Annotated in this window: 53 protein-coding genes; 22 read left to right on the top strand and 31 right to left on the bottom strand. The window is 72.0% G+C overall.

Going from position 1 to position 49858, the window contains the following annotated elements:
• Window positions 1-115 precede the first annotated feature (115 nt).
• From V5O40_RS19285 to V5O40_RS19275, 3 genes are all read right to left on the bottom strand, one after another.
• Window positions 116-520: a cupin domain-containing protein gene (locus V5O40_RS19285; protein WP_408631908.1), complete on the bottom strand. Its 405-nt coding sequence runs from the start codon at window positions 518-520 to the stop codon at window positions 116-118.
• 232 nt (window positions 521-752) lie between these two features.
• Complete coding sequence (locus tag V5O40_RS19280; RefSeq protein ID WP_332906760.1) at window positions 753-1160, bottom strand: hypothetical protein; 408 nt, start codon at window positions 1158-1160, stop codon at window positions 753-755.
• 210 nt (window positions 1161-1370) lie between these two features.
• Window positions 1371-1892, bottom strand: a complete 522-nt coding sequence (locus V5O40_RS19275; protein ID WP_332906759.1) for a septum formation initiator — start codon at window positions 1890-1892, stop codon at window positions 1371-1373.
• Window positions 1893-1995: 103 nt separating this feature from the next.
• On the opposite strand from V5O40_RS19275, the gene V5O40_RS19270 reads away from it, so the two are divergent.
• The 3 genes from V5O40_RS19270 to V5O40_RS19260 all read left to right on the top strand — a co-directional run bounded on the left by V5O40_RS19270 (window position 1996) and on the right by V5O40_RS19260 (window position 4705).
• Window positions 1996-2688, top strand: coding sequence for a response regulator transcription factor (locus tag V5O40_RS19270; protein WP_332906758.1), 693 nt, complete (start codon window positions 1996-1998; stop codon window positions 2686-2688).
• Window positions 2685-3953, top strand: coding sequence for a sensor histidine kinase (locus V5O40_RS19265; RefSeq protein WP_332906757.1), 1269 nt, complete (start codon window positions 2685-2687; stop codon window positions 3951-3953). Before V5O40_RS19270 ends, V5O40_RS19265 begins: the two co-directional genes overlap by 4 nt.
• A gap of 215 nt (window positions 3954-4168) precedes the next feature.
• The gene (locus V5O40_RS19260) at window positions 4169-4705 is read left to right on the top strand and encodes a PepSY domain-containing protein (protein WP_332906756.1); all 537 of its coding nucleotides are present in this window, start codon (window positions 4169-4171) and stop codon (window positions 4703-4705) included.
• 74 nt (window positions 4706-4779) lie between these two features.
• On the opposite strand, the gene V5O40_RS19255 is transcribed toward V5O40_RS19260, so the two are convergent.
• Complete coding sequence (locus tag V5O40_RS19255) at window positions 4780-5667, bottom strand: sulfotransferase domain-containing protein (RefSeq protein WP_332906755.1); 888 nt, start codon at window positions 5665-5667, stop codon at window positions 4780-4782.
• Window positions 5668-5761: 94 nt separating this feature from the next.
• Between V5O40_RS19255 and V5O40_RS19250 the strand changes: the two genes are divergently transcribed.
• Window positions 5762-6766, top strand: a complete 1005-nt coding sequence (locus V5O40_RS19250; RefSeq protein ID WP_332906754.1) for a beta family protein — start codon at window positions 5762-5764, stop codon at window positions 6764-6766.
• On the opposite strand, the gene V5O40_RS19245 is transcribed toward V5O40_RS19250, so the two are convergent.
• The 6 genes from V5O40_RS19245 to V5O40_RS19220 form a co-directional block, all read right to left on the bottom strand.
• Entirely contained in the window at window positions 6750-7031 is a 282-nt protein-coding gene (locus V5O40_RS19245) for an adhesin (RefSeq protein WP_269739618.1), read from the bottom strand. The genes V5O40_RS19250 and V5O40_RS19245 overlap by 17 nt on opposite strands.
• Before the next feature lie 210 nt (window positions 7032-7241).
• On the bottom strand, window positions 7242-7556 hold the full coding sequence (locus tag V5O40_RS19240; RefSeq protein WP_332906753.1) for a hypothetical protein: 315 nt from the start codon (window positions 7554-7556) through the stop codon (window positions 7242-7244).
• A 91-nt stretch (window positions 7557-7647) separates the two neighbouring features.
• Window positions 7648-7995 (bottom strand): DUF1330 domain-containing protein, encoded by a 348-nt coding sequence (locus V5O40_RS19235; RefSeq protein WP_332906752.1) that lies wholly within the window; start codon window positions 7993-7995, stop codon window positions 7648-7650.
• A gap of 24 nt (window positions 7996-8019) precedes the next feature.
• Window positions 8020-8457, bottom strand: a complete 438-nt coding sequence (locus V5O40_RS19230; RefSeq protein WP_332906751.1) for a nitroreductase family deazaflavin-dependent oxidoreductase — start codon at window positions 8455-8457, stop codon at window positions 8020-8022.
• A gap of 87 nt (window positions 8458-8544) precedes the next feature.
• A complete protein-coding gene (locus V5O40_RS19225) occupies window positions 8545-9084 on the bottom strand; it encodes a hypothetical protein (RefSeq protein ID WP_332906750.1) in 540 nt (179 codons plus the stop codon).
• 138 nt (window positions 9085-9222) lie between these two features.
• A complete protein-coding gene (locus tag V5O40_RS19220) occupies window positions 9223-9819 on the bottom strand; it encodes a pentapeptide repeat-containing protein (RefSeq protein ID WP_332906749.1) in 597 nt (198 codons plus the stop codon).
• Window positions 9820-9892: 73 nt separating this feature from the next.
• On the opposite strand from V5O40_RS19220, the gene V5O40_RS19215 reads away from it, so the two are divergent.
• The 3 genes from V5O40_RS19215 to V5O40_RS19205 all read left to right on the top strand — a co-directional run bounded on the left by V5O40_RS19215 (window position 9893) and on the right by V5O40_RS19205 (window position 13380).
• The gene (locus V5O40_RS19215) at window positions 9893-11125 is read left to right on the top strand and encodes a serine hydrolase domain-containing protein (protein WP_332906748.1); all 1233 of its coding nucleotides are present in this window, start codon (window positions 9893-9895) and stop codon (window positions 11123-11125) included.
• Window positions 11126-11171: 46 nt separating this feature from the next.
• Window positions 11172-11816 (top strand): NAD(P)-dependent oxidoreductase, encoded by a 645-nt coding sequence (locus V5O40_RS19210; RefSeq protein ID WP_332906747.1) that lies wholly within the window; start codon window positions 11172-11174, stop codon window positions 11814-11816.
• Between the two features lie 121 nt (window positions 11817-11937).
• Complete coding sequence (locus tag V5O40_RS19205) at window positions 11938-13380, top strand: M20/M25/M40 family metallo-hydrolase (protein WP_332906746.1); 1443 nt, start codon at window positions 11938-11940, stop codon at window positions 13378-13380.
• 38 nt (window positions 13381-13418) lie between these two features.
• Here V5O40_RS19205 and V5O40_RS19200 read toward each other — a convergent pair whose 3' ends face one another.
• Window positions 13419-13883 (bottom strand): PPOX class F420-dependent oxidoreductase, encoded by a 465-nt coding sequence (locus tag V5O40_RS19200; RefSeq protein WP_332906745.1) that lies wholly within the window; start codon window positions 13881-13883, stop codon window positions 13419-13421.
• A 19-nt stretch (window positions 13884-13902) separates the two neighbouring features.
• The gene (locus V5O40_RS19195; RefSeq protein ID WP_269739628.1) at window positions 13903-14532 is read right to left on the bottom strand and encodes a DUF6642 family protein; all 630 of its coding nucleotides are present in this window, start codon (window positions 14530-14532) and stop codon (window positions 13903-13905) included.
• A 300-nt stretch (window positions 14533-14832) separates the two neighbouring features.
• Between V5O40_RS19195 and V5O40_RS19190 the strand changes: the two genes are divergently transcribed.
• Window positions 14833-15621, top strand: coding sequence for a D-Ala-D-Ala carboxypeptidase family metallohydrolase (locus tag V5O40_RS19190; RefSeq protein ID WP_332906744.1), 789 nt, complete (start codon window positions 14833-14835; stop codon window positions 15619-15621).
• Window positions 15622-15712: 91 nt separating this feature from the next.
• On the opposite strand, the gene V5O40_RS19185 is transcribed toward V5O40_RS19190, so the two are convergent.
• The 3 genes from V5O40_RS19185 to V5O40_RS19175 form a co-directional block, all read right to left on the bottom strand.
• Window positions 15713-16246 carry a hypothetical protein gene (locus V5O40_RS19185; RefSeq protein WP_332906743.1) on the bottom strand — a complete coding sequence of 178 codons (534 nt, stop codon included), beginning with the start codon at window positions 16244-16246 and terminating at the stop codon, window positions 15713-15715.
• A gap of 91 nt (window positions 16247-16337) precedes the next feature.
• The gene (locus tag V5O40_RS19180; protein WP_332906742.1) at window positions 16338-17099 is read right to left on the bottom strand and encodes a response regulator transcription factor; all 762 of its coding nucleotides are present in this window, start codon (window positions 17097-17099) and stop codon (window positions 16338-16340) included.
• Window positions 17075-18319 carry a sensor histidine kinase gene (locus tag V5O40_RS19175; protein WP_332906741.1) on the bottom strand — a complete coding sequence of 415 codons (1245 nt, stop codon included), beginning with the start codon at window positions 18317-18319 and terminating at the stop codon, window positions 17075-17077. Before V5O40_RS19175 ends, V5O40_RS19180 begins: the two co-directional genes overlap by 25 nt.
• Window positions 18320-18452: 133 nt before the next feature.
• On the opposite strand from V5O40_RS19175, the gene V5O40_RS19170 reads away from it, so the two are divergent.
• From V5O40_RS19170 to V5O40_RS19160, 3 genes are read left to right on the top strand one after another with little or no spacing between them, the layout of a single operon-like run.
• A complete protein-coding gene (locus V5O40_RS19170) occupies window positions 18453-19385 on the top strand; it encodes an ABC transporter ATP-binding protein (RefSeq protein ID WP_332906740.1) in 933 nt (310 codons plus the stop codon).
• Window positions 19382-20170: an ABC transporter permease gene (locus tag V5O40_RS19165; RefSeq protein WP_332906739.1), complete on the top strand. Its 789-nt coding sequence runs from the start codon at window positions 19382-19384 to the stop codon at window positions 20168-20170. The genes V5O40_RS19170 and V5O40_RS19165 overlap by 4 nt, the downstream gene beginning before the upstream one ends.
• A complete protein-coding gene (locus V5O40_RS19160) occupies window positions 20167-20868 on the top strand; it encodes a YqeB family protein (protein WP_332906738.1) in 702 nt (233 codons plus the stop codon). Before V5O40_RS19165 ends, V5O40_RS19160 begins: the two co-directional genes overlap by 4 nt.
• A gap of 10 nt (window positions 20869-20878) precedes the next feature.
• On the opposite strand, the gene V5O40_RS19155 is transcribed toward V5O40_RS19160, so the two are convergent.
• Together V5O40_RS19155 and V5O40_RS19150 are read right to left on the bottom strand one after the other, a co-directional pair.
• Window positions 20879-22351: a serine hydrolase domain-containing protein gene (locus V5O40_RS19155; RefSeq protein WP_332906737.1), complete on the bottom strand. Its 1473-nt coding sequence runs from the start codon at window positions 22349-22351 to the stop codon at window positions 20879-20881.
• Between the two features lie 92 nt (window positions 22352-22443).
• Complete coding sequence (locus V5O40_RS19150) at window positions 22444-22947, bottom strand: ArsR/SmtB family transcription factor (protein WP_332906736.1); 504 nt, start codon at window positions 22945-22947, stop codon at window positions 22444-22446.
• Between the two features lie 100 nt (window positions 22948-23047).
• Here V5O40_RS19150 and V5O40_RS19145 point away from each other — a divergent pair, with 100 nt between their 5' ends.
• Together V5O40_RS19145 and V5O40_RS19140 are read left to right on the top strand one after the other, a co-directional pair.
• Window positions 23048-23980, top strand: coding sequence for a ParA family protein (locus V5O40_RS19145; RefSeq protein ID WP_332906735.1), 933 nt, complete (start codon window positions 23048-23050; stop codon window positions 23978-23980).
• Window positions 23977-24213 carry a Rho termination factor N-terminal domain-containing protein gene (locus tag V5O40_RS19140; RefSeq protein WP_332906734.1) on the top strand — a complete coding sequence of 79 codons (237 nt, stop codon included), beginning with the start codon at window positions 23977-23979 and terminating at the stop codon, window positions 24211-24213. The genes V5O40_RS19145 and V5O40_RS19140 overlap by 4 nt, the downstream gene beginning before the upstream one ends.
• 16 nt (window positions 24214-24229) lie before the next feature.
• On the opposite strand, the gene V5O40_RS19135 is transcribed toward V5O40_RS19140, so the two are convergent.
• Window positions 24230-27406 (bottom strand): NACHT domain-containing protein, encoded by a 3177-nt coding sequence (locus tag V5O40_RS19135; RefSeq protein WP_332906733.1) that lies wholly within the window; start codon window positions 27404-27406, stop codon window positions 24230-24232.
• A gap of 194 nt (window positions 27407-27600) precedes the next feature.
• Here V5O40_RS19135 and V5O40_RS19130 point away from each other — a divergent pair, with 194 nt between their 5' ends.
• From V5O40_RS19130 to V5O40_RS19120, 3 genes are all read left to right on the top strand, one after another.
• Complete coding sequence (locus V5O40_RS19130) at window positions 27601-28587, top strand: aldo/keto reductase (RefSeq protein ID WP_332906732.1); 987 nt, start codon at window positions 27601-27603, stop codon at window positions 28585-28587.
• Window positions 28588-28856: 269 nt separating this feature from the next.
• Window positions 28857-29873: an ATP-binding cassette domain-containing protein gene (locus V5O40_RS19125; RefSeq protein WP_332906731.1), complete on the top strand. Its 1017-nt coding sequence runs from the start codon at window positions 28857-28859 to the stop codon at window positions 29871-29873.
• Window positions 29870-30727: an ABC transporter permease gene (locus tag V5O40_RS19120; protein WP_269739642.1), complete on the top strand. Its 858-nt coding sequence runs from the start codon at window positions 29870-29872 to the stop codon at window positions 30725-30727. Before V5O40_RS19125 ends, V5O40_RS19120 begins: the two co-directional genes overlap by 4 nt.
• Before the next feature lie 72 nt (window positions 30728-30799).
• Here the strand turns inward: V5O40_RS19120 and V5O40_RS19115 are convergent, their stop codons facing one another.
• The 6 genes from V5O40_RS19115 to V5O40_RS19090 all read right to left on the bottom strand — a co-directional run bounded on the left by V5O40_RS19115 (window position 30800) and on the right by V5O40_RS19090 (window position 39224).
• The gene (locus V5O40_RS19115) at window positions 30800-34168 is read right to left on the bottom strand and encodes an ATP-binding protein (protein WP_332906730.1); all 3369 of its coding nucleotides are present in this window, start codon (window positions 34166-34168) and stop codon (window positions 30800-30802) included.
• 47 nt (window positions 34169-34215) lie between these two features.
• Window positions 34216-34623, bottom strand: coding sequence for a hypothetical protein (locus tag V5O40_RS19110; protein WP_332906729.1), 408 nt, complete (start codon window positions 34621-34623; stop codon window positions 34216-34218).
• Complete coding sequence (locus tag V5O40_RS19105) at window positions 34620-34880, bottom strand: hypothetical protein (RefSeq protein WP_093401959.1); 261 nt, start codon at window positions 34878-34880, stop codon at window positions 34620-34622. The genes V5O40_RS19110 and V5O40_RS19105 overlap by 4 nt, the downstream gene beginning before the upstream one ends.
• A 19-nt stretch (window positions 34881-34899) precedes the next feature.
• Window positions 34900-35562, bottom strand: coding sequence for a hypothetical protein (locus V5O40_RS19100; protein WP_332906728.1), 663 nt, complete (start codon window positions 35560-35562; stop codon window positions 34900-34902).
• Window positions 35563-35707: 145 nt separating this feature from the next.
• A complete protein-coding gene (locus tag V5O40_RS19095) occupies window positions 35708-37138 on the bottom strand; it encodes an AAA domain-containing protein (RefSeq protein WP_332906727.1) in 1431 nt (476 codons plus the stop codon).
• A 475-nt stretch (window positions 37139-37613) separates the two neighbouring features.
• Complete coding sequence (locus tag V5O40_RS19090; RefSeq protein ID WP_332906726.1) at window positions 37614-39224, bottom strand: DHA2 family efflux MFS transporter permease subunit; 1611 nt, start codon at window positions 39222-39224, stop codon at window positions 37614-37616.
• Window positions 39225-39528: 304 nt separating this feature from the next.
• Between V5O40_RS19090 and V5O40_RS19085 the strand changes: the two genes are divergently transcribed.
• Window positions 39529-39807 (top strand): GYD domain-containing protein, encoded by a 279-nt coding sequence (locus V5O40_RS19085; RefSeq protein WP_408631909.1) that lies wholly within the window; start codon window positions 39529-39531, stop codon window positions 39805-39807.
• Between the two features lie 137 nt (window positions 39808-39944).
• Here the strand turns inward: V5O40_RS19085 and V5O40_RS19080 are convergent, their stop codons facing one another.
• Both V5O40_RS19080 and V5O40_RS19075 read right to left on the bottom strand, forming a co-directional pair.
• Complete coding sequence (locus tag V5O40_RS19080; protein WP_332906724.1) at window positions 39945-42287, bottom strand: acylase; 2343 nt, start codon at window positions 42285-42287, stop codon at window positions 39945-39947.
• Between the two features lie 202 nt (window positions 42288-42489).
• A complete protein-coding gene (locus V5O40_RS19075) occupies window positions 42490-42762 on the bottom strand; it encodes a DUF4267 domain-containing protein (protein WP_332906762.1) in 273 nt (90 codons plus the stop codon).
• 197 nt (window positions 42763-42959) lie between these two features.
• Here V5O40_RS19075 and V5O40_RS19070 point away from each other — a divergent pair, with 197 nt between their 5' ends.
• Window positions 42960-43547: a TetR/AcrR family transcriptional regulator gene (locus tag V5O40_RS19070; protein ID WP_332906723.1), complete on the top strand. Its 588-nt coding sequence runs from the start codon at window positions 42960-42962 to the stop codon at window positions 43545-43547.
• Between the two features lie 63 nt (window positions 43548-43610).
• Window positions 43611-44582 (top strand): cellulose binding domain-containing protein, encoded by a 972-nt coding sequence (locus tag V5O40_RS19065; protein WP_332906722.1) that lies wholly within the window; start codon window positions 43611-43613, stop codon window positions 44580-44582.
• A 43-nt stretch (window positions 44583-44625) separates the two neighbouring features.
• Here V5O40_RS19065 and V5O40_RS19060 read toward each other — a convergent pair whose 3' ends face one another.
• The 5 genes from V5O40_RS19060 to V5O40_RS19040 form a co-directional block, all read right to left on the bottom strand.
• Entirely contained in the window at window positions 44626-45252 is a 627-nt protein-coding gene (locus V5O40_RS19060) for a hypothetical protein (protein WP_332906721.1), read from the bottom strand.
• 87 nt (window positions 45253-45339) lie between these two features.
• Window positions 45340-46584: an FAD-binding oxidoreductase gene (locus V5O40_RS19055; protein ID WP_332906720.1), complete on the bottom strand. Its 1245-nt coding sequence runs from the start codon at window positions 46582-46584 to the stop codon at window positions 45340-45342.
• On the bottom strand, window positions 46581-46871 hold the full coding sequence (locus V5O40_RS19050; protein WP_332906719.1) for a DivIVA domain-containing protein: 291 nt from the start codon (window positions 46869-46871) through the stop codon (window positions 46581-46583). The genes V5O40_RS19055 and V5O40_RS19050 overlap by 4 nt, the downstream gene beginning before the upstream one ends.
• Window positions 46868-47122: a hypothetical protein gene (locus V5O40_RS19045; RefSeq protein ID WP_332906718.1), complete on the bottom strand. Its 255-nt coding sequence runs from the start codon at window positions 47120-47122 to the stop codon at window positions 46868-46870. Before V5O40_RS19045 ends, V5O40_RS19050 begins: the two co-directional genes overlap by 4 nt.
• Before the next feature lie 493 nt (window positions 47123-47615).
• Window positions 47616-47819, bottom strand: a complete 204-nt coding sequence (locus tag V5O40_RS19040) for a hypothetical protein (protein WP_332906717.1) — start codon at window positions 47817-47819, stop codon at window positions 47616-47618.
• A 177-nt stretch (window positions 47820-47996) separates the two neighbouring features.
• On the opposite strand from V5O40_RS19040, the gene V5O40_RS19035 reads away from it, so the two are divergent.
• Genes V5O40_RS19035 through V5O40_RS19025 form a run of 3 tightly spaced genes read left to right on the top strand, consistent with a single transcriptional unit; the run spans window position 47997 to window position 49731 of the window.
• Window positions 47997-49004 carry a hypothetical protein gene (locus tag V5O40_RS19035; RefSeq protein WP_332906716.1) on the top strand — a complete coding sequence of 336 codons (1008 nt, stop codon included), beginning with the start codon at window positions 47997-47999 and terminating at the stop codon, window positions 49002-49004.
• A complete protein-coding gene (locus V5O40_RS19030; protein WP_332906715.1) occupies window positions 49001-49576 on the top strand; it encodes a GNAT family N-acetyltransferase in 576 nt (191 codons plus the stop codon). The genes V5O40_RS19035 and V5O40_RS19030 overlap by 4 nt, the downstream gene beginning before the upstream one ends.
• A complete protein-coding gene (locus V5O40_RS19025) occupies window positions 49573-49731 on the top strand; it encodes a hypothetical protein (protein WP_332906714.1) in 159 nt (52 codons plus the stop codon). The genes V5O40_RS19030 and V5O40_RS19025 overlap by 4 nt, the downstream gene beginning before the upstream one ends.
• Window positions 49732-49858: the final 127 nt, after the last annotated feature.

Below are 49858 nucleotides of genomic sequence, written 5' to 3'. Positions count from 1 at the left end.
ATCCGTAGTCGGAGTTCGCCGGCTGCTCCAGGCGCGCGGCGTACCCGCGATCGGGGGGCTCATCCGGCGGCCGCGGTGGTCCGCCGGCCGGGGTGAGCCGGGCCGGCGGGACGGGTCAGGAGGTCGGCGGCTCGTCCTCGCCCGCCGCCTCCGCGGCGTCGGCCTCCTCCTTGGTGTGGTGCACGGCCTGGTCGGCGTGCTCCGGCGGCCCGTAGACGGTGTACAGCACCAGCGGGTTCGGGCCGGTGTTGACGAAGTTGTGCCGGGTGCCGGCCGGTACGACCACCAGGTCGCCCTGCACCACCTCGCGCTTCTCACCGGCCACCTGCGCCTCACCGGTGCCACTGACGAAGGTCAGGATCTGGTCGATGTCCTCATGGACCTCCTCACCGATCTCGCCGCCCGGCGGGATCGTCATGATCACCAGCTGGGTGTGCTTCCCGGTCCACAGCACGCGCCGGAAGTCCGGGCTCTTCTCGGCGACGGTCGCGATAGTGAAGTGCTCCATGCCCCGACACATACCCCATCCGGGGCCCCGCCACGCCGTGCTTCGCAGATGGTGGAATTGAACACTGCCCCGGGGTTTGGACCGACGCCGATCGGGGATCGACACCACCGACCGGTTCGACCGGTCATGCCAGGTCCCCGCTGACGTACCGCCGTACGGCTGCGGCGGTGGGAGACGGCCGAGCGCGGCGCGGTTTCGACCCTCGGGTCAACGGCGCCGCGCGCTCGTCTGCGCCTCGGGGTGCTCAGGAGAGCACGGCCAGGTGAAAGGGGCGGTCGGCGGCCGACCCGGCACCGTCGAAGGTGGTCACGAAGACGGCGTTCGGAATGCCGGTACGCCCGGCAACCGCGATCTGACCGGCGGGGGCCAACCCGGAGCTGCCCGTGAGGCCGACGGTGCCGACCAGGCTGGCACCGGTGACGTCCTGGTCGAACACCACCTGGTACATCCCGGTCCGCAACCGGTTGGCCGCCGCCGCGCCCAGCCCGCGGACCAGGAGACCATCGGCGCTGACCACGGCGAACAGGACTCTGGCGGTCAGTGGCATGCCGGCGCCGGCGCAGGTGGTGTGTTCGGCCTCGGCGTGGGCCGTGGCCTCGTCCCCCGGTACGGGCTGGGGAACCCCGCTGCTCCTGGCTCTCGCGCTGGACATCGGACTCCTTCCCCGGCCCGGTCGAGCGGCCATGGCATGTTGAGTTGGTTGCGACGGCTAAAGGGGGGTCAGCGCCGATCAGCCCCCTTTGTGCCTCGAACGTATGTCGCGTTCCCCGCCGGTAGCCAGGCGATCGGCTGTCCGATCAAGGACATTCGGCGTAACGATCATGTCTTTGACCTGCGGCGACGCCGGAAACGTGTGCGCGACTCAGTCATTGTCGGGGTCGAGCGCGGGTACCCCGCCCACGCACCGCACGGACAGCTCGTACTCGCCGCTCGGGCCGACGAACGTCACGTCCGCGTCGTCGTCCGGGCCACGATCGACGTCGTCGACCCGGTAACCCGGTCGGGCGCTCCAGGAAACCAGGTAGACCCCGTCGGGCCGACACTCGGCCACCGCGCTGCCGCCCGTGGTGGAGAAGCCGCGGCGGTTGCCCGACTCCGCGTTCGGGTCGGCCGGAGACACCGGGCTCGACGGCGACCCGCTGGGGTCGGTACCGGTCGTCGTACTGCCGGACGCCGGGGTGCCGGTCGGCACGCCACCGGGCGGATCGGTACCGACCGGCGCCGGTTCGGCGAGCGCGCGGGCGATCTCCTCCTGGCTGCGGACCCCACCCGGCGTCCCGGTGAGGCTCTCACCGACCAGCCGGATCGCGGCGAGCCCGATCAGGGTGGCGACGACCGCGGTGGCCAGCCATCCGGCCACGGCGAGCAAGGTTCGACGGCCCATCACCCGACTATCCCCGATCGGCGGTCGGGGTGACCTTCGGGCAACGCTAAGGGAGGGTTAACGGAGCGGGCCGGTGACGATCGCCGGGGATACCCTGCCTGCTGTGGCCCGCCTGCTGCTGATCGAGGACGACCTGACCATCCGTGCCCCGCTGGTGCGGGCGCTGCGCGAGCGGGGACACGCCGTGGCCGCCGCCTCCACCGCGATGACCGGGCTGCGTGACGCCCTCGACGATCGCCCCGATCTCGTGGTGCTCGACCTCGGGCTGCCCGACCTGGACGGGCGTGAGCTGCTGCGGATGCTGCGGGCCGTCAGCGCCGTACCGGTCATCGTGGCCACCGCCCGCGACGACGAGCGGGAGATCGTCCGGGTGCTCGACGCGGGAGCCGACGACTACGTGGTCAAGCCGTTCACCGCCGCCCAACTCGACGCGCGGGTACGCGCGGTGCTCCGCCGCGGACCCGGCGGGCAGCCGGTGGATCCGACGGTGGTGGTCGGCGGTCTGCGGATCGACCCCCGCTCCCGGCAGGTCGACCTCGACGGCGAACCGGTCGAGTTGACCCCGCGCGAGTTCGATCTGTTGCGGCATCTGGCCACCCGGGTCGGTGAGGTGGTGACCAAACGGGAGTTGCTGACCGAGGTGTGGCAGATCCCGTACGGCGGGGCGGACAAGACCGTGGACGTGCACCTGTCCTGGCTGCGCCGCAAGCTCGGCGAGAGCGCCCAGCGTCCGCGCTACCTGCACACCGTACGCGGGGTCGGGGTGCGCCTGGTCACCCCGGAGGTCGACGGGTGAGGGCCCGCCTGGCCCTGCTGGTCGCCGCGGTCAGCGTCCTCATCGTGATCGCCTTCCTGGTGCCGCTGGCGTTGCTGCTGCGCACCGCCGCCGAGGACCGGGCGACGGTGCGGGCCACCGCCGACGCGCAGAGCCTCGTTCCCGTGGTGGGCACCGCCGACCCGGAGACCGTACGGCTGACCGTCGAACAGCTCGCCGCCGAATCGGCCCGGCCGGTCAGCGTGTTCCTGCCGGACGGCACGGTGCTGGGCTCGGACGCCCCCCGCACCCCGGCGGTGGAGTTGGCCGGCCGGGGACAGAGCCTCACCGCCGAGACGGCCGACGGTCGAGAGGTGGTCATCGCGGTGCAGGGTCGCGCGGACGGCACCACCGTGATCCGCACCGTGGTGCCACGGGCGGAGATGACCGCCGGGGTGGGACGTGCCTGGTCGGTGCTGGCCCTGCTCGGCACGCTGCTGGTGCTGATCGCCCTGGCCGTCGCCGACCGCCTGGCCCGCACGCTGGTCCGGCCGATCGGCGAGCTGTCCGAGGTCTCGCACCGGCTGGCCAACGCCGAACTGGACGCGCGGGTGCGGCCGTCCGGGCCGGCGGAGCTGCGCGAGGTGGGCGGTGCCCTCAACCACCTCGCCGGCCGGATCCAGGAGTTGCTGGTGCAGGAGCGGGAACAGGTGGCCGACCTGTCGCACCGGCTACGTACGCCGCTGACCGCCCTGCGCCTGGAGGCCGAGTCACTACGCGACCCGCAGGACGCCACCCGGGTGATCGGCGCCGTGGACGGACTGGAGCGGGCGGTCACCGGTCTGATCCGGCAGGCCCGCTGGCGTGCCCCCACCGACGGCGCGGTGGTCGCCGACGCCGCCGCCACCGTGGCCGATCGGGTCACCTTCTGGTCGGTGCTGGCGGAGGAGACCGGCCGTGCCGTCGACCTCGACCTGGTCCCCGGTCCGGTTCCGGTCGTCGTCGCGGCCGACGAGTTGGCCGCCGCGCTGGACGCCCTGCTCGGCAACGTCTTCGCGCACACTCCGGACGGCACGCCTTTCGCCGTCCGGCTCCGTACCGTCGGCGACCAGGTGGTCCTGACGGTCGCCGACGAGGGCCCCGGCATCGCGGCCGACTCGGTGCTCCGGGGCGCGAGCCGGGCAGGGTCGACCGGACTCGGGCTGGACATCGCCCGCCGGGCGGCCCAGGCCAGCGGCGGCCGGCTGGTACTCGGCGAACGGCCCGGCGGCGGTGCCGAGGTGACCCTCTGGCTCGGCCAGGCATGACCCCCGCCGCACCTGGGCGCGGCACGTCGGCGGTGTCGAGAGACGCCCCGGAGAGCTGGCGGGATCCGTGACTCTTCCGTGAGCCCCACGAGCAACGGGCGCCGTCACTCTTCGTGCGCAGATCCGGTCTTAACCGGGGCTTAGGGTTCGGACAGCGCGCCGCTATCGCGGCCCGACCGATCCTCGATGCGACAACCGAGGAGAGGTGCGGAACGATGAAGCGCAATCCCCTGATCCTGGCGTCGGTCGGCGGCGCGGCGGCGGTGCTCACGGTGGCCGGGGTGTTCCTCGGCGTCGCGGCGGCGGACGACAGCCAGGCACGGCGGACCACCCTGACCGCCGCGACCGGAGCCCCGACGACCGCGGGTCTCCCCGACGGCACCACCGGCGCCACGGCCCCGGACCCGACCGGCACCACCGCCACCGCCGACCCGACCAGCGTGGCACCCAGCACTCCGGCGCAGACCCAGCCGGCCACGGAGGGTGACGCGGTGAGTCGGGAACGGGCCGGTGAGATCGCGCTGGCGCAGGCCGGTGGTGGACGGATCACCGAGACCGACCGGGACGAGGAGAACGGCCGGGGCGTCTGGGAGGTCGAGATCGTCAATGGCGGTACCGAGCACGAGATCGACGTCGACCGGCAGTCCGGTGAGGTGGTCAAGGCCGAGCAGGAGCCGGCGGACGACGACGAGGACGACCGCGATGACGAGGACGACGATGACGATGACGATGACGACCGGGACGACGACTGACCCGAACCCCTCGGGTCGGTGACAACCCACCGGCACCCCCGCGGCGGCACCCCGCTGCGGGGGTGCCCGCGTCTTCACGCCTCGGTTCGGTGCAGCCAGGCGAGCAGGTCCGGCGGAGCCAGAGCGGCGGCCCGGGAGTGGTAGCGGGCCCGAGCGGCCGCGTCGAGCAGCGCGCGGCCCTGACCGGACCGACCGCTGCGGAAGAAGGCGTTGCGGTCCTTCAGGATGCCGGCGGCGTCCGGCGCGAGCCGGTCGGCGCGGGCCCGCATCCGGTCGAAGGTGGCCGCCTCCACCAGCTCAGGTCCGGGCGGTTCGAGGCCCAGGCGCTCGGCCAGGCGCCGCATCTGCCCGGCCAGGTCGACGCGAAGGTCGTCGTAGTGGACGAGGTGCACGTTCGGTTGGTGCCGACGTGCCCAGGCGTCGCCCAGGTGCCACAGGACACCCGGCAGCGAGTCCAGTTCGGCACGCGGATCCGGATCCGCGTCGATCCAGCGTACGAGCGCCTGTTCGACCGGCGGACGGGGGCGGGCCGGCTCCGACGGCCCGGGCTGGCCGGTCAGCTCGGCGAGCCGGGCACGATCCAGATTGGCCCCCTGGTGGTGCAGCGAGACCGCCGCGTCGAGCGGATGCCGGGCCACCACCACGTAGTGCACCCGGGAATCACTCGGCACCCCGTCCAGCGGAGTGTGGGTCTTGATGAAGCGCCGGTGCCGCTGGGCGGCCAGCCGGGCGTACACCCGCTCCGGCGGCTCGACCAACCAGTCGAGCCAGGGTGACAGCTCGGTCAGTGGCGCCGGCAGTTCCGGCGTACGCAGCACCAGCAGGGCGCAGATCATCTGCATCCAGGTCGTCCCGCTCTTGGAGCGCGTGCTGATCACGATGTCACCGGGGCGGAAGGGAAAACCCTGCCAGCGGGCGCTGTCCTCGTCGGCGGACCGGTACCTGGTCGGTGCGTGAGACACCGCGCGAGGATAGTCGGGGAGTTGACACCTGTCCGGTGAATTCCCGCTCTCCCGCCCTGTGAGGTGGGTAATCGGCTGGCTACATTTAATTATGATGCCCGCCCCTGGAGGACGGGCGGAGGAGCCGGTCTACCGTCCCGTCCTCGCCGCCCGGCGCGGGGAACTGGAAGCGCTCGGCCACCTCGATGACGCCCTCGCCCCGCTGCTCAGCCCGATCCTGCAACTGTCCGAACTCGACAGAAACGTCCTCGACGCGCTGACCCGGTTGCCGCCGGGGCTGCGGCCCGCCGTCGAGTTCGGTGCCCTGCCCGACACGACGGCGTCCGTGCTGACCCGCCGGGGCGTACCACTGGTGCCGGTGATCGGGCTGGCGGACGGCGAGCGGCGGTTGGCGGCGCTCGGTGCCACGGCCCGGGCACAGACCCAGCGGGCCGTGGTGCGCCTGCGGCTACGTCGGGACCGGGCCGGCCCCGACGCCACCACCGTGGCCGTGGAGCGGATCGGCAGACACGCGCGGCTGGTCCCGGAGCAGTGTGATCTGGTGCTCGACTGCGGCGACGTGTGCTGCCCGGCGGACGTCCGGCTGGTCGAGCCCCGGGTCCGGCGGATGCTGGACTGGACCCGCCGACACACCTGGCGTTCGGTGAGCGTGGTCGCCGGTGGCATGCCACCGGCACTGTCCCGGCTGCCCATTGACGAGCCGGTACGGGTGGACCGCTGGGACTGGCTGCTCTGGCAACGACTGGCCGACCTGGGCGTCACCTTCGGCGACTACGGCGTGGCCTCGACCACGCCCCAGCCCACCGTCGACCGCCACCTGACGGTCCCGTACACCGGCGACGGCGTCTGGTTGATCCACCGCTGGTCGCGCCGTCGAGGTCAGGGTGATCAGCGGGTCGCGGACCTGTGCCGCACGCTGGTGTCGGGCCCGCACTGGCCGCCGACCGGCGCGAGCTTCTCCTGGGGCGACCAGGAGATCTCGCGCCGGGCACGCCGGGGTGCCGGGGCGGGCTCGGCGACCAACTGGATGGCGTGGAGCACCTCCCACCATCTGGCCCACGTGTTGAACGCGCTGGCCCGGTCTACTCCTTCTCGGTGAACCCGAACTGCACGACGCCCTCGTCGTCCACGGTCGCGTCGACCGAGGCGTCACCGAGCAGGTCGGCCGCGTCGGAATCGAGAAAAATCCGGGCGCCCTGGTTGTCGACCACCTGGTCCCCCTCGACCGGGGCGGGTACCAGCTCGACGCTGAGCGAGCCGGCGGTGGTGTCCGCGGCGATGCGTACCCCGCCGCCCTCGGAGACGTCCTGCTGGGCGGCGAGATCACGGATCACCAGGACGGCATTGTCGGTCATCGTGAGCATGGTGGGACTCCTCGTGGGTTTCTGGGCTCCCGGGCGGTGCCATCCACCGCCACATCGGGGCAGCTCAAGGCCCCTCCAGCCCCCACGGTGCCCGCTGCCGAGGCGTCCGTCAAATAGAGCGATGTCAGCGCGACACGAGGCATGACGGCCCGCTGGGCGGGTATCGGTGCCAGTTGGGCCTCGTGCGCACTGACCCGCCTCTCGCGCCGCTCAGGCGGGCCGGGGCGGCAACGTGGCAGCGGGGTCGCCGCGTTCGATGAGCGCGGCGATGTCGGCGTCACGCAGGCCGCGTAGCGCGAGCACCCGGGTACCCCACCGGTGCAGCCGGCACGGGTGGGGGCTGGCGTCGTTACGGCAGACCGTTCCCCCGGACCAGCGTCGGGGTGCGTGCACCACGACAGCCCGCACGGCGAACTGGGCATCCTCGGCGGTCACGTACGGCGGCAGCGGAATATCCCGCAGCCCCACCCCGGGCCGCTCGCCGGAGGGCGGGGCGGGACGGACCGTACTGCTGCTGCTGTTCATCGGCCTGGCCTCCACACAGGACAGTCGAACACGGACAGCAGGACGTTACGACCCGGTGGACCCGCAGTGACGGACAAACTGTCCCGTTGGCTCAGCCGGTCGGGGCCTTTGCCCGCAGCGCCGCCGCGGTCCGGCCGGGGTCGTAGCCCGGATCCACCCCGTCGAAGATGATCGCCGAGGCGTCGATGTGCCGCGTCCGCAGCGGCAGGATCTCCTGGTACGCCGGCGAGTCGTACCAGGCGTGGGCCCGCTGCCGATCGGGGAACTCGAGGATGACCACGCTGCCCGGCCACTCCCCCTCGCGTACGTCCACCTCCGGGCCGTGCACCACGAACCGGCCGCCGAAGGGCTCCAGGGTGGCCTGGATCCGCTCCAGGTAGGTCAGAATGTCCTCGTTGACCTGCGGGTTGCGCAGGTGCGCCAAGGCGAAAGCGGGCATCGTTCGTCCTCCCCGGTCGTCTCGTCAGGCACGTTCGAGCAGTACCACCGGGATGTCCCGGTCGGTCTTCGCCTGGTAGTCGTCGTAGGCCGGCCAGATCGCGGTCATCACCGGCCACAGCCGCGCCTTCTCCTCGGGCGTGGCCGGGCGCGCCCGAGCGGTGAACCGGTCGGCACCGACCTGCACCTCGACCTGCGGCTCGGCCAGCAGGTTGAGATACCAGGCCGGGTGCTGCGGGGCCCCGCCCTGGGAGGCGACCACCGCGTACGCGTCGCCGGACCGGCCGTAGATCAAGGCGGTACGCCGCAACGCGCCACTGCGCCGCCCACGGGTGGTCAGCAGCAGCGTGAAGACGCCCGGTCGCCACTCGTGCCCCTCGGCACCGTCGGTCTCGACGTAGCGGTTGATGTGCTCGGCGACCCAGTTCGTGGGGCTGTCCAGCACCCGTTCGCCCGTGGTCATGCGGTCCTCCCGGTGGTGTGGGACGGTCACCGACCAGGCTACTGCCGAAGCGGCTCGCCGGCCGGGCGGCGTCCCGCGTGCTCCCGGTCAGCCGAGGGCCGCGGTGAACCGGGCGATCTGTGCGGCCTCCGTGAGCGTGCTGCCCTGGCCACGGACGTACCGTACGGTGCAGAAGAGCGTCACCCGGTAGCCGCCCACGATCGCCGCGACGGTGGTGCCGTCGCAGTCCGGGCCGCCCGACAGTCTCATCGTCACGAGTTCCCGGGCCTCGGCCGCGGCGTCGGTGAGATTGCTGCCGAAGCCGTTGGTGTAGGAGCCCGGGCAGTAGATCTGCACGTCGAACCCGCCCACCAGGGAGTCGACGAGCGAACCCCGGCAGCTCACGCCGTAGGTGAGGTAGAGCTGGTACAGACGCAGCGCCTCCAGGTTCGCGTCGCTGAGCGTACGGCCGAAGCCGTGGATGTAACCCGCGTCGCCGCAGCGGATGATGACTCGATAGCCGCCCACGATCGCCTGGGACGACGAGGTCGAGCAACTGGCGGCCGCCGTGGCCGGCCCCACCGGGACCACCACCGCGACCAGGGTCAGCACGGCCGCGACGAGCGCGGCCCGAACGGTACGGAACATGAATGCCATCCTCCTGGCCCGGGTGCGACGGTCAGCTTCGCTCAGCTCAGCACCCGTCCATTAGAAGCAGCTTTCATCGACACGAGGAGCCCATGGCGCATAGACGACAGAGAATGAACCGGGCGGTGGCGCGGGTGGTCAGTCGCGGATGTCGAACCCGAGGGCCCGGGCCAGGGTCGCCGCCTGCATCAGGTCGATGACCGCCCCCTTCCGGTGCACCGAGGCCGGATCCAGGCCGGCCAGGTCACTGCCGCGCAGGTCCGCGCCGGTCAGCCGCGCCCCGCGCCACTGCACGTCGGACAGGTCGCACCCGGTCAGCGTCGCGCCGGTCAGGTCGGCACCGGACAGGTCGGTCTCGCGCATCCGTACGCCGGTGAACCGCGCGCCGCGCAGGTCGCCACCGGCCAGGGTGAGGAACGACCAGTCGCCCCCGGTCACGGTCAACGGCCGCAGGTCGCAGCGGTCGAAGGTGCTGCCCAGCAACTTGCAGCCGGTGAACTCCGCCTCGAACAGGTTGCACCGGGTGAAGACGCACCGGGTGAATGCCGAGTCGACGTGCCGGGAGACGTTGAAGGTCACGTCGCCGAAGGTGCAACCCGTGAAGACCGCGCCCTGGCTGGTCGCCTCGGTCAGATCCACCCGGTGGAAGGTGCAGTTGACGAAGTGCCGGTCGGCCAGGTCCTCGGCGTACCAGTCCTCGTCGTGGAAGGTGACGTCCTCGGTCGGCTCCGGCATGCCCAGCAGGCTAGCCAGTGACCCCGACAACAGAGCTTCCGCGCCTCGCGTACCGGCCGGTAGGTTGCCTGGGGTGAGCATCACAACCAGCATCGAGGCGAGGCAGGTCGGATTCGACCCGGCGCGGCTGGCCCGCATCGACGAACATTTCGCCAGCTACGTCGACGCCGGGCGGCTCGCCGGCTGGCAGGCGGTGGTCACCCGGCGCGGCGAGGTCGCGCACAGCTCGACGTACGGGCTGCGGGACCGCGAGGCGGGCACGCCGGTGGAGCCGGACACGCTCTGGCGGATCTACTCGATGACCAAGCCGATCACCTCGGTCGCGGCGATGATGCTGTGGGAGGAGGGTCGCTTCGAGCTGACCGACGAGGTCGGCCGCTGGCTGCCCGAGTTCGCCGACATGCGGGTCTACTCGAAGGGGTCGACCCTCAAGCCGTACACCGTGCCCGCGATCGAACCGATCCGGATCTGGCACCTGCTCACCCACACCGCCGGGCTGACCTACGGCTTCATGCAGACGTCGGTGGTGGACGGGCTGTACCGGGCCGCCGGCTACGACCTCTACCCGCCGGCCGAGGTCGACCTGGCCGAGGCCTGCCGGGTCTTCGGTGAGCTGCCGCTGCTGTTCCAGCCCGGCACCGCCTGGGGCTACTCGGTCGCCACCGACGTGCTCGGCCGGCTGATCGAGGTGGTCTCCGGACAGAGCCTGGACACCTTCCTGACCGAACGGATCCTGCGTCCGCTGGACATGGCCGACACCCGCTGGCACGTCGACGGCGCGGACGCCGAGCGGCTGGCCGCGCTGTACGTGCCGGATCCGGCGTCCGGTCGCGCGGTGCGGTACGACGCACTCGGCGCGCTGGCGTACGAGAAGCCGGCGCTGCTCTCCGGCGGCGGTGGACTGATCTCCTCGGCGGCCGACTACCACCGCTTCACCCAACTGCTGCTGCGCGGCGGTGAGCTGGACGGCACGCGGCTGCTCGGTCCCCGGACGGTGCGCTTCATGACGCGCAACCACCTGCCCGGCGGCCAGGACCTGGGCACCCTGTCCACCGGTGGGTTCGCCGAGACCAACCTCGACGGCGTCGGTTTCGGGCTCGGCTTCGCGGTCGTCGACGACCCGGTGCCGAGCCGGGTGCCGAGCAGCGTCGGCGAGTACTACTGGGGCGGCGTGGCCAGCACCGCGTTCTGGGTCGATCCGGTCGAGGAGATCACCGCCATGTTCTTCACCCAGCTGATGCCGTCGAGCACCTGGCCGCTCCGCCCGCAACTGCGCCAACTGGTCTACTCGGCACTCGTCGACTGAGCCGTTCCGCCGACGCCCACCCGACCGAATCCCTAGCCTGGGAGGCGTGGTCAACATCGTCGTGTTCGGCGCGGGCGGCACCGCCGGTTCGCGGATCGTCCGGGAGGCGTTCGACCGGGGACACCGGGTGGTGGCAGCGGTGCGTCGTCCCGAGGCGGACGCGCCGTACCTGCCGGCCGGGGTTCGGGTCGTGACCGGGGACGCGACAAGTGTGCGCAGCGTGCGGGAGCTGGCACCGGAGGCGGACGCGCTGGTCGTGGCGATCGGCGGCGGTGACCGTACGCTGTGGCCCGACGCGGCGCGAACCGTGCTCGACGCGTTGCGCGGGATGCCGGCGGCACCCCGGGTCATCCACGTCGGCGGCGGTGCCACCCTGCTCGACCCGGCCGGCACCCCGCTGCTGGAGGACCCGGACTTCCCCGCCGAGTACCGCGACGCCGCGCTGGGCCAGGCGGAGGCCCTCGACGTCTACCGCTCCTCGGCCGACGGGGTGACCTGGACCTACGTCTGCCCACCACCGCTGGAGTTCCATCCGGGCGAGCGCACCGGCCGGTACCGCACCGGCACGGACCAGCCGGTGACCGACGCGGCGGGCCGAAGCGTGCTCAGCTACGAGGACCTGGCGGTCGCGGTGGTCGACGAGATCGAGAACAGCCGCTTCCGGAACATGCGGTTCACCGCCGCGTACTGAGCACGATCGCGGCAAATCTGATCTTGAGTGACGGCGACCCGCCGGATAGATTCGAGTCTCTGTGACCCGGACGTCACACCCCTGACGCGCGGGTCGGACCTCGAATCAGGAGGGCGCCGTCTTGGCCTCGCACGACGACACCGTGACACCCCCGCACGAATCGTCCCGCTCCACCGGATCAGGCTCGCTCGACCGGCGACGGATGTTGACCGTCGCGCTCGGCGGCGCCGCCGCCGTGGCGCTGCCCGCCCCCGCCTGGGCGGTCACCGACCGGCGTCCGGGCGCGCACCGCCCCCCGACCCTCACCCCGTCCGACCGGATCGTCGTCGCCCAGCTGTCGGCGAAGCGTGCCCTGCAACACCTGAAGGTGCTCTCCGAGGACATCGGCCCACGCATCGGCGGCACCGACTCGGAGCGCCGGGCGGCGCACTACATCGCCGGCCAGTTCGACCGGCTGCGTTACGACACCACGCTGCAACCCTTTCCGGTCGCCGACAAGTTCCTCGCCCAGCTCAGCGCACCGTCCGGGCTGCCCCGGGACCTGAACTGGCAGGTCGGCGCGAGCGGGCAGGCCGCGCTGGACACCCGGGTCACCGCACCCGTGGTCGATGTCGGCGCGGGTGCGCCCGGCGACTACCCGGCCGACGTCAGCGGCCGGATCGTGCTCGTGGACTATGTCGCGGCCCAGCGCGAGCAGCTCGCCGCCACCGCCGTGGCGGCCGGTGCGGCAGCCGTGGTCTTCCTGCCGGCCGACCTGGTGGAGCCGCGTCGCGCGTCGGCGTTCTCCCCCACGCTGCCCGGCTCCGCCACCACTCCGCTGCCCGTTCCGGTGGTCGGGGTGGCCCAGGCGCAGAAGCACCGGCTGCGCGCGCTGCTGGCCGCCGGGCCGCTCACCCTGACCATCGTCACCACCGCCCACCGGGGACTGACCTCGCACAACGTGCTGGCCGAGCGGCGCGGTCGGGCGGGCCGCGATGCGCCGGTGGTCATGGTCAGCGCCCACTACGACTCGGTCATCGGCGCGCCGGGTGCCAACGACGACGGCTCGGGCACCGTGCTCTGCCTGGAACTGGCCCGGGTGCTGAGGGCGGTGCCGATGAACGCCACCGTGCGCTTCGCCCTGTGGGGCTCGGAGGAACAGGGGTTGATCGGCTCCCGCTACCACGTGGCCCAGCTGCCGCAGCCCGAGCGGGACCGGATCCTCGCCGTCTACCAGAACGACATGGTCGCCACCAGCTGGGACCCGGCGACCCGGTACTGGCTGTTGTCGTTCACCGGCGAGAGCAACCGGGCCACCGACGAGGTCGCGGCCGCCGCCCGGCGGCTCGGCTACGAACCGCGGATCTCGCCGGTCACCCAACGCGGCGCCAGCGACCACCAGTCGTTCCAGGAGGTCGGTATCGCCAGCGCGAACTTCTCCTGGCGCGGCGAGGAGTCACCGGCGCTGCTCGAACCGCCGTACCACAGCCCCGAGGACACCATCGCCAAGAACATCAGCCTGGAACGGCTCCAGGTGTCGATGGAACTGATCGGCTGCGCCGCGTACGCGACGGCTCGGTGCTGAACCCCGGGGCGGGGCGCTACGCCGCGCCCCGCCCCGGATCAGTCGGCCAGTCGGGCCGGAAAGCCTCCGGTGGCGATCGGGCCCCACCCGGTGACGGTGATCCTGATCAACGACTTGCCCTGCCGCCGCATCGCCTCCCGGTACTCGTCCCAGTCCGGATGCTCGCCGGAGATGCTGCGGAAGTACTCCACGAGCGGTTCGAGGGCCTCGGGCAGGTCGAGCACCTCGGCGGTGCCGTCGACCTGCACCCACGGGCCGTCCCAGTCGTCGGAGAGCACGCAGGCCGACACCCGGGGGTCGCGGCGGATGTTGGCGACCTTCGCGCGTTCCGGATAGGTGGAGATCACCAGCCGGCCCTGCGTGTCCAGCCCGGCCGAGACCGGCGAGGACTGTGGGCGGCCGTCGGCGCGGGTGGTCAGCAACACCACCCGGTGCCGAGGGCGGAGAAACTCAAGCAGTGCGTCCCGGTCGACCCGGGTGTTACGCGCGATCATGCGTGCCATCGCTCGTTTGTACCAGTACTCAGGCGTGCTGACCGGCGGACGGCTGGCTGGGTACCCGAGGGCGCAGCGACGGCCGCCAGGCCCGGCCGTTGGCGTAGATGATCCGGAAACCCAGGTACGACGCGAGCGGCGCCCAGTGCGCCGAGCCCATCCGCAGCTCGGCGGCGTTGTGGCGGCGGCCGTTGGCGAGCACGTCGAGCAGCACGGTCTCGAACGCCGCCGACTCGACCCAGTCCACCTCCCGGGTGAAGCCGCAGATCAACGCGGCGCCGGTGACGGCGAGGAAGTCCCGCAGCACCGGCTCGGGGGCGCGTAGCACCGAACAGCTGCCGAAGTAGAGGCGGCGTCCCTCGCAGCGTCCGGCCATCAGCTCGGCCACCTCGGTGAGTTCCACCGAGTGCCAGTCGGTGAGGCACAACCGGTTCGGCTCGCCGTGCATGGCGAAGAAGCCGAGCCGGTGGTCGGCGTACTGCTTCAGCAACCAGCGGTCGATGAAGTAGAACAGCTCGTCCCGGGTTGCCGCGTCCTTGTGGATGAAGCGGACCTTGCCCAGCCGTTCGAGCAGTTCCAGGGTGGGCAGTACGGACCCGCGCTCGTTGAGGTCACGGTGCCACTGGCCCTCGACGCAGAAGATGCCACCACGCGCCACGCCCACCTCCCTCGTCGCCGGCGCTGACGTTACCGGGCCGGTTGACCCGGTGAACATCACCCTCCGTGGCACCGGCTGCGACCTTCCGCACGGAAATGGCTGCTCTACGGCCGCTCGCCACCGAATGCCGGTTTCGGAAACGAGCCCAATTCACAGGCAATGCCCAGGTAAGGCGAAATGCGAGGACAATTCTCGTTTATCCCCTCCAATCGGCTGCACCGGTGCGAGGGTGGATCCACGGGACAGCCCGGTCGAAGTCCCGGATGCCATCCCATTCGCTCTCCTATCGGGAGGACTTCTGTGCGCGTACACACCTTGAAACGGGCAGTCGTCGCCCTCGCCCTGGCCCTGCCGGGCGCCGCGATCGCCTCGGTGGTCGCCGCGCCAGCGGCCCATGCCGACGGCTGCTACACCTGGAACCGCAACCTCTACCAGGGGCGTTCCGGCAGCGACGTGCGCGAGCTGCAACTACGGATAGCCGGCTGGGCCGGCAACAACAACGTCGTGGAACTCGACGGCCGGTTCGGCCCGAAGACCGCCGCCGCGGTTCGCCGCTTCCAGTCCGCGTACGGCCTCAAGGTCGACGGGGTCGCCGGGCCACAGACCTACCGGAAGCTGTACCAGCTCCAGGACAACAACTGCACGCCCCGGCACTTCAGCTACACCGAGATGGACGACGGCTGCGGCGGCAGTGGGTGGGACGGTGGCCCGCTGAGCACCGGACAGACCCGGCAGAACGCGCTGCGCACCATGTGGAAGCTGGAGGCGCTGCGCAAGAGCCTCGGCGACCAACCGCTGATCGTGACCAGCGGGTTCCGCAGCCGCACCTGCAACAACCGGGTGGGTGGGGCGTCGGACAGCCAGCACCTCTACGGCAACGCCGCCGACCTCATCTCCCGGGACAGGTCGCTGTGCCAGATCGCCCGCCAGGCGCGCAACCACGGCTTCAGCGGCATCATCGGGCCCGGCGTGTCCGGCCACAACACCCACGTCCACGTGGACTCGCGGCGGGAGAACAACCAGGACCGCAGCGCGAACAACACCTACTGGGCGGCACCCAGCTGCGGAATCCCCGCCGGGAACCGCTGATCGCACGGTGCATCGCGACGCCGGCCCGGGCGCGGGCGGGGAATGACCGCGCGCTCCGGGCCGGCGTCGTACCGCCGGCGGGCGAGCCCGCTCAGCTCGCCCGCGGCCAGCGCGGCGCGGTGGCGGGGGGTGCCACCGGCCGGCCGGAGCCGGGCGTCCGGACGCCGCCGCGCGCGACCGGGGCGGCCACCCGGGGCGCGGGACCCCGCGCCGGGTAACCGGGGGTGCGGTCGGGTCGCGCCGGATGACCGGCGGCCCGCGGCGGGTAACCGGCGGCGCGCTCGGTGCCCGCCGGACGCGCGGCGGTAGTACGTCCCGCCGAGGGCCCATTGATCAGGAACGGGAACGGCACGTGCACGAACGGATTGCCGTGCCGGATCAGGGCGTCGAGCTGTCGCTCGTTGAGCCCGTGGTTCAGCAGCACCTTCCGACCCCAACGATGCAGCCGGCAGGGGAACCGGGCACCGTCGTTGCGGCACAGCGCCCCGGTCGGCCACTCCTCGGCCGCGTGCACGACCACCGCCCGGACGGCCAGCCGGACGTCCTCGGGGGTCAACGGCGTCGGGACCGGCAACTCGCCCAGAATCTGATCGATGGGATCCGTCGACTGCTCATCAACTCGCACGGCAGACCTCCCGCAGCTCCGGTAGCGGTGCGCTTGAGCACCGCACCTCGAGCAGTGGTACGGCCACCGCGACGGGATGGTTCAAACGTTTTCAGACCAGCCCGGCGTCGTGGACGAGCAGGGCCACCTGCACCCGGTTGTTGAGTCCGAGCCGGGTCAGCAGCCGGGAGACGTACGCCTTGACGGTGGCCACGCTCATGAACAGCTCGGCGGCGATCTCGGCGTTGGTGCGCCCCCGACCGAGCGCCACGGCGACGGCGCGTTCCCGCTCGGTCAGGCCCTCGATCAGCCGGGCGGCCCGGTCCCGCCGTGGGTCGGCCGCCGGTCCGGCCGTGACGTGTTCGATGAGGGTCCGGGTGACCGTCGGCGACAGCGTCGCCTCGCCGGCCGCCACCCGGCGCACCGCCCGCACGATCTCCACCGGCGGGGTGTCCTTCAGCAGGAAGCCGCCGGCACCGGCGCGCAGCGCCCGCAGCACGTGCTCGTCGGCGTCGAACGTGGTCAACACGAGCACCTCCGGCGGATGGGGCAGCCCACGCAGCGCCTCGGTGGCGGCCAGCCCGTCCAACCGGGGCATCCGGATGTCCATCAGCACCACGTCCGGCCGGCAGGCGGCGACGGCCTGGACGACCTCACTGCCGTCGGCCGCCTCGCCGACCACCTTCAGGTCGGGCGTACCGCCGAGGATCATCGACAGCCCGGCGCGTACCAGCGCGTCGTCGTCCACGATCAGGATCCGCACCGGGTGCTCGCCGCCGGCAGCGGGCGCGTCGGCGGCAGCCGCCGACGCCGCGCCACCGCCCTCGGCGGCGGCGGGCACCGGGCCGGTCACGTCGCCGGCCACGGCAGCCATGCGGCCAACCGGAAATCGCCCCGCTCGTCGCAGCCGTGCTCCAACCGCCCACCGGCGAGACTGACCCGCTCGGCGATGCCGACCAGCCCGGTGCCGGTGCCGGGGATGGGCGTCCGGGGCGCCTCGCCCACCGGCCTGCGGTTGCGGATCTCCACCCGCAGCCCGTCACCGGGCGCGCCGTTGAGGCCGACGGTGACGGCGGCACCGTGGGCGTGCTTGCGGGCGTTGGTGAGCCCCTCCTGCACGATGCGGTAGACGCTGCGCCCCACGGCCACCGGCAACCGGTCCGGCGCGGCGACCCCTTCCCGCAGTTCGACGCGAGTTCCGGCGGCCCGGGACTCGGCGATCAGGGCGGGCAGGTCGTCGAGGGTCGGCTGGGGGCGTTCCGGGTCGTCGGGCAGCGCGGTCTCGGCGCGCAGCACGCCGATCACCTCGCGCAGATCCTGAAGGGCGGCGTGCGCGCTGTCCCGGATCACCCCGGCTGCCCGGGCCACCTCCGGCGCGGGCGCGTCCGGACGGAACTCCAGCGCCCCGGCGTGCAGGCTGAGCAGCGAGATCCGGTGGGCGAGCACGTCGTGCATCTCCCGGGCGATGCGGGTGCGCTCCAACTGCCGCGCCTGTGCGACCCGTAGCTGCTGCTCGGCCTCGGCCCGCTCGGCGCGCTCCCGCAACGACAGCACCAGTTGCCGGCGCGCCCGCACGAACATCCCCCAGGCCAGCACCAGCAGGGTGATCACCACGCCCCAGAGGGTGGATATCCAGTACGAGCCGGCGGGGTCGGGACGCAGCAGGGTGAAGAAGAAGTTGGTGAGCAGCCCGGCGCCGGTGACGGCCAGGGCGACAGCCGTCCGGCGGTGCACCACCGCCGTAAAGTAGATGATCAATAGAGCGATGCTGGAGGCGGTGGAGAAGAGCGCCATCGGCAGCGTCGCCAGCACCAGACCCACCGGCCAGCGACGCCGCCACCAGAGCGCCGCCGTACAGGCCAGGCCGAAGAAGGCGTCCGCGACGATCATCCAGTCGTACGGCAGCCGTTCGGCGAACGCCGGGTTCGGGGAGGCGGCGTCGAAGCTGGCCAGCACCACCCAGGCCAGGGAGGCCAGGAACGCGAGGCTGTCGACCAGCCAGTCGCGGGTGGTACGCCGTGGCCGGCGGCCCACCCCAGGGCCCAACGCCCCCGGCAGCAGACCCGGGTGCTCGAGTACGACGGCGCTGGTCACAGGCGCAATGGTAGGCAGCCGGTCGGGCACCGGACCAGCTACCAAAGTCGAGATCTCGGCGTCGACCTTGGTCTGCGCGGACCAGACCGATGGCCGCTGCGGACGACCGGCCGGCTCGGACAGGCTGGCAGCCATGATCGCCGTACACCAGCTCACCAAACGGTACGGACGGCACACCGCCGTCGAGGACGTGTCGTTCCACTGCGAACCGGGCACCGTCACCGGCTTCCTGGGTCCGAACGGGGCCGGCAAGTCCACCACCATGCGCATGATCTGCGGGCTCACCCCACCGACCGCCGGCACCGCCACCGTCGACGGTCGGCCCTACCGGCAGCTGCCCAACCCGGGCCGTACGGTCGGGGTGCTGCTGGACGCCTCCGCCCAGCACGCCGGGCGGACCGGCCGGGAGTCCCTGGCGGTGGCGGCGGCGACGATGGGCGTCGACCGGCGCCGGGTCGGCGAGCTGCTCGACCGGGTGGGGCTGGGCCCGACCGCCGCCCGACGGCGGGTGCGGGCGTACTCGCTGGGCATGCGCCAGCGGCTCGGCCTGGCACACGCGCTGCTCGGCGACCCCCGGGTGCTCGTTCTCGACGAGCCGGCCAACGGCCTGGACCCGGAGGGCATCTTCTGGATGCGTGGCCTGCTCCGGGACTTCGCCGACCGGGGCGGCACCGTGCTGCTCTCCTCCCACCTGCTGCGCGAGGTGGAGGCGGTCGCGGACCGGCTGGTGGTCATCGGGGGTGGCCGGATCGTGGCCCAGGGCGGCAAGGACGAGTTGCTGGCCGGTGCCGGCACCGTGGTGCGGGCCCGCGACGACGCGGCGTTGCGGGCCGCGTTGCGGCAGGCCGGCCTGACGGTCAGCGAGGGCTCCGAGGGCCTGCTGGTCGGAGCCGACACCGACACGGTCGGCGAGATCGCCCGGACCGCCGGGATCGCCCTCAGCGAGCTACGTCCGGCCGGCGGCGGTGGCCTGGAACAGCTGTTCCTGGCCCTGACCGCCGCCGCACCGGGCCCCGTCACGCACTCCACCTCCAGCACCGAACCGACCGGGGAGGTCGTCCGATGACCACCACCAGCACCGCACCAGAGGTTGTCCCGGGTCACCGCTCGGCCGAACACCTACCGTCGCTGGCCCGGCTGACCGCCGTGGAGCTGCGCAAACTCGTCGACACCCGGGCCGGCCGCTGGTTGCTGATCACCATCGGACTGGTCAGCGCCGTGATCGTCGCGCTCCTCCTGGTGTACGCCGAAGCGCCGGAACAGACCTTCGCGGTCTTCTTCACCACCGCCCTGCTGCCGGTCGGGGTGCTGCTGCCGGTGCTCGGCATCCTGTCGATCACCAGTGAGTGGTCCCAGCGCACCGCGCTCACCACGTTCGCCCTGGTGCCGCGCCGGGAACGGGTGATCACCGCCAAGCTCGTCGCGGTGGTGCTGGCGGCACTCGGGGCGGTGCTGAGCAGCCTGGCGTTCGCCGCCGCCGGCACGGCGATCGCCGGTGCCACGGGTGGCGCGGGCACCTGGCGGATCGAGGGAGCCCTCGTGGCGCACGCCGTGGTGTTCCAGGTGGCGAGCGTGCTGATGGGTGCTGGGTTCGGGCTGCTGCTGCTGAACACTCCGCTGGCCATCGTGAGCTACCTGGTGCTGCCGATCATCTGGTCGATCGTGGGTGAACTGGTCCGGCCGCTGAACCGCGCGGCCGAGTGGTTGGACACCGGGCGGACCATGGAGCCGCTGTTCACGGCCGAGGTGACAGCCGGGCAGTGGCAGCGACTGGCGGTGTCACTGGTGCTGTGGTTGGTTGTGCCGGTGGTGGCCGGTACGGTCCGCACCATGCGGCGGGAGGTGGCGTGAGGGCGTACGGGTCACCGACAGTGGTGAGCGGTGGCATCACCGAGCTGGTCGTGCTCTGGGGCGGGATCCCGTTGGTCGGCGGCGCGCTGGGTGGGTTGCTGGTGGCCGGGTCCGGCTGGGTGGCCGACCTGCCCTGGGCTCCGGTGCAGGGCCTGTTCCGGGCGCTCGACGGTCTGCCCGACCAGTACGCGCTACCCGGTGGGGTGGGTGTCGGGATCCTGGTCGGGCTGGTGATCGCCGCCATCGGCACCGCCGAGCGGGTACGGGTGACCGTGTCGGGTGCCGAGGTCCGGCTGCGGGAGGGCAGCTCCGAACGGGAGATCGACCGACGCGACACCCGGGCTGTCTACCTGGACGGCAAGCACCTGGTGCTGCTCGACGCGGACGACGCCGAGCTGGCGCGCCAGTCGGTCGACCTGCCGGCGAGGGAGTTGGCCGAAGCCTTCCGGGAGCACGGTTGGCCGTGGGCGGAGGCGGATCCGCACCGCGCGACGTACCGGCTCTGGGTGCCCGACCTGCCCGGTTTGCCGGCGGGCGCGAATGCGCTGCTGCGCGCACGGCAGGAGGCGTTGAAGCACGACCGGGGCGGCGAGGCCAGGGAGCTGCGCGCCGAGCTGTCCCGCTACGGCGTGGTGGTCCGCGACGACGGCAAACGACAGCACTTCCGGCTGACCCGGTCCGCCCAACCGCCGGCCTGACCGCCGGCGGTCAGGAGAGCAGGGCGGCGGTCAGTGTCGCGGCGACGGCCAGGGAGCCGGTCGTCGCCGCCACCCGCGACCACCGCCGGGGTGCGGCGTTGACCGGCAGGCGTCGCCAGCGGTACCCGGCCAGGGCCAGCCCGGCGCCGGAGGCCGCGAGCCCGAGCGGCCAGACCCATCCGGGCACGGCCGACCAGTCACCGAGCTGGTGGCCCAGGGCCGGGTAGACAACCGCCCAGACCGCGCCCGACAACACGCTCAGCCGGTCCGGTGCGCCACGCAGCGCGGTGCCGAGCAGCGACAGACCACCGATGAAGGTGAACAGCAGCGCGATGCCGACCCCTATCCAGGTGGGGTGTCCCGGTGTGGCGCTACCGGCCGAATCGCGGGGCACCCCGAGCAGCCGCAGCCCGATGGGTTCGACGCCCATGTCGGTGTTGCCGAGCACCACCACGCCCCGGCCGGTGGCCCGGTCGAAGCCGACGTACGAGTGGAAGCCGCCGGTGGCGCCGTTGTGCCAGGTGATCTCCCGGTCGCCGTAGCGGGTGGTGAGCCAGCCGTACCCGATGCGGGTGCCGTCGGTGTCGTCGAAGCGCGGATCGCGGGCGTCGGCGCCGGGCGCGGTACCGGCGGCGGTTGCCGCGACGAGTCGCGCGAGATCCTCCACCGTGGACCAGTAGCCGAGACCGGCGGCGGCGTATCCGGTGCCGATCCACGGGTCCGGGGTGCGACCACCGCCCCGGGCACCCTCGGCCCGATCGGCGGGCAACGCGTCGGCCTTGGTGACCTGGATGGTCGCGGTCATGCCCAGCGGGGTCAGCAGTTCCCGGTGGAGCAGCTCGGGATAGCCGGCGCCGGCGTCGGCCGCGAGAGCCTGGCCGAGCAGCGCCATGCCGAGATTCGAGTAGTGGACGTCGCCCCGGCCGTCGCCGGGTGTCTGGTCGTTCGCGGCGGCGCGGACCCGGTCGACGTCCTGCCCGGCGTACGGGTTGCCGGCCGCGTAGTTGGCCCAGATCGTGCGAGCCCAGTCGGTGACCGAGCTGAGCACGATCCGGGGCAGTCCGGCGCGGTGGCTGGCCAGCTCGACCAGGGTCACCTCCCGGGCGCCTCCGGTGATCGCCGGCCAGGTCGCGCCGAGCGTGTCGTCGGGGCTCACCGCCCCGACGCTGACCTGATGGGCCAGCAGCATGCCGGTGAGCACCTTGGGCACCGAGCCGATCTCGAACGGGGTGTCCGGCCGGACCGGGTTGCCGGCGCGGTCCCGGTCACCGAGGCCGGCGGTGCGGATCCGCCCTCCGTCGATCAGGGCGACGGCGAGGCCACGGTAGCCGGCGGGGTCGGCCACGGCCGCCCGGGCGGCGGCGGCCAGGTCGGCGTCGCCGGTCGTCTGGGCGGTCAGCCGGGGTTGCCGGGGCATGAGGCCGAGCCCGGCCAGACCGGCGACCATGCCGGCGACCAGGGCGATGACGGAGGTCTTACGCATGACGTGCTCCTTCCGTTCGCTGCCGGATCGACGCGGGACGGTCGTGCCGGTCACGGTGGTGGCCTTCTGCCGCGACGGTTGGTGGGGTGTGGTCAACGACCGGCGGCGGTGAGGATGGCCAGCAGCGGCACCACCCGCTCGGCGGGGATGGCGTACCGGCCCCGGCCGGCGCTGCGCAACCAGCCGGCGGCGGTGAGCTGGCGCAGGTGGTGGTGCAGCTGGCCGGTGGTGCCCAGATCCTCGATCCCGGCCAGCTCGGCGGTGCCCTGCCGGCCGCCGAGGATCTCCCGCAGCAGCCGCAGGCGTACCGGGTGGGCCAGCGCCGACAGGACGACCGGAAGGTCGGCCCAGTCGTCGGCCAGCAGGTCCTCGACGCCCCGCCCGTACTGCCAGTCGTAATGCTGCCCGCCGACCCGGACCGTGCCGGTGTAGAGCACGGCGCCGGCACCGTCGGTGGGCAGTCGCTGCTTGAGCCCGTCGAGCGCCCAGAAGAGCCCCTCCGGCGGCGGAGCCGGACCCGCACCGCCGCCGAGCCGCTCGATCAGCTCGGCGACCTGCGCCTCCAGCGCCGCCAACCGTTCCTCCACGTCCGCCACACTTCGATAATACGAACTTACGTACTTACGTGCAAGCCGAGGATGATCGACTTTAGGCCGGACGGACCGCTACCGTCAGTCGTCTTGGGGAGGTACGTCGATGTACGTCGTGTCCGTGATCAACTACAAGGGCGGGGTCGGCAAGACCACGGTGACCGCCAACCTCGGTGCCGAACTGGCCAACCGGGGGATGAAGGTGCTGCTCATCGACCTCGACCCACAGGCCAGCCTGACCTTCGGCTTCTACGACCCGGACGACTGGCGGGAGCGGCTGCGCGACACCCGGACGGTGAAACGCTGGTACGACGCCCTGCGCGAGGGCAGCCCGTCGGTCACGCTCAGTGAACTTGTGGTGTCACCCGGCCCGGCGAACTCCCGGCTCAGCGGTGCCGGCCGGCTCGACCTGATCGCGTCGCACCTGCAACTCGTGGACATCGACCTGGCCCTGGCCCGCAGCGTCGCCGGAGGCGAGGAGTACGACGCCGAACTGTTCCGGGTCCGCGGGTCACTCGCCGAAGGACTGCTCACCGACGGGCTCGACCCGTACGACATGGTGCTGATCGACTGTCCGCCGAACTTCAACGTGGTCACCCAGTCGGCCATCATCGCCAGCGACCACCTGGTCATCCCGGCCCGGGCCGACTACCTGTCCACCCTGGGCATCGACTACCTGCACGGCAACGTGCGGGAACTGGTCGAGCAGTACAACTCCGACGCCCGCCGGTTCGCCACCGTACGCCGGCACCAGAAGGTCGCCCCCGACGTGGCCGGCGTGGTCTTCACGATGATCCAGTTGCTGTCCCAGCAACCCATCGCCACCCACCAGACCTACATGGACCAGGTCCGCAACCTGGGTCTACCGGTCTTCCCCACCGCGCTGCGGGAGAACGTCACGCTCTACGCGACGAACACCCCGCGCGGCGTGCCGGTGGTGCTGCGCGACCGCGTCACGGTGCCCGCCGTACGCGACGAGCTGCGCCGCCTCGCCACCGAGTTCCTCGACCACCTCCAGCCGGACCGGCAGCCGGCATGAGCGAGCGACAGCGACCGGACCTGACCGTCGCCGTCGACCGGCTGGCGACGATGAGCAGCCGCGCCGACGGTTCCGCGTACCTCTCCTCCTGGCCGCTGCGCGGCCTGCGGGACCTGGCCGCGCAGCTGGGGTTGCGCGGCGTCGGCGGGCTGCGCAAGGCGGACCTGGTCGAACGGTTGGTCGAGCACACGATCGGCTACCGCCTCACCTCCACCGCGCTGCGCCGACGCTGATCCGGCGCGGCACCCGTCAACCGCCGGTCCGCACCGACTGCCGCGCCCGGGCGCTGCCGCCGGTGGCCTGGCGACCGATGACGGTCTGTCGGGTGCGGGTCGTCGGCACCCGGTCGAGCAGGGCCCGGTACGGGTTACGCAACGCCCGCTCCCGGTGGCTGGTCAAGCGCACCAGCACGACGATCGCGCCCACCAGCGCCACACTCGATCCGCCCGTGTAGATGACGCCGAGCCAGTCGGCCACGGTGGCGAACGCGACAGGTGCCCCCGCGGCCACCAGCCCGGCCACGCTCATCACCCCGAAGACCACGGGTACCCACAGCAGGTCGTGTTCGGCCGGCATCAGCAGGACGACCACGAAGCAGATGACCGCCAGGAGCGTGCACCCCACCACGAGCGACGCGAGTTCCACCGGCCCCCACGCCCACCAGTCGATCAGCGTGCCGAACGAGCGGGTGATCGCGATGCCGATCAGGGCCACGCCGGCCAGCGCCCCGAGCGTGCCGGCGACGTTGCGCAGGAAGACCAGCACGGTCGGCTTCTCCGGCCGTTCGTTGAGCGTCCGCCAGTCCCGCAGGTCGGCGTCGATGCTGGTGCTGCTCCACAGTCGACAGGCCAGTTCCGTCAGTACCGGCGTCGGCAGGCTGGCCAGCAACGCCGCCCGCCAGCCGAAAATCCGATGCCCCAGGGCGCGTACCGCGATGTCGCGGGCGGTGCCGGGCTCCCGCCGGGCCACCAGGTCGAGCATTTCGCGGATCTCGTACTCGGCGAAGGCACCGGAGAGCGGCCGTTTGTAGCCGAAGCTGTGCACCTTACGGGTCAGCTCCTCGGTCAGTTCCTTCGGCACCTTGTCGGTGCCGAAGGCGCCGGCCCGCGCGACGAGGCCGACCGCGAGACGCACGTCGACGGTGCCGAGATCACCCGGTGCGTCGTCGGTCGACTCCAGGATCAGCCAGCAGAGGCGCCCCATCGTCCGGGCCATCGGGGTGCCCGGCTCGAACGGTGCCCACAGCCAGTCGTACCACTCCGCGCCCGGCAGCCGTCCCGACCGCCGGCCGGTCAGCCGCGCCGCCTCGGCGGCCACGGACGCGGCCTCCGCCGCCGTGGGGTCGAAGGTGCGCAGTTCGTTCTCCACGTCCGGGGCGTCGACCAGGGTGGCCAGCCGCCACGCCGCGCGTACGGCAACCTGCCGGTCCCGGGCCCACAACTGTTCCGCCAGGGCCACCGCGGCGGCGGGAGTGCCGATGGCGGCCAGGTCGTCGACGGCAGCCACCGAGCCGGTGCCAGCCCGGACGGCGAGGGTCGGAATGGCCAGCTCACCGGTGGCCCGCAGGGCGGCACGGGCCGCCGGCACCCGCACCGCCATCTCGCTGAGCAACTCGATCGCCTCGCGGCGACGGGACTCCGCGAGGGCCACCACGGCGTCCTCGGCCACCGAGCCGCCGGAGCGCGCCTGCTGCGCCAGGCTGTCGAACAGTCGCTGACCGAACGGCCCCGAATTGCCGGACACCGCACCGAGCGCCGCCAGCACCAGATGCTTGTCCGCGGCCGGCGTGCCGAGCAGCCGAACATGACTGTCCACGACGGTCGCCGCGAGGCTCTCGTCGAGCTGTCGGGCCTCGGCGACGCACTCCAGGGCGAGCAGCTTGTCCCGGCCGTCACCGGCGAAGATCTGCCGGATCACGCCGGAGGCGTCGCGATTGGCCCCGGCGCACCAGAGTTTCACCGTCTCCCGCCACCGGCTCGGGTTCTCCCGGTAGAGCCCGAGCAGCCGGTCCGGATCGTCCGCGAGTTCCACCGCCGCCAGGTACTCCTGCAGGGTCAGGTGGGCGAACTCGTAGAGCAGGTTGTTGTCGTCGATGCGGATCAGCAGCCCGCTGCGCTCCACGATCTCGTCGACCATGCGCGGCAGGTGCTCCTCGGCCAGCCGGAACCGAGGCAGGATGCGGGCGAGTTCGGCGTACACCTCCGCCTCGCCGATCACCCGGCGGTCGGTGCCCTGGGACCGGCCACCCTGGGCGGCCAGCGCGATCGCCCGCAGCGCCATGAGCTTGTGGCCAGCCTGGTAGCGGGCCAGGTTGCGGTGCCGGCCGAGATCCCGGTCCCGGCGCAGCAGGTGCTCGACGGCCTGCTGGTAGAACTCCGCCCGCGAGTTGGTCAACATCGGACCGGCACCGGCGTCCGCCTCGTACAAGGTGGTGATCATCGTGAGCATCAGCGGGCTGCGGGCCAGCCGCATCACCGTCGGGCTGGATCGCAGTTCCGCCAGGAGTTGCTCCACGATGTGCCGGGAGTCGGTTGACACCTCGTCGCGTTCCCGTCCCGGCGCGTGGTGCTCGGCGTCCCCGCCGTCCCGCCGGGTGAACCAGAGCCGCAGGAAGTGCCGGATCCCGGCGTCGTCGAAGCCGGCCACCCGGATCTCCCGGTCGAAGACCGGCCGCAGGTCACCGTCGTAGACCGCGTCGCGGCAGGTGACCACGACCTGCGTCGTCGAGTGGCGCTCGGCGAACTCCTTGATCTCCTCGACGACCGCACCGCGTCGCTCGGTGACCACCTCGTCCAGCCCGTCGAGGAACACGCAGAGCTGGCCACTGGCCAACGCCACCTCGACGACCTGCGCCGCCTCGGCGACGAGCGGACGGGCGCGCCGATGCCGGCGACGACCATCCGGTTCGTCGTCGAGGCGGCCGAGCGCCTCCGTGATCAGCTGCCGGATCGTGCGGCCGTCCCGGTTCGACCGGGCGAGCTCCACAAGCACCGGTACGCGCTCGAACCGCTCGGGCGCCGCCGCCCAGCGCACCATCGAGTGCCGCAGCAGCATCGACTTGCCCGCTCCCGCCGCGCCGAGGATCACCGTACGCCGCCGGTCCCGAACGTCACGGTAGACGTCGACGCGCCGGCCGTCCTGCTCGTACTCCAGCGGCACGTACACCTCGTCCAGCGTGACCGAGACGTCCCGCACGAAGCCGAGTTCCATCCGGTTGTAGGTGCGCGCGACCCAGGCACGGTAGCGGCGCCACTCGTCCGCCCGGATGCCGCGCCGGCGGCCGGCGAGGAGTCCCCACAGCCGGGCCAACAGGGATCTGATCCAGTCGGCGAAGAACTGCTGGATCACACCGACCAGCACGGCCACCACGAAGACGCCGAGTGCCGCGTACTCCAGGCCGAAGGGCAGGTCCGGCAGCTGTGGCACGGGCGACTCCTCCACTCAGTGACATCGGGCAGGAACACACCGTATGGGTGGCGCCGTCCGGGCGCACCGGGCTCAGGTGTCAGCGTCGATGGACCTTCGGACGAGCGGACCGGGTCAAGGGGTTGACCTCGAGTGCGCTCGAAGGCGCAGGCTGGTGCCGCGTCCACAGGTCCGGGCGCAGGAGAGGAGTTTCCATGCGGTACCGCACGATCGGCAGCGACCCGCGTACCCGGCGCGAGGTCAGCGTGCTCAGCCTCGGGGCGATGCTGTTCGGCACGAAGACCGACGAGGCCACCTCCTACGCGATCCTCGACCGGTACGTCGAGGCCGGCGGCACCTTCATCGACACGTCGGACAACTACGCGTTCTGGATGACCGGCGGGCAGGGCGGCGAGAGCGAGGAACTGCTCGGCCGGTGGCGGCGCAGCCGGGGCATCGGCGACGAGGTCGTCATCGCCACGAAGCTCGGCGCCCGGCCACTGGCCCCCGGCACCAGCTACCTGGACAACCCGGAAGGGCTGTCGGCCAAGGTGATCCGGGAGTCCGCCGAACGCAGCCGGGAACGCCTCGGCATGGACCGGCTGGACCTGCTCTACGCCCACATCGAGGATCACCGGGTGCCGTTGCGGGAGACCGTGGAGGGGTTCGCCGAGCTGGTCGCCGAGGGCACCGTGGGGCTGCTCGGCGCGAGCAACCACCGCACCTGGCGGGTGGAGCGGGCCCGGGCACTGGCCGCGGCGGCCGGACTGCCCGGGTACGAGGTGCTCCAGTACCACCGCAGCTACCTGCCGGCCCGCCTCGACGGACCGACCGACCTCGACGTCGACGGCAACGTGGGCGCGGTCGGCGGCGAGCTGACCAGCTACCTGCGCGCCGAGCCCGGACTGACCCTGGTGTCGTACGGGTCACTGCTCTGGGGCGCCTATGTCCGACCGGACAAGCCGCTGGGGCCGGAGTACGACCTGCCGAGCACGCCGGTGCGGCTGGCCGCGCTGCGCGAGGTGGCGGCGCAGACCGGCGCGACGGCCAACCAGGTGGTGCTGGCCTGGCTGATCGACGGCGACATCCCCACCATCCCGCTGGTGGGGGTCTCCTCGGTGGCGCAGTTGGACGAGAGCCTCGCCGCCGTGGACCTGGCGCTGACACCCGAGCAGCGGCACCGGCTCGACACCGCCTGGTGACGGGGGCCGGCAACGCGTCGGGCCGGCCGCGGCCCGGAGCACCGCCGACAGGTGGTGTCGGGACAGCCGCCGCTAGATCAGATCTAGCGGCGGCTGTCCGCCGTCTCGCGCCTGTGGGGTGAGCCGACCACTCCCGTCGGCCGGCGTCGTTGTAGCTGGCGGGCGGCCACGGAGAGGGAGCATTCTGTCGTACCCGTGGGGTGTGGTGGGTCGCCGGGTCCCGGCGGCCCGGCTCACAGACGTGACGAACGGAAGGACACTTCGCAATCATGAGTAGACGCACCACCGGCCTCGCCATCGAGGCCGAGGGTCTGACCCGGTCGTTCGGCGAGACCCGCGCGCTCGCCGGCATCGACCTCCAGGTTCCGGCCGGAGCCGTGTACGGGCTGCTCGGGCCGAACGGGGCCGGCAAGACCACCGCGGTACGCGTGCTGGCCACCCTGCTTCGTCCCGACGGCGGGCAGGCCCGGGTGTTCGGTCACGACGTGGTGGCCGAGGCCGACGCGGTACGCGCCCGGGTCAGCCTGACCGGTCAGTACGCCTCGGTGGACGAGGACCTGACCGGCACGGAGAACCTCATCCTGCTCGGCCGGTTGCTCGGGCTGCCCAAGTCCGCCGCCCGGCAACGGGCGGAGCAACTGCTGACCGCGTTCGGGTTGACCGAGGCGGCCGGACGGCAGGTGAAGAAGTACTCGGGCGGCATGCGACGACGCATCGACATCGCGGCGAGCATCCTCAACACCCCCGACCTGCTGTTCCTCGACGAGCCGACGACCGGGTTGGATCCGCGCAGCCGCAACCAGGTGTGGGAGATCGTCCGGGCGGTGGTCGCGCACGGCACGACCGTGCTGCTGACCACGCAGTACCTGGACGAGGCCGACAAGCTGGCCAGCCGGATCGCGGTGGTCGACCACGGCCGGGTGATCGCGGAGGGCACCCCGGGCGAGTTGAAGTCGTCGGTCGGCTCCGGCACGGTCCACCTGCGGCTGCGCAACGCCGACCAGCGGCCCGAGGCCGAGCGGGTGTTGCAGGCGACGCTGAGCGTACCGGTGCAGTTGGAGGCCGACCCGGTGGCGATCACCGCCCGGGTGGGTGGCGACGGCAGCGAACTGGACGCCAGCGCACAGGCCGCCCGGGCCCTGGGCGAGTTGTCCCGGGCCGGGATCGTGGTCGACGACTTCTCCCTCGGCCAGCCCAGCCTGGACGAGGTCTTCCTGGCCCTGACCGACCATCCCGCCGTGCCGGCCACCGACGAGCGGGACGACGAGCTGGAGGCAGCCCGATGAGCAGCGACACCGCCACCTCGACCGGCCGGGCGCCGACGGTCTTCGTACCCTCCTCCGAGGCGCTGGCGACGGTCCTCGCGCCGGGTGCCCGACCGCCACGGCCGAGCCCGCTGTCGGCGTCGCTGACCTTCAGCTGGCGGGCCCTGCTGAAGATCAAGCACGTGCCGGAGCAGCTGTTCGACGTGACCGCGTTCCCGATCATCATGGTGCTGATGTTCACGTACCTGTTCGGTGGCGCGCTCGCCGACAGTCCTCGTGACTACCTGCAGTTCTTCCTGCCGGGCATCATGGTGACGAGCGTCGTGATGATCACCATGTACACCGGGGTCGGGTTGAACACCGACATCGAGAAGGGCGTCTTCGACCGGTTCCGGACGCTGCCGGTCTGGCGGCCCGCCGCGCTGGTCGGCATGATCGTCGGCGACGTGCTGCGCTACGTCCTCGCCGCCCTGGTGATCCTCACCGTCGGGCTGGTGCTCGGCTTCCGCCCGGACGGCGGCGTGGTCGGCGTCCTCGCCGGGATCGGCCTGCTGGTGGTCTTCTCCTTCGCGTTCTCCTGGGTGTGGACGTTCTTCGGGCTGATCCTGCGCAGCGAGAAGTCGGTGATGGGGGTCAGCATGATGGTGCTGTTCCCGCTGACCTTCCTGAGCAACGTCTTCGTCGACCCGTCCACCATGCCCGGCTGGCTCCAGGCGTTCGTCAAGGCCAACCCGATCACGCATCTGGTCTCGTCCGTACGCGCGGCCATGGCCGGCACCACCGACGCCTCGGCGATGATGTGGATCGCTGTCTGGAGCGCCGCCTTCATCCTCGTCTTCGGCCCCCTCACCATGCACCGCTACAACCGCCGCTGACCCGACCCGCAGCCTGGATCTTGGTCCGGAGGTGCCCCTCGGAGGGCGCTTTCGGACCAAGATCGCTCCTGGTCAGAGGTGCCAGGGGAGGGGGGTGGGTGGGAGGTAGCGGCAGGCGGCGCCGGTGGAGATGGTGGCGCGTAGGTGGGTGGCGAGGGGTGGGTGGCGCTGGTCGAGGCGGCGGAGCGTGTCGCGGATGCGGGCGGTTACCGTCTTGCGGGCCCGTTCCGCCTCGTCACCAAGCCGACGGGTCCGGCCGGCCAGCCCGGCGGCGGCCCGCAACTGGTCGATGAGCGCCTGCCGCTCGGCGTCCAGCGCCGCCACCCTGGCATCGTCGCCACGCCCAGCCGCCAGGTCGATCTCGTCGTCGAGCCGCTCCAGGTGACGCCGGTAGCGGCTCTTCGCCTCGTCGTCGAGCACCTGATCGCCGCCCATCCTGCGAGCGGCGACGAGTTCCGGCCCGGCGGCCGGATCGAGCATCTCGACGGCGGGCACGTCGACGCCGGGACGGCCGAGCAGCAGGCGCAGGTCGTGCAGCCCCTTGGCGTCGGGTAGATGGACCGTGCTGCCGTCGAAGGTGAGCCGCCAGACGGCCCCGTCGCGCCGGAACTCGTACGCCGGGCCCACCGCACCAGTGCCGGTCGTCGCGGCGGGCACCGGAGCCACGGCCGTCGCGCCCGACGCCCACCCGGCGGCGGTCGCTCCCGCCACCACCGGGCCGGCCGCTGTGCCCGCGCCGGCCGTCCCTCCGCCTGTCGTGGCCGGACCGTCCACCCGTCCCGCCCCGGCGCGCCTCGCGGTGGCCGGCACGACCGGCACGACGGCGGCGAGTCGGGCCAGGACCTGCGGCATGTCGAGGTCGCGGGCCTCGCGCCCAGCCTCGGTACGCAGGGCGGCGGCGATCGTGGCGTCGTCAGGCCCAGCCCGGGCGGTCAGCGCGTCGACCAGCGCGGTCCGGGCGATCAGCGACCACGGCCGGGCACCCATCCGGTCAGCTTCGGCGCGGGCGGCGGAGAAACCGGCGACGGCGTCGTCCCAACGCCCCTCGGCGGCGTCGACCACGGCGAGCCAGTGATCCACCGGACCGCTGAGGTCGCAGCCGTACAGCGAGACGAGCCACTGGCCCCGATACGGCAGCAGCGCCTGACGCACCTCGGCGCAGCGGGTCGGATCGGCGACCGTGGCCTGGGCGCGCAACCGCAACCACATCGGCGAGATCGACCCGGCGAATTGGGTGCCCGCGGCTTCGAGTTCCGCGGTGAGGTCGGCCGCCGTGCGATGGTCGCCGCGTTCGGCGGCGGTGATCGCCCGCAGCAGACCGAGCTGCGGATGATCGGCCGTGGCGAGCCCGTCGAGCAACGCGTCGGCGTCGTCGAGTCGGCCCCGCAGCAGCAACAACGCCCAGCGCAGGTGATGACCGAGGAAGGCATGGTCGGAGTGCTCCCACTCGTCCAGCTCACCGAACTCGGCGTAGCAGGAGTCGGCACCGGCGAAGTCGCCTCGGAAGGCGGCGATGATGCCGCCGTCGATGGCCGCCGCCATCTGGTGCCGGGACTTGCCGGTCTGTCGTCCACCGGTGACGAAGGCGTTGAGTTCGTCGAGATAGTGCGGGTCGCCGAGTTCCAGCAACGCCACCCAGCGCAGCGAGGTGGACCACAGCTCGGTCTCCCGGTCGCCGTTGCGACGGGCGACGTCGCGGATCTCGCCGGTGAGGGCGGCCCGGTCGGCGGCGGTGCCCAATCCCCAGGTGGAGTCGTGTCGCACCCACAGGCTGAAGGTGAGCGCCTCGTCGTCGCGCGTCGACCGGGCGAGCGTCTCGGTGGCGGTGATCAGGTCGGCTTCCAGGACGGCCGCCCCGACACTGTCGTCGGGCTCGCCGATGAGCCGCCGGTACGCCTCCCGCAGCAGCGCCTCGCCGTCGATGCCGGGTATCGGCTCAAGCTGCCAGTGGCGACGCACGTTGAGCGCGAACCGGGCCAGCGTCACCGGGTCGTCGACCGTCAGGGCCAGCGCGGTGGCGTCGCCGAGCAGTTGGCGCGCCTCCTCCCGGGCACCGCAGTGGAAGAGCTGATCGGTCAACGCCGTCATGATCTTCACTCGCTGCAGGTCGTCCCGGACCACCTCAAGCGCCCGCCGGAGGTGAACGGTCGACTCCTCGAGCGCCAGCCGGCACCTGGCGTCCCGTGCCGCGTCGAGCAGCAGCTCGGTGACGCGGAACGCGTCCAGGTGGGCACCGGCCAGCCACGCGTGGCGGGCCACATCCGCGGGGATCAGCAACCGACCCAGCGTGTCGTGCTCCTCGACGGCCCGCACCACGGCGGCGTGCCGCGCTGCGCGGTCGTCCTCGGTCAGCGCGTCGTAGAGCGTCTCGCGGACCAGGTCGTGCACGAAGGCGTAGCGGTCGCCGCCCAGACCGAGCAGCAGTCGCGCGGTGACCGCGACCTCCAGCAACTCACCGACCCGGGGCGAGGGCAGGCCGACACCGGCCGCCAACACCTCCCCGTGGAACTCCCGGCCCAGCACGGCGGCGACGGTGAGCGCGTCGGTCACCATGGCGGGCAGATGCTCCAGCCGCCGCCGCACCACCTCCCGTACGCCGGGAGGAATGGTGGCCAGCGTGCCGTCGGCGTGCCAGAGCCGGGCGGTCTGCTCCACGAAGAAGGGGTTGCCGCCGGTGCGCCGGTGCACGTCGTCGACGCAGTGCGCATCGGGTGTCCGGCCGGCGGTGCGGGTCATCAGCTCGCCGACGTCGTCACGGCTGAGGCCGGTGAGGCTTATCGAGGTGGCCTTGGCCACCAGCGACATCAGCAACGGCCGCAGCGGGTGGTCGGCGGCCTCCACCTCGGCGTCGCGATAGGTGCCGACGAGCAGCAGCCGCTCGAACCAGGTGTGCTGGGCGGCGAACCGCAGCAGTCGCATCGACGCCGGATCGGCCCAGTGCAGGTCGTCGAGAATCACCATGACCGGCCGGCGCTGCGAGACGGCGACCAGCGCGGTGGTGACCGCGTCGTGCAGGGCGAACGCCTCCTGCTCGGCCGCGTCACCCTCGCCGCGAACCGACGTCAGGACGCTGCCCTCACCGTGGACGGTGGCCGGCACCAGTGAACTCGCCTCGCCGAGCAGCAGGGCGAGCGCCGGCTCGGCCGACTCCCGGGCCACCGCCCAGTCCTGCGTCGACCGGCGCAGCCGGCGCAACACCTGCGTCCACGGCCAGTAGCCGGGTGCGCTGGCCGAATCCCAGCAGGCGCCGCCGAGCACCAACGCACCCTGTCGTCGGGCCTCGTCGGCGGCGGCGGTGACCAGGGTGGTCTTGCCGATGCCGGGCTCACCGGCGACCAGGACCAGCCCACCGTGGCTGGCGGTGGCGCGGTCGACCTCGGCCCGCAACAGACCGGCCGGATGATCCCGCCCGATCATGAATCCGCCCGCCCGCACGCTCATGGCAACCGACGGTAGCCGACCGGACCGACACCCCGTGCCGTCCCGGTTCAGCGCGCGTCGGTGACCACGTGGGCGCAGGCGACGCAGGCGGCCGGCCCCTGTTCGGCGAACCAGCGGCAGGTGCGCCGGATGGCGCAGCGGGGCAGTTCCACCTCCGGTTCGCCGACGGTCTGCGCGTACGAGGCGACCAGGCGCTCGCCGAGCCCGCAGTGCTCGCCGGTCCAGAAGCCGCACCGGCTGGTGACGCAGGGACCGGCGAGCCGGTAGCGGGTCTCCACCGCGACGTCGGCCTCCGTCGCGGCGGCGACGGCCACCTCGGCGGGCAGGGCCGGGGTCACGTACGCGACCCGGCCCGCCGGGGTGATCATGCCGAGGAAGACCGTGGCGTTGCCCGCGGGCGTACTCGGGCACATCCGCTCCCCCGGCCCGTCCGGTCCCCGCGGCGGTCGGGTCACTTCTGCAACCAGAAGCCGATGTCGTTGATCTTCTCGCCGAGGTCCTGGGCGAACGGACCGTCGATCACCCACAGGCCGTACCACTCGGGCCGCAGCCGCAGGTTGGCGTGGCCGAGGGCGAGCGGGTTGCTGAGCTTGGTACCGGCGACCGAGAGCGCGGCCAGACCTGCCTTCTGGATCTCACCGGCGATCTGGCTCTGCTGCTCGGATGTCAGGTCGACGCCGTCGACCACGAAGCGGAACTCGTGGCGTGCCATGGTGTTTCCTCCGGTTCGTTCAGTAGGTGTCGGTACGCAGCCCGCGCCGCAGGGCCGCCCTGGTGAAGGCCGCCCAGCCGGACCGGGAGGCGGCGTCGAGACGGCCCACCTGGTGCCGCCAGGTGGCGGCACCGGCGGTACGCACGCCCCACAGCTCGCGGCACGCCGCGACCGCGAAGGCGACCTGCTCGGGTGAGCCGGTGAACCCGGCCGCACCGTCGATCACGCGCAGCCCACCGTCGGCGGCGGCGCTCACCTGGCCGAAGTGGTGGTGCAGGCTGGCCAGGGTGCCCAGGTGGGCGTGGTCGGCTCGGCCGGCGAGGAACGCGGCGAACGGCCGATCGGCCGTCACCACCCGGATGGCGCGCAGGGTGAACGCCGCCCCGGCGGCGTCGGCCGCGCCGACCACCTCGACGGGGACACTCCACGAACCTGGTGAGTTCGCCGACCAGAACGCCAACCAGGCGCCCAGCCGCTCGTGCAGATCCGGTTGCAGGGCCGCCGGGGCGGCCAGTCGTGCGGTGGCGATCCCGTCGCGGACGACCGCCGACGCTGCCGGGTGGACCGGGACGGCCGCCGCGGCGGATGGGGTGAGCACGGTTGCGGTGACGGCCGCGGCCGAGGCGACCGCGGTGCCGGCGAGCAGCCCGCGCCGGGACAACGAAACGGATGGGGAGGTCATGGTCCGCCTTTCTCCGACGGCCTAGGCACCCCACGCTATCGACGGCGACAGATCATCTGAACCGCCGTTGTATCGGGACACCGACATGAATCCCGGTGATCGACGACGGCGTGAATCCGTTCATCCTGCATGCCGTCGCCGCTGGTCAACGCGGCGGTGCAAGCACCGTGGCGAGGTGGGCGAGGATGGCCTGGTTGGCCTCCCAGCCGTCGGGGAACCGGACCGGCACGTCAAGTTGCGGCACCTCGGTCGAGGGGTGGGCGTCCAGCAGGTCGCCGATGCCGGCGCGGGCCACCACCAGGCAGGCGTGCCGGTGCCGGGAGGTGAGCACGCAGAGCCGTCCCGACTCCAGGTGGAAGGCGGTCGCGTCGCGCCGACCGGAGAGCGGGTGCAGCACGATCGTCACGTCGTACTCCCGGCCCTGAAGGCGGTTGGCGGTGTCGACGGTGATGTCCGCACCGGCCTCGCCGAGTCGGGCGCGGATGGCCGCGACCTGGTCGCGGTGCGCGGCACCGACGGCGATCCGGTCCGCGGTGACCGGCGCGCCACCGGGCGCCTGCTCGCTGACCGCGACCGCCCCGCGCCGCAGCACCCGTAGCGCGAGCGCGGCGCACGCGGCGGCGGCCTCCCCGTCGGTACGCAGGGTGTGCCGGGCCGGCAGCTCGTACAGCGCCCAGCCGGTGGCGGCGGCCGACTCCACCGCCCGGTCGGCGGCGTCACCCGACCCGGGCACGGTGAGGTGCAGGGCCCGGTCGTCCGCGCCGGTGCCGGCGCGGAAGCCGGTGAACGGGTAGAACGCGCGGGACACCACCGGGGCCGCCGAGGCGGGCAGCCGCCAGGAGACCGGCAGCCGACGCACCGGCAGGTGCGGGTTGTGCCGCAGCAGCACCGCCACCGCCGACTGCATCGGATCCCAGGTCAACCCCGCCCACCGACCACTGTCCACGGTGGAGAACGGGTCGAGCTGCCCCGGATCACCCACGAACAGGGCGCGTTCGAACCTGCCGGCCACGCGCAGCAGGGCGTCCGAGCGCATCTGGTACGCCTCGTCCACGATCGCCCACGGCCAGCAGCCCTCGGTGACCGTGGCCCACTTGGCGGCCGTACCGATCACCACGGCCGAGGCGGCCAGGTCGGCGGCCTTCGCGGCGACCCGGACCTGCGGATGCGCCCGCACCCGGGGCGACGCCCGGTAGTCACCCGCCGACAGCCGCCCGATCCGTAGCCGCGGCGCCTTCGTGGCGAGCCGGTCGATCAGGTCATCGACCTGCTCGTTGGTCTGCGCAATGATCATCAGCGGTTCGCCACCGCCCGATCCGCCGCTGCCCGAGTCGGTACCGCCCGACCCGGTGTCGCCCGAACCGGTGTCGACCAACCCGGCACCGCCCGACCCACCGGTGGCCAGCTCGATGGCGGCCCGTACCACCAGGGTCGACTTGCCGGCCCCCGGCGGCGAGTCGACCACCACGCCCCGGTGCTCGCCGGACCGCAGGTCGGCCAGCACGGCAGTGATCACGCGCTCGGCCTCGACCCCCGGCGGCACCACCAGCTCCGGCGGCAATCCGATCTTCCCCACCGGCCGCACCCTACCGCCAGCTGCCCTGTCCCGCGCCCGCCCGCTCGGCGACAGCCACGAGATGCGGCATGTCGCGGCCTCCCGCGCGCCGGAAGCCCCAGCATGCCGCAAAGCGCGAGCGGCCCGTCCCGCCGGCCCGCCACCCATCCGACCTGCCCGTCCGACAGGACGCGCGGACCAACTTCAGGTGCCGCCCGACACGACATGCGGCATGTTGGGCCTTCCAGCTCCTGGGAAGGCCCAACATGCCGCAAGCCGCGAGGCGCTACGCCGAGCACCGACACGCCCGAGCCGACCGGGCCCGAGGAGCGGCACCCCATCACCACGCCGTCGCGCAGCCGGGGACGAGGCACGAGATGCGGCATGTCGGGGCCTCCCACGGCCCCGAGGAACCGACATGCCGCAAGCTGCGGGCCGGTAACGCCGAAGCGGAGCCGACCCGGGCGGGCCGGCTCCGTCGAGACGGGCGGAGCGGTCAGTGGACGATGACCGGGACCTTCGGCTGGTCGCCCGGCTGATCTCCGGGCTGGTCGTCGAGCAGGTGGGACCGTTCCCGGCGCCGAGGCAGGAACGCGGCCGGGATGAACGTGGCCGCCACCAGGGCGAACGCCACCCAGAAGGTGGTGGCGAAGGAGTTGGCGGCGAAGTCCAGCCCGCGCTCGATCAGCGACGGGTCGGGAATCTGCTGTGCCAGCTCCGGCCGCTGCTGGGCGGCGATCGCCAGGCCGGCCTCGGTGACCGGATTGCCGTTCTCGTCGGTCAGGCCGGGGACCTGCCGGGAGCCGTTCAGCTCGTTGGTCAGGATCACCGACATCACCGCGGCGCCGACTGATCCACCGATCTGCTGGAGGATGTTCACCAGCGTGGACCCTCGGGCCACCTCGTGCCCGGTCAGCGTCTTGAGCGCCGAGGTCATGACCGGCATCATCGTGCCGCCCATGCCGAGGCCCATCACGAACAGCGAGCCGCAGAGCAGCACGTACGAGGTGTCGGCGTCGAGCTGGGTGAAGGTGAAGAAGCCGGCGAGGATGAGCAGCAGCGCGAACGGCACCGTCCGGCCGACCGGCACCTTGTCGGCGAGCATGCCGGCGATCGGCATGGTGACCATGGCGCCGAGGCCCTGCGGAGCCATCAGCAGGCCGGCATGCAGCGTCGACTCACCGCGTACCTGCAGGAAGTAGCTCGGGAACAGCAGGCCGGCACCCATGAACGCGATGATGAAGACGAACATGGTCAACGCCGCGACGGTCAGCCTGCGGTTACGGAACAGCCGCAGGTCGAGCAGCGGGTGCCGGGGCTTGAACGAGTAGATGACGAACGCCACCACCAGTGCGGCACCGACCAGCATCGGCCCCCACACCTCGGGGTCGGCGAAGGTCCCGGCCTCGGGCAGCGTGGAGACGCCGTACAGGAAGAGGGCGAGACCCGGCGAGAGCATCAGCATGCCGAGGAAGTCGAACGACTCGGAGGGCTGCGGGCTGTCCTTCGGCAGGGCCAGCTGGGCGTACACCAGCGCGACGATGCCGATCGGCAGGTTGATCAGGAAGATCCAGTGCCAGCTCGCCACGTCGATCAGCCAGCCGCCCAGGATCGGGCCGCCGATCGGGCCGAGCAGCATCGGGATGCCGAGCACCGCCATCAGCCGGCCGATCCGGTTCGGCCCGGCCGCCCGCGTCATGATCGCCATGCCGATCGGCATCAGCATGCCGCCGCCGAGACCCTGCAACACCCGGTACGTGATCAACTGGCCGATGGTGTCGGCGGTGGCGCACAGGCCGGAGCCGATGGTGAACAGCGCCAGCGCGATCATGTAGAGGCGTTTGGTGCCGAACCGGTCGGCGGCCCACCCGCTGAGCGGGATGACCGTGGCCAGGGCGAGCGTGTAGCCGGTCATCGTCCACGCCACCCGGGCGTACGAGGCGTCGAACTCGCTCTGGAACGTCGGCAGGGCGACGCTGACCACCGTCACGTCGAGGATCGACATGAGCGCACCGAGCACCACGACGCCGGCCACCTTGAGTACCGCGGCGTCGAGCCTGTCCGAGGTCGGAACAGGCTGCGGTGCCGCGACAGATTGCTGTGTCACGAGGTCTCCCGTTGTTGGAACTGCCCATAAGGCGAGCGGTGGTGGCCGACGTGGCGCCCATCGGCCGGCGCGACGGCGGAGGTGAAGCCCGCACGGCACAGTAGCCCTCGCCAACGACACTTCGCCGCCCGTTTAGCGACCAGCAGAGCTTTCTGTGAGCACTGCCACGGTGACTCTGCGCCGCCAGGCGTGACCGGACGGGAAACGGGTAGGCGCGGCACGCGGTCAAGGCCGGGCAGGCGGCGGGAGAGGTGGTGCCAGCGTGGCGAAGTTCCTGGTCACAGCGATCTACACGATTCCGGGCATGGCCGGGTTGGCCAAGGAGGGCGGCACGGCGCGGGCCGAGGTGGTCGAGGCCCTCATCGAGAACGCCGGTGGGCAGGTCGAGGCGGTGTACTACGCGTTCGGCCAGTTCGACCTGTACGTGCTCTGCGAGGTGCCGGACAACGTGACCGCCGCCGCGCTCGGCATCGCCGTACGGGCGGCGGGTGGTGTCGACGCCCGCATCGTGCCGCTGCTGACCACGGCGGAGATCGACGCCGCCGTCCGGCTGCCCATCACCTACCAGCCGCCAGCTCCGTGACAAGGGGGTCGGGCGGCAGGACGCGAGCTGCCACCCGACATGCGGCATCTCGCGGCTTCCTGCGAACCAGAAAGCCCAACATGCCGCAACTCGCGACCCGCCACAGCCCGACCCGGCGTCCGGGTCAGCGCCGTCGGTCAGCGGTGGCGCTCCCCCACCCGGTAGGTGACCAGGTTCGGGTCGGCCCGTAGCTGCCGCTTGGTGAACTTGATGGTGTCCCACCCCTTGGCCGAGTACAGCCGGGTCTGGTCGGCGTACCAGGGCGAGTTCGGGTTGGCCGACTGCGAGTAGGTGAGCAGCTGCCGGCCCGACGGCCCGTGGCGGCCCAGCTCGACGGCCATCAGGTACGACGTGCCGTGCCGCACCTTCGGGTAGCCGACGCCGGGCTGCACCTGGTTGATGATCATGTTGAAGACACCGGCCTCCGGCCAGCCACCGTGGATGGGGATGCGTTCCGCGCCGCGTGGTTCGGTCTGGATGTCGCCGAGGCGGGCGTCCAACGGGATACCGCCGAGCAGTTTCACGGCGTCGGCGAGCGCCGTGCGGACCCTCGGGTCGTCGACGGCGAGCCGGTTCGGCGTGGTCAGCGGGGCGGCCGGGTCGAACTGGTCGGCGAACCGCAGGCCACCGGCCCGGGCGAACTCGGTGAACACGTGCGAGCCCCGGCTGCCCAGGTCGACCCGGAGGTCCCAGCCACGGAGCGCGGCGCAGGCGGCCGTCAGGTCGACCGTGGTGCCGTCCGAGGCGGTGGCCGTCGGCTGGGCCTCGCAGAGCCGGACCAGGTCGTCGCGGACCAGTTCGCCGCCGTACGCCCGGTTGCCGAGCGTCACGTCCCACAGCCGGCCGGTGGTGAATCCCCGGCCGGGCAGCCCGTCGGTGCCGGCGAGCCGCTGCCGCACCTGGTGCACGCCGAGCCGGGTCCGCAGGCTGCGGACGGTCCGCTCGTCGCCGACGATGCGCGGGTACCCGACGAGCGGGCGGGCGGGGTTGGCCAGCCAGTAGCTGTCGTTGGAGTTCGTCACGTAGTCGTCGCGGACCAGCGTGGGCAGGTTCGCCGGTCCGAGGATGCCGGGCACCGCCGCGTCGCGGTCCCGACCCAGCTCGCACGAGGAGCGGGAGCCGTCGAGGACGGCCTGGCCGCTCGTCGCGTACAGACTTTGGAAGGAAGCTGGAATGCACGCGGCGGCGAGGGAGTCGGTGACCCGGGGCACGACGGAGTGGTCCGAGTAGAGGGCCCGTCCGTGCCGGTCGGCGGCGATGACGTTGACCCAGGGCAGGAACTGCCGCCGGTCCAGCACCGACCGCAGCTCATCCACCGAGCGCGCCCGGCCCATGGCGAGCCAGCCGTCGAGCGCCCGGTTGTTCGTGGCGTTGACGTCGGTGATCGCGTACGCCGTGTCGGTGGTCCAGTCGAAGCGGCCCGGCACCACGACGACCGGGCCGAAGTGGGTGTCGTAGAGGGTACGGCTCACCGGCCCGGCGGGTGTCCGGACGGTGACCGTGCGGGCCGCCATCTTCCGGGACCGGCCGTCGTAGCGGTAGCTCGTCGGGTCGCCGGGCACCAGCGTGAGCCGGTGCCAGACGAAGCGGCGGGCGGTGGAGACGGTGTGCGACCAGGCGACCTTGCCGTTGTGCCCGATCTCGACGAGCGGATCGCCGATCAGGGCCGCGCCCTCCACGTCGTACCGGCCGGGCACCTTCAGCCGCATCCGGTAGAAGCGCTCGTCGCCGTCCCACGGGAAGTGCGGGTTCGCCAGCAGCATGCCGGCGCCGCTTGTGGTGGCGCGGCGTCCCAGACCGTACGCGTTGCTGCCCACTCCGGCCGGCGCCCCGTCGCGGGCGGTGACCACGGCTTCCGCCCGCGGGGCGCTCAACTTCGCGCCGCTGCCGTCCGCAGCCGGTGGCGTGGCGACGACGATGCCGTCGGCGAGCGCGCCGGAACTGGCCCGGACCATCCGGGCCCGGTTGGCCCGCCACAGGTCCAACTCGGTGATCGGACGCACCCACTCCTGCCCGGCGCAGGCCGGGTCGTTGATCTTCTTCCGCGCTCCCCGCAGGTAGGCGTTGTAGCCGGCGGCGAAGCCGCGCATCTGGTCGCGTACCTCGTTGGAGGGTGCGCTCAGGCCGTCGCGCCGGCCGACGAGCCAGCGCTCGGCGGCCCGGTCGTCGATCGCCTCCTGGTGGAACAGGTCGCTGGCGACGTTGTCGGTGTCCGCGCCGAACCAGCGGGACCGCTGGCCGTTCACGGTGACCATCTGCTCGGCGATCAGGCAGATGTTGTCCTCCGCCTGCGCGTACCCGACGCCGTAGCCGAGGCTGGCGAAGTCGCGCGCGGTGATGTGCGGTACGCCGTACGAGGCCCGCTGGATCAGGGCCGAGTAGCCGCCGCCGTGCGCGACGGCGGTCCCGCCGGTCACGGCGAGGCCGGCGGCGACCAGGACGGTGGCGGTGGCCGCGGCGACGAGCGGGCGGCGCCTCATTTGGCGGCACGCTGGTGGTGGTGGCGCATGGAAGATCCTCCCCCGAGATGTGTCTGTCCAGGCTCGACCGACGCTAGTAGTGAAATTTGCTCTGGTCACTCCCTGACGCCCCGGGATTGCGTCGGGGTTCACCCGCAGGGGCACCGGCCGCGCAGCTTCGACCGCCCGATCGGGAGGCCGGCCCGGCGACGAGCGTGATCGGTTACGCGATGAGCAGGAGCACGCTGATCGCCAGCATCACCACTGCGGTAGCGCCATGGATGCCGAATACGGCCGACCTGGGCCCACCGCTGCGCCACACGATCAGCGCGTCGCCGATGGGGATGAGGGTGGCGGCCAGCATGAGCCCGCCCAGCAGGTGGGTTGTCCCGCCGACCGCCACGATGAGGATGAAGAGCCCCGCGGCGATGTCCCGCACGGCCTTGACGGACAGCCAGGCGTGAAAGGCCCGGTCCTCGGTCGGGGTGTCGGGGATGCCAAAGCCACCGCACCCTGCGGTGCCCAGAAGGCGTGAGCGCCCATGACGCTGACGGCCACACCGACCAGTCCGGCGAGCACAGTGGCGACGTTGCTGAGCATCGAATTCCCCCTCGCTTGGCCCTAGCGGCGCTAGATGTTGTAGCGACGATACGTTGCCGTCGACAGCATGTCTAGCGCTGCTAGTATTTGGCCATGTCCGCCATCTCGGAACGCCGCGAACGCGAACGCGCCCAGCGCCACCAGCTGATCATCACGGCCGCCCGCGAACTCGCCGAGGCCGAAGGGTGGGAGGCAGTGACAACGCGGCGGCTCGCCGAACGCGTCGAGTACAGCCAGCCGGTGCTCTACAGCCACTTCACCGGCAAGGACGACATCATGCGGGCCGTCGCCCTCGAAGGCTTCGGCGAACTCGCGACCCGCCTGCGCCGCGCCCGGCTCACCGACCCCACGCCGCCTGCGGCGCTGCACGCCGTCTGCCGCGCCTACCTGGAATTCGCAACCGAGCAGCCCGCCCTCTACCAGGCCATGTTCATGCTGCCAACCGACGTGAAGTTCGCGCACGCCGAGACGCCACCGCCATTGCGTGCCGCCTTCGGCGAGTTCGTGAGCTGCTTCCACCCGGACAATCAGCGACGCGAACTGTTCGCCGAGATCACCTGGAGCGCACTGCACGGCATAGCCGCCCTGACCGAGAGCGGGCGCATCCCCCCGAACGGCCAGGCCGAGCGGCTCGACTTCCTCGTCGCCCAGATCGGCGCCACGCCAAGGCCAGGGGTCTGAGCCGAGCGGGACCGCGACCCGGGCCATTGATATCCATGCATGCTGTTACCTAGCATGCGCACCATGAGTGCTCGTCGGGTCACCCTCGTCGCCGTCCTCGGCATCGTGCTCGGGCTGTCCGGCGCCGCCGTCGCCCACGCGGCCGACGATCCGGTGCTGACCACTCCCGGCGCCCCTGTGGTGGTGGCCAACGAGCCACACCGGCTCACCCTGACCTGGTCGCCGTCGACCTGGATCGGCGAGCCGGGCGCAATGCCCATCCAGCACGAGGTCCGGGCGTGGCTGGGCCCCAACGTGTACCGCAGCCTCGGCACCACCACCGGCACCGACCTCACGCTCACGGATCTCGCGCCCGGCACGGAATATCGGCTCACCGTGTGGGCGTACACCAACGCCGGCTACTCCCTCGACTCGCCGGTGACCCCGGTCCGCACCGCGTACGGGAAGGCGCGGGTCAGCTACCGCAACCTGAGCTGGTCACCGACGGACAACCAGATCCAGCACGTTCTCCAGGTCGTCAACACGGGCACCGCCCCGCTGGACCTGGCGGACGTGCGGATCCGCTACCACCTGACGTTCGAGGGTGGGAACACCTCGCTGGTCACCAACTGCGACTGGGCGGCGATCGGTTGCGCCAACGTGCACCGCCACATCCAGTACTTCCCGCCACCCCTGCCGCCGGGCCCGCCGGTCTCGCCACCGCCGACTGCGCCATCGCCGCCCGCCTCGGGATCGTCAATGGCACCCGCGACGACCACGTCGCCGCTGCCACGGACTCCGACGCCCACCCCGACGGTCTTCCCGCCGCCCGGCACCCCGATCCCCGGCTGGATCGAGCTGACCTTCACCGGCGGGGAGCTGGCCCCTGGCGAGTCGACCGGCCCCATCTACCTCCGCCACCACCGGCCGAACTGGTCGGCGATCGACGAGCGCGACGACCGCAGCTGGCAGCAGGCCACCGGCGAGTGGGCCGACAACAGCCGGATCACCCTCGACGTCAACGACATCCGCGAGTACGGCGACACAGACGCGTGAGCTGTCGCCGGCCCCGGCGCGGCCAGCACATCACGCAGAACGCTCAGGCGAGCCGGAACAGCTCTTCGACCGGTCCCCAGTCCAGCCCACCACCAGGAGCGAGAGCGGCTTCACCCCAGGAGACGCCGAGCAGCCCTTCGTCCGAGTTGCAGGCGAAGCCGACAAGCAGCGTCCTGGGCTGCGGGGTGAGTTCCTCAATGGCCGCGCGCAGCAGGCTCCGGTCGCGGGCCTCGTCCGGAGTCTCGGGCATGCCTGGCAGGGTCGGCTCGTCGTAGCCAGGCGCCGGACCGAAGAGGATCAGCAGGTCGCGCACAAGATGGTTCTTGAGCCGCCCCCGGACGCGCCGCATGTCGAGACCGCGGCGCTTGGCGTACATCCAGGGCAACAGCAGATGGTTACGGCAGATGGTGACGCGTACCTGCGCGCCGGGTGGATGCACGTCCTGCACATCTGGCAGGTCCCGGAGGTGCTCGTGCAGCGACTCGTACTGCTGCTTCCAGCGGGTCGGACCGAAGGCATGATCCGTGGCCAACGCCGACGCCTCCCGTGCGTTCTGGGCCAGCTCGACGGCCCGCTGGAGCGCCTTGGGTATCCGCGCCCGCAGGTCACGGACCAGGTCAGGGCCGAACTTCTCGACCGACCATCCTGACGGCTCGTCATCAACCCCCACGCCAATCACCCCTTGTATCGAGGCGGTCACTGACCGATACAAGGTCTCACATCTGTCGATACCAGTAACAGCCCCGATCGTCCGCCCTCACCAAATCGCGGGCAGGTGGATCCGGTCGACGGGTATGCCTGCGGTGCTGAGCCTCTTCTGTGCAGGGACGAGCATCGCGGACGGTCCGCAGACGTGAACCTGCTGGCCGGAGCGGTAGTGGTCGAGCGCGACGGTCAGGGCGTCGCCCTGTTCGGCCGGATCGACGAATGGGTCATGGGAGAAGGCCGGAACGACTCTCAGCCAGGAATGGGCCTGATCGAGCTTGTCGAGGGTGATCGCGTCGTAGAGGTCGGCCACGGTGCGTACGCCGACGACAAGCGTCACCCGGCGACCGGCCGGCGCGGCGGCTACCTGCTCGACCAGGGCGCGCAGCGGGGCCAGCCCGGTGCCACCGGCCACCAGCAACAGATCCCCGGACGGCTCCGCAGTGGTGGGCAGGCTGAGGCCGATGTCGACGGGTGGGCCGAGGTGGAGCAGGTCGCCGGGACGCACCTCATGGACGAGGGTGTGGGAGACGGTGCCGGCGGGGACCGCGCGGACGTGCAGCTCGACGGTGCCGTCGGGGCGTGGGGCGTTCGCCGGGCAGTACCAGCGCCACCGGCCGGGGTGCTGCGGCACGCAGACTGGCACCGCCTGGCCGGGTCGGAACGGCAGCCGCCGCCACGGGCGTACCGTCAGGATGGCGATGCCCTCGGCGGCCAGGTCGCGGCCGACCACCTCGGCCGGCCAGAACGCCGGCCCGTCGCCCATCCGCCCGGCGGCGCGCTCGACAAGCGCCCAGGCCCGCCGCCACCGTCGCTCCCAGCCGACCGGTTGCGGGCACAGTCGTGGTGCCACAGGTGCCAACGCGGCACCGATCAGCGGGCCGTGTTCGCGGCGCAGCCGGTACCGGCGGTGGACCCGGCCGAGCACCGCCAGCAACGCCAACCGGCCGGCTCGGTCACCGCCGCCACCGACCAGCCGGGCCAGCGCGGCGACGACGAGCGCCGTCGCCCGCTCCGGCAGCAGCCCCGGGCAGCGCAGCTCGGCCCGGAAACGTGCGGCGGCCTCGTCGATGACCGGGTGGTCGCGGGCGGAGAGAACCCCGGCCAGGTAGTCGGCGGCCCGCCGCCGCTGCGCCTCCGGCAGTCCCGGCCAGCCGTCCAGGGCCGGTCCGCCGGCCGCGAGCTGCCGGGCCAGGTGCGCGGCGAGCCGATCCCGATCAACCCCGATGAGGTACCCCGACAGCTCGGCGTCCGCCTCGACCAGCCGCAGCCAACGGGTCACCGCCTCGCGGCTCACCGCCGTTCCCCCGTGGGGTAGTCGTAGTTTGTCTGCCGACAGCCGGCGTGCCGGGATACGCCCTGCCGGCAGTCGGCGTGCCGGGACTGCCACTGCCGCAACGCCTGCCGGATCCGCTCCGACTCGGTGTTCGCAGTCGTCAGCTCACGGTGCAGGCTGTCGATCTCGTCGGCGACCCTGTCGAGGTAGGCGTGCACCTGGGCGGGGTCCAGGCCCCGCCAGCGCCTGTCAAACTCGGCGGCACGTACGTGGTGAGCTTGGAGGCGTTCCCCGGACCGGTAGATCATCGCCGCGGTGCCTCCTGCTCGACGATGAGCGCCCGCACCTGCCGATCGCTGAGGCCGCGCCGGTCCAACACCCGCCGCCCCCACCGGTGCAGCCGGCACGGATGCGGCGCGCGGTCGTTTCGGCAACGTGGCCCCTCGGGCCACTGCTCCGCAGCGTGCACGGTCACCGCCTTCACGGCGAAACCGACGTCCTCGGCGGTCACGTACGGCGGCATCGGCAGCTCGCCGAGCACCTCGTCGATCGAATCCATGTCCCTCCCCTGCCGTGTGGTGTGGCACCGAGGCGGGCGAAGACGGCGCACCGTCGGGGGTCGGCACCACCGGAGCCCAGCACCCGCCCCGGGCCATGTCTGGCAGATTTGTGGATCAGCAGGGCGAGCCGTATGACGTGGGTGAAGTAGTCGACATGCACACCTCGCATCTGATTGCTGCACTGAGCGTTGACGTCTGACTGATGGCCATCTCGCTGACGGACGCTGCTTCGGCACTCACTCCGGCGGTCCTCAGCCCACCGATGATCGATATACGTAGCGCGCATATCGCAGTCCGCCCTGACGGGTTGAATAGATAGGCTCAACTGAGCGCAATCGACACAGCCGACCGCGAACAGCGAGGTCGCCGGTGAGACATGCGAAATGCCCTCGATGTGGCAGCCGCCTGGCGCGGGACAACGACAGTGGACGCTGCGCACCCTGCCACGCGGCCGAACGCAACAGGCTGAGCGTGCCGCCGCCGGTACCGTCGTCATTCTGGGAGCACGAGCCGGTACGTGACGCGCTGGCGCAACGACATCTCGGGCGGGTGATCCGGGCGTACCGGCATCACCCGTACCACGGTCGGAACCCACTGCCGCAGGTCGCCGTAGCGGACTGGTTGGGCATCACCCAGGCGCAGCTCAGCCGGATCGAGAACGGCCCGCCCGTGGTGCACCTTGACCGTCTGACGCATTGGGCACAGCTGCTACGCCTACCGGCGAAACTTTTATGGTTCGCTCTACCCACGACGCCGACCGGGGTCGCCGCAGAGCCTTCATCGGTCACGGCGGGGCAGCCGCTTCCCGGACCGGTCGTCGGGTCTTGGCCGAACGAGCTAAACCATCTCGTCAATGCAGCACCGACTGAGGAGGTGGTCACCACGGACCGCCGACAGTTCAGCACGCTGGCCGCTCTGGCCGGTGTGACATCTGCGGCACACCGGGAGTTGTTGGCGGAGTTCGTCGACCCGCCTTCCACGATCGGTATGGAACAGGTTCGCGTTGCCTGCACCCTCGTCAACGAACTACGCCAGGCCGACGCCGCCGTAGGCGCCAACGAGCTCTGCGACGTCGCCGTCCAAGTGCACTCCCGCCTGTTGAGCTGGGCCGCCAACGCCCGGTACAGCCGTGAGGTGGGAGATGCGTTGCAAAGCGCGCTCGCCGACCTCGCGGTTGAAGCTGCCTGGCTGGCGATCGACTCGGAGCGACGAGCCACCGCCCGGCCATATCTCAACGAGGCGATCACTCGAGCACGGATCGCCGACGATCCGCAGGTCGAGGTTCGCGCGCTGACCCACCTCGCGTTGCTCATGCGCGAGGCACAGCCGATTGAATCCCTGCACTGCGCCGAGGCGGCGCTACGGACGTCCGCCGGGTGGGCCACTCCTCGCCTGCGGAGCCTCCTGCATCTCCGGCGGGCGCACACGTTCGCTGTGCTGAATGATGCGAGCGGCTACGAGCGGGCCATGGCCAAGGCCCGCCACGAGTTGGACCGCGGCCCACACGATGACGACCAGGGTTTCGTGCACTTCGTCAACAACCAGGAGGTCCAGGGCATTCGCGGGCTCTCCTACCTTTGCCTCGGCCAGCCAGGGCGCGCAGCGGACGCTTTTCGAGTGGTCACCACAGATCCATCCCCGGCACACCGGCGCAACCAGCTCCTGTATTCCGTCCACCTGATCGATGCGACCCGGCAGCAGGGCGACGTCAACCAGGCGGCCCGGATGGCGCTGGACGCGCTGCCCGCCGTGAGCATGCTGCGTTCCCAGCGGGTAGCAAGACACCTGGCCGGAGTCAGGGCGAACCTCGGCCGGCTGGAGCGTCCGACCGCCGCCGTCCAACAGTTCACACGCGCATACGACCAGCAGGTGACACGATGATCGCCAACCTCGTACTACAGACCGACGCCGCCGATGAGGCCGAAAAGCTCGTCGACGAACTCGTGGGCCTCTACCTGGAGGTGCACGCCGACGAGGGTGAGTTCTACAGCGAGGACCGCTACCGTCGCCAGCTCGGCGCACACCGGGAACGCATCGGGTGGCAGCTCGTCACCGCCGTTGTCGACGGGGAGATGGTTGGCTACATCTACGGATTCCCGCTTCCGCCGCAGACCCGCTGGTGGGAGGGCGTGAGGGGTGACGTGCCCGCCGGGTTCACCGACGAGAACGGGCGGCGGACCTTTGCGATCAGCGAGCTGCTGGTACGGGCCAACTGGCGACGCCTGGGTGTGGCGCGAACACTGCACGACCGACTGCTGAGTGGCCGTACCGAGCAGCGCGCCACCCTGCTCGTCCGTCCCGACAACACGATCGCCCAGCGGGCCTACGACTCGTGGGGCTGGACACAGCAGGCTCGACTGCGGCCGAGCTGGGAGAACGCGCCGGAGTTCCTGGTCCTGACGACAGACTTGCCTCGCCCGCCGGCCTCGTCGGCGGCAGGGGCCCGCGAATGACCGAAGGCCGGGTGCTCGCCCTGGTCGTCTGCGCCGCACCTCCCGTACTGCGGATCGGTGAGCTGATCGAGTTGCTGCAACAGGACGGCTGGACCGTCTGCCTCACCGCCACGCCGACCGCCGCGGCGTGGATCGACCGAGAGGCCCTGGCATAGCAGACCGGGTATCCCGCCCGGGTCAATTGGCGGAAGCCCGGTGAGCCCGAGCCACATCCGCCGGCCACCACCATCGCCGTCGTGCCCGCCACCGCCTTCAAACCATCGCCACCGCAAGCACGACGAG

The organism is Micromonospora palythoicola, assembly GCF_036689795.1.
GTDB lineage: Bacteria > Actinomycetota > Actinomycetes > Mycobacteriales > Micromonosporaceae > Micromonospora > Micromonospora palythoicola.
Note: the sequence above shows the minus strand (reverse complement) of the source record. Positions and strands in the feature narration are given on the sequence as shown.

Excerpts from the sequence above, each read along its gene's own strand:
- V5O40_RS19220 (WP_332906749.1), bottom strand. The coding sequence starts at position 9,819 with ATGCCGGAGCCGACCGAGGACGTCACCTTCCACGACGAGGACTGGTAC.
- V5O40_RS19050 (WP_332906719.1), bottom strand. The coding sequence starts at position 46,871 with ATGATCTACCGGTCCGGGGAACGCCTCCAAGCTCACCACGTACGTGCC.
- V5O40_RS19040 (WP_332906717.1), bottom strand. The coding sequence starts at position 47,819 with ATGCGTCAGACGGTCAAGGTGCACCACGGGCGGGCCGTTCTCGATCCG.
- V5O40_RS19155 (WP_332906737.1), bottom strand. The coding sequence starts at position 22,351 with ATGCGTAAGACCTCCGTCATCGCCCTGGTCGCCGGCATGGTCGCCGGT.
- V5O40_RS19235 (WP_332906752.1), bottom strand. The coding sequence starts at position 7,995 with ATGCCCGCTTTCGCCTTGGCGCACCTGCGCAACCCGCAGGTCAACGAG.
- V5O40_RS19120 (WP_269739642.1), top strand. The coding sequence starts at position 29,870 with ATGAGCAGCGACACCGCCACCTCGACCGGCCGGGCGCCGACGGTCTTC.
- V5O40_RS19250 (WP_332906754.1), top strand. The coding sequence starts at position 5,762 with ATGCCCGCCCCTGGAGGACGGGCGGAGGAGCCGGTCTACCGTCCCGTC.
- V5O40_RS19080 (WP_332906724.1), bottom strand. The coding sequence starts at position 42,287 with ATGAGGCGCCGCCCGCTCGTCGCCGCGGCCACCGCCACCGTCCTGGTC.
- V5O40_RS19085 (WP_408631909.1), top strand. The coding sequence starts at position 39,529 with ATGGCCGGGTTGGCCAAGGAGGGCGGCACGGCGCGGGCCGAGGTGGTC.
- V5O40_RS19045 (WP_332906718.1), bottom strand. The coding sequence starts at position 47,122 with ATGGATTCGATCGACGAGGTGCTCGGCGAGCTGCCGATGCCGCCGTAC.
- V5O40_RS19130 (WP_332906732.1), top strand. The coding sequence starts at position 27,601 with ATGCGGTACCGCACGATCGGCAGCGACCCGCGTACCCGGCGCGAGGTC.
- V5O40_RS19200 (WP_332906745.1), bottom strand. The coding sequence starts at position 13,883 with ATGGCACGCATGATCGCGCGTAACACCCGGGTCGACCGGGACGCACTG.
- V5O40_RS19025 (WP_332906714.1), top strand. The coding sequence starts at position 49,573 with ATGACCGAAGGCCGGGTGCTCGCCCTGGTCGTCTGCGCCGCACCTCCC.
- V5O40_RS19115 (WP_332906730.1), bottom strand. The coding sequence starts at position 34,168 with ATGAGCGTGCGGGCGGGCGGATTCATGATCGGGCGGGATCATCCGGCC.
- V5O40_RS19165 (WP_332906739.1), top strand. The coding sequence starts at position 19,382 with ATGACCACCACCAGCACCGCACCAGAGGTTGTCCCGGGTCACCGCTCG.
- V5O40_RS19170 (WP_332906740.1), top strand. The coding sequence starts at position 18,453 with ATGATCGCCGTACACCAGCTCACCAAACGGTACGGACGGCACACCGCC.
- V5O40_RS19125 (WP_332906731.1), top strand. The coding sequence starts at position 28,857 with ATGAGTAGACGCACCACCGGCCTCGCCATCGAGGCCGAGGGTCTGACC.
- V5O40_RS19285 (WP_408631908.1), bottom strand. The coding sequence starts at position 520 with ATGTGTCGGGGCATGGAGCACTTCACTATCGCGACCGTCGCCGAGAAG.
- V5O40_RS19140 (WP_332906734.1), top strand. The coding sequence starts at position 23,977 with ATGAGCGAGCGACAGCGACCGGACCTGACCGTCGCCGTCGACCGGCTG.
- V5O40_RS19240 (WP_332906753.1), bottom strand. The coding sequence starts at position 7,556 with ATGAACAGCAGCAGCAGTACGGTCCGTCCCGCCCCGCCCTCCGGCGAG.
- V5O40_RS19280 (WP_332906760.1), bottom strand. The coding sequence starts at position 1,160 with ATGTCCAGCGCGAGAGCCAGGAGCAGCGGGGTTCCCCAGCCCGTACCG.
- V5O40_RS19070 (WP_332906723.1), top strand. The coding sequence starts at position 42,960 with ATGTCCGCCATCTCGGAACGCCGCGAACGCGAACGCGCCCAGCGCCAC.
- V5O40_RS19065 (WP_332906722.1), top strand. The coding sequence starts at position 43,611 with ATGAGTGCTCGTCGGGTCACCCTCGTCGCCGTCCTCGGCATCGTGCTC.
- V5O40_RS19180 (WP_332906742.1), bottom strand. The coding sequence starts at position 17,099 with ATGGCTGCCGTGGCCGGCGACGTGACCGGCCCGGTGCCCGCCGCCGCC.
- V5O40_RS19100 (WP_332906728.1), bottom strand. The coding sequence starts at position 35,562 with ATGACCTCCCCATCCGTTTCGTTGTCCCGGCGCGGGCTGCTCGCCGGC.
- V5O40_RS19105 (WP_093401959.1), bottom strand. The coding sequence starts at position 34,880 with ATGGCACGCCACGAGTTCCGCTTCGTGGTCGACGGCGTCGACCTGACA.
- V5O40_RS19030 (WP_332906715.1), top strand. The coding sequence starts at position 49,001 with ATGATCGCCAACCTCGTACTACAGACCGACGCCGCCGATGAGGCCGAA.
- V5O40_RS19230 (WP_332906751.1), bottom strand. The coding sequence starts at position 8,457 with ATGACCACGGGCGAACGGGTGCTGGACAGCCCCACGAACTGGGTCGCC.
- V5O40_RS19275 (WP_332906759.1), bottom strand. The coding sequence starts at position 1,892 with ATGGGCCGTCGAACCTTGCTCGCCGTGGCCGGATGGCTGGCCACCGCG.
- V5O40_RS19245 (WP_269739618.1), bottom strand. The coding sequence starts at position 7,031 with ATGCTCACGATGACCGACAATGCCGTCCTGGTGATCCGTGATCTCGCC.
- V5O40_RS19145 (WP_332906735.1), top strand. The coding sequence starts at position 23,048 with ATGTACGTCGTGTCCGTGATCAACTACAAGGGCGGGGTCGGCAAGACC.
- V5O40_RS19260 (WP_332906756.1), top strand. The coding sequence starts at position 4,169 with ATGAAGCGCAATCCCCTGATCCTGGCGTCGGTCGGCGGCGCGGCGGCG.
- V5O40_RS19225 (WP_332906750.1), bottom strand. The coding sequence starts at position 9,084 with ATGTTCCGTACCGTTCGGGCCGCGCTCGTCGCGGCCGTGCTGACCCTG.